The sequence below is a fragment of the Weizmannia sp. CD-2023 genome (genome assembly GCF_036225245.1).
Taxonomy (GTDB): Bacteria; Bacillota; Bacilli; order Bacillales; family Bacillaceae_C; genus Weizmannia; species Weizmannia faecalis.
Genome location: NZ_JARTJQ010000078.1, coordinates 1 through 50983, shown reverse-complemented (window position 1 = coordinate 50983; position 50983 = coordinate 1). Strand labels below are relative to the sequence as shown.

At 47.0% G+C, this 50983-nt stretch carries 51 protein-coding genes, 1 tRNA gene and 1 pseudogene; 2 read left to right on the top strand and 51 right to left on the bottom strand.

What is annotated here, in order from left to right; translation table 11 throughout:
• Nucleotides 1–439: 439 nt before the first annotated feature.
• From lysS to spoIIE, 13 genes are all read right to left on the bottom strand, one after another.
• Nucleotides 440–1927, bottom strand: a complete 1488-nt coding sequence (gene lysS / locus P9687_RS11855) for a lysine--tRNA ligase (RefSeq protein WP_046721998.1) — start codon at nucleotides 1925–1927, stop codon at nucleotides 440–442.
• A 330-nt stretch (nucleotides 1928–2257) separates the two neighbouring features.
• A complete protein-coding gene (folK, locus tag P9687_RS11850) occupies nucleotides 2258–2776 on the bottom strand; it encodes a 2-amino-4-hydroxy-6-hydroxymethyldihydropteridine diphosphokinase (protein WP_017550858.1) in 519 nt (172 codons plus the stop codon).
• The gene (gene folB / locus P9687_RS11845; RefSeq protein WP_014096547.1) at nucleotides 2769–3137 is read right to left on the bottom strand and encodes a dihydroneopterin aldolase; all 369 of its coding nucleotides are present in this window, start codon (nucleotides 3135–3137) and stop codon (nucleotides 2769–2771) included. Before folB ends, folK begins: the two co-directional genes overlap by 8 nt.
• Complete coding sequence (gene folP, locus P9687_RS11840) at nucleotides 3115–3951, bottom strand: dihydropteroate synthase (RefSeq protein WP_014096548.1); 837 nt, start codon at nucleotides 3949–3951, stop codon at nucleotides 3115–3117. The genes folB and folP overlap by 23 nt, the downstream gene beginning before the upstream one ends.
• A gap of 227 nt (nucleotides 3952–4178) precedes the next feature.
• Nucleotides 4179–5105, bottom strand: a complete 927-nt coding sequence (cysK, locus tag P9687_RS11835; protein WP_014096549.1) for a cysteine synthase A — start codon at nucleotides 5103–5105, stop codon at nucleotides 4179–4181.
• A 334-nt stretch (nucleotides 5106–5439) separates the two neighbouring features.
• A complete protein-coding gene (hslO, locus tag P9687_RS11830) occupies nucleotides 5440–6321 on the bottom strand; it encodes an Hsp33 family molecular chaperone HslO (RefSeq protein WP_017550859.1) in 882 nt (293 codons plus the stop codon).
• 15 nt (nucleotides 6322–6336) lie between these two features.
• Nucleotides 6337–7107, bottom strand: coding sequence for a type III pantothenate kinase (locus tag P9687_RS11825; RefSeq protein ID WP_017550860.1), 771 nt, complete (start codon nucleotides 7105–7107; stop codon nucleotides 6337–6339).
• Nucleotides 7108–7258: 151 nt separating this feature from the next.
• Complete coding sequence (gene ftsH / locus P9687_RS11820; protein WP_014096552.1) at nucleotides 7259–9271, bottom strand: ATP-dependent zinc metalloprotease FtsH; 2013 nt, start codon at nucleotides 9269–9271, stop codon at nucleotides 7259–7261.
• Nucleotides 9272–9437: 166 nt separating this feature from the next.
• A complete protein-coding gene (hpt, locus tag P9687_RS11815; protein ID WP_014096553.1) occupies nucleotides 9438–9986 on the bottom strand; it encodes a hypoxanthine phosphoribosyltransferase in 549 nt (182 codons plus the stop codon).
• A complete protein-coding gene (gene tilS, locus P9687_RS11810) occupies nucleotides 9970–11406 on the bottom strand; it encodes a tRNA lysidine(34) synthetase TilS (RefSeq protein ID WP_014096554.1) in 1437 nt (478 codons plus the stop codon). The genes hpt and tilS overlap by 17 nt, the downstream gene beginning before the upstream one ends.
• 457 nt (nucleotides 11407–11863) lie before the next feature.
• Nucleotides 11864–12853 (bottom strand): serine/threonine protein kinase, encoded by a 990-nt coding sequence (locus P9687_RS11805; protein WP_014096555.1) that lies wholly within the window; start codon nucleotides 12851–12853, stop codon nucleotides 11864–11866.
• On the bottom strand, nucleotides 12819–13556 hold the full coding sequence (locus P9687_RS11800; protein WP_014096556.1) for a VWA domain-containing protein: 738 nt from the start codon (nucleotides 13554–13556) through the stop codon (nucleotides 12819–12821). The genes P9687_RS11805 and P9687_RS11800 overlap by 35 nt, the downstream gene beginning before the upstream one ends.
• A 107-nt stretch (nucleotides 13557–13663) precedes the next feature.
• The gene (gene spoIIE, locus P9687_RS11795) at nucleotides 13664–16150 is read right to left on the bottom strand and encodes a stage II sporulation protein E (protein WP_014096557.1); all 2487 of its coding nucleotides are present in this window, start codon (nucleotides 16148–16150) and stop codon (nucleotides 13664–13666) included.
• A 205-nt stretch (nucleotides 16151–16355) separates the two neighbouring features.
• Between spoIIE and P9687_RS11790 the strand changes: the two genes are divergently transcribed.
• A tRNA-Met gene (locus P9687_RS11790) sits at nucleotides 16356–16429 on the top strand.
• A 177-nt stretch (nucleotides 16430–16606) separates the two neighbouring features.
• Here the strand turns inward: P9687_RS11790 and P9687_RS11785 are convergent.
• The 28 genes from P9687_RS11785 to metG all read right to left on the bottom strand — a co-directional run bounded on the left by P9687_RS11785 (nucleotide 16607) and on the right by metG (nucleotide 42704).
• Nucleotides 16607–17029, bottom strand: a complete 423-nt coding sequence (locus P9687_RS11785) for a S1 domain-containing RNA-binding protein (protein WP_014096558.1) — start codon at nucleotides 17027–17029, stop codon at nucleotides 16607–16609.
• Between the two features lie 72 nt (nucleotides 17030–17101).
• The gene (locus P9687_RS11780) at nucleotides 17102–17497 is read right to left on the bottom strand and encodes an FtsB family cell division protein (RefSeq protein ID WP_026684009.1); all 396 of its coding nucleotides are present in this window, start codon (nucleotides 17495–17497) and stop codon (nucleotides 17102–17104) included.
• 55 nt (nucleotides 17498–17552) lie between these two features.
• Nucleotides 17553–18176 (bottom strand): spore cortex biosynthesis protein YabQ, encoded by a 624-nt coding sequence (gene yabQ / locus P9687_RS11775; protein WP_168985802.1) that lies wholly within the window; start codon nucleotides 18174–18176, stop codon nucleotides 17553–17555.
• Nucleotides 18173–18478: a sporulation protein YabP gene (yabP, locus tag P9687_RS11770; RefSeq protein ID WP_014096561.1), complete on the bottom strand. Its 306-nt coding sequence runs from the start codon at nucleotides 18476–18478 to the stop codon at nucleotides 18173–18175. Before yabP ends, yabQ begins: the two co-directional genes overlap by 4 nt.
• A 265-nt stretch (nucleotides 18479–18743) precedes the next feature.
• The gene (locus tag P9687_RS11765) at nucleotides 18744–19004 is read right to left on the bottom strand and encodes an RNA-binding S4 domain-containing protein (protein ID WP_282098237.1); all 261 of its coding nucleotides are present in this window, start codon (nucleotides 19002–19004) and stop codon (nucleotides 18744–18746) included.
• A 24-nt stretch (nucleotides 19005–19028) separates the two neighbouring features.
• On the bottom strand, nucleotides 19029–20102 hold the full coding sequence (locus P9687_RS11760) for a MazG family protein (RefSeq protein WP_168985801.1): 1074 nt from the start codon (nucleotides 20100–20102) through the stop codon (nucleotides 19029–19031).
• Nucleotides 20083–21702: a putative polysaccharide biosynthesis protein gene (locus P9687_RS11755; RefSeq protein WP_014096564.1), complete on the bottom strand. Its 1620-nt coding sequence runs from the start codon at nucleotides 21700–21702 to the stop codon at nucleotides 20083–20085. The genes P9687_RS11760 and P9687_RS11755 overlap by 20 nt, the downstream gene beginning before the upstream one ends.
• Before the next feature lie 186 nt (nucleotides 21703–21888).
• Nucleotides 21889–22425: a stage V sporulation protein T gene (gene spoVT / locus P9687_RS11750; protein WP_014096565.1), complete on the bottom strand. Its 537-nt coding sequence runs from the start codon at nucleotides 22423–22425 to the stop codon at nucleotides 21889–21891.
• Nucleotides 22426–22725: 300 nt separating this feature from the next.
• On the bottom strand, nucleotides 22726–26265 hold the full coding sequence (gene mfd, locus P9687_RS11745) for a transcription-repair coupling factor (protein ID WP_061565046.1): 3540 nt from the start codon (nucleotides 26263–26265) through the stop codon (nucleotides 22726–22728).
• A gap of 144 nt (nucleotides 26266–26409) precedes the next feature.
• The gene (locus tag P9687_RS11740) at nucleotides 26410–26634 is read right to left on the bottom strand and encodes an anti-sigma-F factor Fin family protein (protein ID WP_014096567.1); all 225 of its coding nucleotides are present in this window, start codon (nucleotides 26632–26634) and stop codon (nucleotides 26410–26412) included.
• 141 nt (nucleotides 26635–26775) lie between these two features.
• Entirely contained in the window at nucleotides 26776–27333 is a 558-nt protein-coding gene (gene pth, locus P9687_RS11735; protein WP_017550869.1) for an aminoacyl-tRNA hydrolase, read from the bottom strand.
• A 511-nt stretch (nucleotides 27334–27844) separates the two neighbouring features.
• Nucleotides 27845–28474: a 50S ribosomal protein L25/general stress protein Ctc gene (locus P9687_RS11730; RefSeq protein ID WP_017550871.1), complete on the bottom strand. Its 630-nt coding sequence runs from the start codon at nucleotides 28472–28474 to the stop codon at nucleotides 27845–27847.
• 191 nt (nucleotides 28475–28665) lie between these two features.
• Nucleotides 28666–29628 (bottom strand): ribose-phosphate diphosphokinase, encoded by a 963-nt coding sequence (locus tag P9687_RS11725; RefSeq protein ID WP_026684016.1) that lies wholly within the window; start codon nucleotides 29626–29628, stop codon nucleotides 28666–28668.
• Nucleotides 29629–29641: 13 nt separating this feature from the next.
• Nucleotides 29642–31018 (bottom strand): bifunctional UDP-N-acetylglucosamine diphosphorylase/glucosamine-1-phosphate N-acetyltransferase GlmU, encoded by a 1377-nt coding sequence (gene glmU / locus P9687_RS11720; RefSeq protein WP_104851060.1) that lies wholly within the window; start codon nucleotides 31016–31018, stop codon nucleotides 29642–29644.
• Nucleotides 31019–31150: 132 nt separating this feature from the next.
• On the bottom strand, nucleotides 31151–31609 hold the full coding sequence (locus P9687_RS11715) for a hypothetical protein (protein ID WP_104851059.1): 459 nt from the start codon (nucleotides 31607–31609) through the stop codon (nucleotides 31151–31153).
• Nucleotides 31606–31884 (bottom strand): ATP-binding cassette domain-containing protein, encoded by a 279-nt coding sequence (locus tag P9687_RS11710; RefSeq protein ID WP_272870390.1) that lies wholly within the window; start codon nucleotides 31882–31884, stop codon nucleotides 31606–31608. Before P9687_RS11710 ends, P9687_RS11715 begins: the two co-directional genes overlap by 4 nt.
• Entirely contained in the window at nucleotides 31863–33134 is a 1272-nt protein-coding gene (locus P9687_RS11705; protein ID WP_014096574.1) for a hypothetical protein, read from the bottom strand. Before P9687_RS11705 ends, P9687_RS11710 begins: the two co-directional genes overlap by 22 nt.
• Before the next feature lie 372 nt (nucleotides 33135–33506).
• On the bottom strand, nucleotides 33507–33800 hold the full coding sequence (spoVG, locus tag P9687_RS11700; protein WP_014096576.1) for a septation regulator SpoVG: 294 nt from the start codon (nucleotides 33798–33800) through the stop codon (nucleotides 33507–33509).
• A 124-nt stretch (nucleotides 33801–33924) separates the two neighbouring features.
• Nucleotides 33925–34299 carry a RidA family protein gene (locus P9687_RS11695; RefSeq protein ID WP_014096577.1) on the bottom strand — a complete coding sequence of 125 codons (375 nt, stop codon included), beginning with the start codon at nucleotides 34297–34299 and terminating at the stop codon, nucleotides 33925–33927.
• 4 nt (nucleotides 34300–34303) lie between these two features.
• Nucleotides 34304–35143 (bottom strand): pur operon repressor, encoded by an 840-nt coding sequence (gene purR, locus P9687_RS11690; protein ID WP_041818259.1) that lies wholly within the window; start codon nucleotides 35141–35143, stop codon nucleotides 34304–34306.
• 160 nt (nucleotides 35144–35303) lie between these two features.
• Nucleotides 35304–36170, bottom strand: coding sequence for a 4-(cytidine 5'-diphospho)-2-C-methyl-D-erythritol kinase (ispE, locus tag P9687_RS11685; RefSeq protein ID WP_014096579.1), 867 nt, complete (start codon nucleotides 36168–36170; stop codon nucleotides 35304–35306).
• Between the two features lie 268 nt (nucleotides 36171–36438).
• The gene (locus P9687_RS11680; RefSeq protein WP_026104557.1) at nucleotides 36439–36630 is read right to left on the bottom strand and encodes a small, acid-soluble spore protein, alpha/beta type; all 192 of its coding nucleotides are present in this window, start codon (nucleotides 36628–36630) and stop codon (nucleotides 36439–36441) included.
• Between the two features lie 194 nt (nucleotides 36631–36824).
• Nucleotides 36825–37076 carry a biofilm formation stimulator Veg gene (gene veg, locus P9687_RS11675; RefSeq protein WP_013857992.1) on the bottom strand — a complete coding sequence of 84 codons (252 nt, stop codon included), beginning with the start codon at nucleotides 37074–37076 and terminating at the stop codon, nucleotides 36825–36827.
• A gap of 281 nt (nucleotides 37077–37357) precedes the next feature.
• Nucleotides 37358–38236, bottom strand: a complete 879-nt coding sequence (yabG, locus tag P9687_RS11670) for a sporulation peptidase YabG (protein WP_014096581.1) — start codon at nucleotides 38234–38236, stop codon at nucleotides 37358–37360.
• Nucleotides 38237–38346: 110 nt separating this feature from the next.
• Nucleotides 38347–39234: a 16S rRNA (adenine(1518)-N(6)/adenine(1519)-N(6))-dimethyltransferase RsmA gene (gene rsmA, locus P9687_RS11665; protein WP_014096582.1), complete on the bottom strand. Its 888-nt coding sequence runs from the start codon at nucleotides 39232–39234 to the stop codon at nucleotides 38347–38349.
• Complete coding sequence (gene rnmV / locus P9687_RS11660) at nucleotides 39189–39791, bottom strand: ribonuclease M5 (RefSeq protein WP_014096583.1); 603 nt, start codon at nucleotides 39789–39791, stop codon at nucleotides 39189–39191. Before rnmV ends, rsmA begins: the two co-directional genes overlap by 46 nt.
• Nucleotides 39792–39809: 18 nt before the next feature.
• A complete protein-coding gene (locus tag P9687_RS11655) occupies nucleotides 39810–40586 on the bottom strand; it encodes a TatD family hydrolase (RefSeq protein ID WP_199772162.1) in 777 nt (258 codons plus the stop codon).
• Between the two features lie 150 nt (nucleotides 40587–40736).
• The gene (gene metG / locus P9687_RS11650; protein WP_260832189.1) at nucleotides 40737–42704 is read right to left on the bottom strand and encodes a methionine--tRNA ligase; all 1968 of its coding nucleotides are present in this window, start codon (nucleotides 42702–42704) and stop codon (nucleotides 40737–40739) included.
• Nucleotides 42705–43159: 455 nt separating this feature from the next.
• Between metG and P9687_RS11645 the strand changes: the two are divergent.
• Nucleotides 43160–43420, top strand: a pseudogene (locus P9687_RS11645) (AbrB/MazE/SpoVT family DNA-binding domain-containing protein); the annotation flags it as partial.
• 170 nt (nucleotides 43421–43590) lie between these two features.
• On the opposite strand, the gene rsmI reads toward P9687_RS11645, so the two are convergent.
• The 10 genes from rsmI to P9687_RS11595 all read right to left on the bottom strand — a co-directional run bounded on the left by rsmI (nucleotide 43591) and on the right by P9687_RS11595 (nucleotide 50801).
• The gene (gene rsmI / locus P9687_RS11640; protein ID WP_017550881.1) at nucleotides 43591–44475 is read right to left on the bottom strand and encodes a 16S rRNA (cytidine(1402)-2'-O)-methyltransferase; all 885 of its coding nucleotides are present in this window, start codon (nucleotides 44473–44475) and stop codon (nucleotides 43591–43593) included.
• Nucleotides 44438–44731 (bottom strand): GIY-YIG nuclease family protein, encoded by a 294-nt coding sequence (locus P9687_RS11635; RefSeq protein ID WP_014096588.1) that lies wholly within the window; start codon nucleotides 44729–44731, stop codon nucleotides 44438–44440. The genes rsmI and P9687_RS11635 overlap by 38 nt, the downstream gene beginning before the upstream one ends.
• Nucleotides 44715–45461 carry a tRNA1(Val) (adenine(37)-N6)-methyltransferase gene (locus tag P9687_RS11630; RefSeq protein ID WP_017550882.1) on the bottom strand — a complete coding sequence of 249 codons (747 nt, stop codon included), beginning with the start codon at nucleotides 45459–45461 and terminating at the stop codon, nucleotides 44715–44717. Before P9687_RS11630 ends, P9687_RS11635 begins: the two co-directional genes overlap by 17 nt.
• 79 nt (nucleotides 45462–45540) lie before the next feature.
• The gene (gene yabA / locus P9687_RS11625; RefSeq protein ID WP_014096590.1) at nucleotides 45541–45924 is read right to left on the bottom strand and encodes a DNA replication initiation control protein YabA; all 384 of its coding nucleotides are present in this window, start codon (nucleotides 45922–45924) and stop codon (nucleotides 45541–45543) included.
• A 15-nt stretch (nucleotides 45925–45939) separates the two neighbouring features.
• A complete protein-coding gene (locus tag P9687_RS11620) occupies nucleotides 45940–46767 on the bottom strand; it encodes a PSP1 domain-containing protein (RefSeq protein ID WP_013857981.1) in 828 nt (275 codons plus the stop codon).
• Nucleotides 46760–47761 (bottom strand): DNA polymerase III subunit delta', encoded by a 1002-nt coding sequence (holB, locus tag P9687_RS11615; RefSeq protein ID WP_014096591.1) that lies wholly within the window; start codon nucleotides 47759–47761, stop codon nucleotides 46760–46762. The genes P9687_RS11620 and holB overlap by 8 nt, the downstream gene beginning before the upstream one ends.
• Before the next feature lie 16 nt (nucleotides 47762–47777).
• On the bottom strand, nucleotides 47778–48218 hold the full coding sequence (locus tag P9687_RS11610) for a YaaR family protein (protein WP_014096592.1): 441 nt from the start codon (nucleotides 48216–48218) through the stop codon (nucleotides 47778–47780).
• Between the two features lie 15 nt (nucleotides 48219–48233).
• Nucleotides 48234–48563: a cyclic-di-AMP receptor gene (locus P9687_RS11605; RefSeq protein WP_013857978.1), complete on the bottom strand. Its 330-nt coding sequence runs from the start codon at nucleotides 48561–48563 to the stop codon at nucleotides 48234–48236.
• A 101-nt stretch (nucleotides 48564–48664) separates the two neighbouring features.
• A complete protein-coding gene (gene tmk / locus P9687_RS11600; RefSeq protein WP_035190701.1) occupies nucleotides 48665–49318 on the bottom strand; it encodes a dTMP kinase in 654 nt (217 codons plus the stop codon).
• Between the two features lie 13 nt (nucleotides 49319–49331).
• Nucleotides 49332–50801: an aminotransferase class I/II-fold pyridoxal phosphate-dependent enzyme gene (locus P9687_RS11595; RefSeq protein WP_017550884.1), complete on the bottom strand. Its 1470-nt coding sequence runs from the start codon at nucleotides 50799–50801 to the stop codon at nucleotides 49332–49334.
• Between the last annotated feature and the right edge of the window lie 182 nt (nucleotides 50802–50983).

Genomic DNA, 50983 nt, shown 5'->3' with positions numbered 1-50983 from the left:
CGCCGCCAGCGTTCGTCCTGAGCCAGGATCAAACTCTCAGTAAAGATGTTTGATAAAAGCTCAAAAAGAATTTGACGTTTCGTTTTGTCCAGTTTTCAAGGAACAATCTGTGTTGCTTTCTAAGCGACTTTAATATTCTACTACAAACGAATACTATTGTCAACAACTTTTTCAAATCTGTATTTCAGTAGGCATTTAATTAGCCAACGAATATTACTATACCATGCATTTGGCACGAATGCAATAGTTTTTCGCCATTTATTTTTCAAACAAGCTGAAGCCTGCTTCCTTTCACCAAAGCAGGAAAAAAGCTTATGGTTGGCCATAACAAACATCCATTCCCAAGAAACTGGCCACTTGAACGTTAATATTATATTAAAATAATGTTTTCAAAAAGCAGCGGTTCCTGCCCCGCTGCTTTTTGTAAGTTTTGCTTTGCTTAATCCCTGCTTTTCATTAATGGGAAGAGCAGCACGTCCCGGATAGACGGGGCATTGGTCAGCAACATGACAAGCCGGTCAACGCCGATGCCGAGTCCTCCTGTTGGCGGCATGCCGTATTCCAATGCTTCAATAAAGTCTTCATCCATTTGGTGCGCTTCGTCATTCCCCTGCTCGCGCTCTTTCAGCTGGTTCACGAAACGTTCGCGCTGGTCGATCGGGTCATTCAGTTCGGTGAAGGCATTGGCATGTTCACGGCCGACAATGAACAGTTCAAACCGGTCTGTAAACCGCGGGTCTTTTTCATTTTTTCTAGCAAGCGGCGAGATTTCGACCGGGTGCCCGTAAACGAAAGTCGGCTGGATCAGTTTTTCTTCTACCCTTTGCTCGAAAAATTCATTGACGATATGCCCGTATTCCATATGTTCCGTGATTTCAATATGGTGTTCTTTTGCAAGTGCCCTTGCTTCTTCGGTGCTTGTCACATTCCAGAAGTCGACGCCCGTATATTCTTTAATTGCATCGACCATATGCAGGCGGCACCATTCCGGTTCAAGATTTACTTCATGTTCGCCGTACCGGATGGCGGTGGTGCCGAGTACTTCTTTTGCTGTGTGCACAATCATGTTTTCAGTCAGCTGCATAATATCGTTAAAATCCGCATATGCTTCGTACAGCTCAAGCATCGTGAATTCCGGGTTATGGCGGGTATCGATTCCTTCATTGCGGAAAACGCGGCCGATTTCATAGACTTTTTCCAACCCGCCGACAATCAACCGTTTCAGGTGGAGTTCAATCGCAATCCGCATATAAAGGTCGATATCGAGCGCATTGTGATGGGTGATAAACGGCCGTGCAGCCGCCCCACCTGCAATGGCATGCATCATCGGCGTTTCGACTTCCAAATAGCCGTTCTTGTCCAAATAATTGCGGATGGACTGGATAATGCGGCTTCTTGTAATGAACGTGTTTTTACTTTCTTCACTCATAATCAGGTCGAGATAACGCTGACGGTACCGCTGCTCGATGTCCCGCAGGCCGTGGAATTTATCCGGCAACGGGCGCAGCGCTTTTGTTAACAGAATAAATTCTTTGACTTTGACGGACAATTCGCCCACTTTTGTCCGGAAAACCGTGCCTTTAAGCCCGACAATGTCGCCAAGGTCCGTGCTTTTGAATAACTCGTACTGTTCTTCGCCGACTGCGTCCTGGCGAATATAAAACTGGATTTGCCCTTTCAAGTCCTGGATATGGGCAAACCCGGCCCTTCCTTTCCGCCGTTTTGTCATGATCCGCCCGGCAATGGCAACTGGAATCTCTTTTTCTTCCAGTTGTTCTTCCGTGCATTCGCCGTATTTTTGTTTTAATTCTTCCGTGTCGGTTGTCCGTTCAAAACGCTTGCCGAACGGGTCCACCCCTTTTTCGCGGAGCGCCTCCATTTTTTCTTTCCGGACCAGATACTGTTCATTTATATTTTCGCCACTCATCTTTTTTCCTCCAATCGTTAAAAATGCCGGCCAATATGATAGAAAAGGAAAGACGCCTTTCCTTATTTTCCGCCCTCTTCAAGTATGAAAGGTTCTGCCGCCCAACATTAGCCATTATAGACGTATACCTCTATTATTGTACACAATCTTTCGCGTTCAGACATCCTTTCACCAGGTTTTTTCTTTGTATGTATACAAGCAAGTACTGCCGGGATTCCTCCGGCAGTACTCCGTTACATGGCCTGTCGTTGTTTCCGTACCGGTTATACACCAATCCGTATTTCAGTATAAAGCCGCCGCCGGGTTGTTTAAAATGCCCGGGGGTACCCTTTATGGCAAGAAAGCAGTATCCCCTGTGATCTGTTTCCACAGCCGGACACCATCTTTGTCTGTGCACTTTTTCAGCAGTTCCGCATACGGGGTTTTGGTTACAGGGTCGCAAAGTGCATGGTCCAATTCCGCGAGGGGAACCAAAACAAATGCCCGTTCATGCATGCGCGGGTGCGGAATGGTAAGATTCTCTGTTTTCATATTTTCCTGATTATACAACAAAATGTCAAGGTCTATTGTCCGCGGTCCCCAATGAATTTCCCTTTTTCTCCGTAACTTTTTTTCAATCTCAAGGCAGGCAGCGAGCAGGTCAAAAGGGGATAACCGCGTTTCAATTTGAACAGCCATATTTAAAAACTGTCCCTGCTCGGTGTAACCGACAGGATTGGTTTCATAAATGGATGAAACTTTGCAAACCTTTATGTCCGGGTTGTTTCTAAGTAACCGGATGGCGTGCTGAAGATAATCAAATCGCGGTTCAATATTGGATCCGAGTGCCAAATAAGCGAGATTATCCATTCTTTCTTCTCCTTGTAATTTCGACCGCAACGGACTTGTAATGGCCGGGAATGGGCGGGTCCGGTTTGGTTACTTTGACTGTGACTTCCGCAACTTTTTCGTATAAAGCGAGAATGGAAGCAGCCAGTTTTTCTGCGACAGCTTCAAGGAGCTTGAAAGGCTGCCCTTCAACAATTTTTTTCACGCATGCATAGACATCCGCATAACTGACGGTTTCTTCCAGCCGGTCGGTTTCGCCCGCCTGCTTTAAGTCCAAACCAAGCACGATGGATACACGGAAGCGCTGGCCCAGTTTATTTTCCTCGGGCAATACGCCGTGGTAACCGTAAAATTCCATATCATGAATATAAATTTTGTCCATCCTGTTCCCCTTTTCCGACGAGGGCGTCCATCATTTTCACCATTCTGCTTACAGGTTTTACATCGTGGACACGGACCATATGGCAGCCTTTCATGATGCCAAAGCAGCATACCGCCCCAGTGCCTTCCATTCTTTCGCCCGTCGGCAGCCCGAGCACGCTTCCGATCATGCGCTTCCTTGAGGCAGCAAGCAGAACGGGATAGCCGAGTCCAACAAGTTTGTCGAGGTTTCGCATCATTTCCATGTCTTCCTGAAAACCTTTCGCAAACCCGATACCCGGATCGAGGATGATTTGCCGGTCCTCGACGCCTGCTTTTTTTGCAATCGTGATGCTTTCATACAGGTCGTTCAGACAGTCCCGCATAAAATGTTCATACTGCGGCTTTTCGCGGTTATGCATTAAAATAATCGGAACGTTGTACTGTGCGGCAACATCGGCGATTTCCGGATCCCGTTTTGCCCCCCATACATCATTGATGATATGTGCGCCTGCTTTTATTGCTTCTTCCGCAGTTCTCGCTTTATACGTATCGACAGAAAGCGGCGCCTGGATTTTTCCTGCCACCGCGTGAATGACCGGCAAGATTCTCTCCAGTTCTTCCTCTGCTGACACCGGCTGATGCCCCGGCCTTGTCGACTCTCCGCCAATATCGAGCAGATCGGCACCGTCCTCTACCATCTGATACGCATGTTCCACCGCTTTCTCAGGCTGAAAAAAATTCCCTCCGTCCGAAAAAGAATCGGGCGTTACATTTAATATGCCCATTACATAGGTTTTACGGGTAAAATCGAACGTAAACGAACCACACTTCAACTGCTGTTCTCCCCTTTTTCAGTTCAATAATTATAGTCTATCACATCCGCGGCCATCGATTAATACGGAATACAAAGATGTGGGTCGCTGGAGCAGATCCGGGATCACCCCGGGCGCCCTACTAAAAAAGCTGCCGGATGCCAACTAGAGGCTGGCGTTTCAAACCAGCATAGATAGGCTGTGAAAAGAAAAACCCGCGGGGCGTTTCTCCGCGGGTTTTATCGTTTTTAATCTTCAAACTGGTAAAGCGGGGTGCTCAAATAGCGTTCGCCGGTATCCGGAATGATGGCAAGCACTTTTTTGCCTTTGCCGAGTTTTTTCGCCACTTCAAGGGCAGCGTAAACGGCAGCACCGGAAGAAATCCCGCCGAGAATGCCTTCTTTTGCCGCTGTATCTTTTGCCGCTTTGAAAGCCTGATCCGTTGTGACACGGATAATTTCATCGTAAATTTCTTTATCAAGTGTTTCAGGGACAAAGTTGGTGCCGATACCTTGAATTTTGTGCGGGCCCGGTTTGCCTTCAGACAACAGCGGGGAGTCATCCGGTTCAACAGCATAAATTTTGATACCTGGATAAGCTTCGCGCAGCGCCTGGCCAGCCCCTGTAATCGTTCCGCCGGTGCCGACGCCGGCAACAAAAGCATCGAGCTGATCTCCCATTTGTTCAATGATTTCTTTACCGGTTGTCAAACGGTGGATTTCCGGGTTGGCCGGGTTTTTGAATTGCTGTGGCATAAAATAGCCGTTTTCTTTCACGAGTTGTTCCGCTTTATTTACTGCGCCTTTAATGCCTTCAGAGCCCGGGGTTAAAACAAGCTTTGCCCCGTATGCACGCAGTAGGCTGCGACGTTCCATACTCATTGTTTCCGGCATGACAATGACAGCTTTGTATCCTTTTGCAGCCGCAATCATGGCAAGCCCGATTCCCGTGTTGCCGCTTGTCGGTTCAACAATGGTGTCGCCCGGTTTTAAGCGTCCTTTTTGTTCAGCGTCTTCAATCATCGCGAGGGCAATCCGGTCTTTTACACTGCTGGCCGGATTGAAATATTCCAGCTTCAAATACACTTCTGCATCATTTTCATTTGTCAGACGGTTTACTTTTACAACCGGTGTGTTGCCGACCAATTCAGCAACAGAGTTCACATACTTTGCCAAAATCATCCACCCCATATTCCGAGTATTTTTATTGGTTTAATATCTAAAAATTAACATCTTTTTACGCAATTGTCAACCAAAATGCCTTGCTATTCTATGACAAAGTGCCTAAGAAACAATGCCGGCAATATCGCTTTTTTAGCCACTGACGCTGGGCTTCTTGATCAAGCGACGGCTATTGCAACGGGACGGGGGCAAGCTTCCGTCAATCAAACAGGCCAGCCCCGATTAGACAACTTGGTTAAAAGTTGCCCATTCGCGCTCAAGGGGCCCGCATTCATCTGAAAAGGAAGGCCGTTTTGCCGAAAATCATCCTGCCCTCACGGCTTTCGCCTTACCCCTTTGCTTCTTCCAGCATTTGTTCCAGATCTTCACGGCTAAAATGGTATTTTTCACGACAGAAATGGCAGACGGCTTCAGCTTGCCCGTCTTCCTCGATCATGTCCCTGAGCTCCTGTTTGCCGAGGCCGATCATAGCAGAAGCAAATTTTTCTTTGGAGCAGGTGCATTCAAACCGTACTGCCATTTTCTCCAATATCTGCACATTTTCTTCGCCGAGCAGATTTGCCAATATTTCTTCCGGCGAAAGCCCCTGGCGGATAAGGTCGGAAATCGGGGCGGTATCAGAAATTTTATTTTCAATTTCCGAGATGACTTTCTCGTCTGTTCCCGGCATCAACTGGATGATAAACCCGCCGGAAGCCAGAATCGTGTTGTCGGGATTAACCAGCACACCGACACCGACTGCAGATGGCACTTGTTCGGAAGCGGCAAAATAATACGTAAAATCTTCGCCGAGCTCGCCGGATACAAGCGGAACCTGGCCTGAAAAATTCTCACGAAGCCCGAGATCTTTTACAACGGTAAGCGTCCCATCTGTCCCGACTGCACGCCGGACATCCAGCTTTCCTTTTTTGTTTAAATCAAAATGGGTTTGCGGATTGGTAACATAGCCCCGGACTTCCCCGTGTGCATTCGCGTCTACCAGAATGACACCGATCGGTCCGCCGCCTTCCACTTTGATCGTAATTTTTTCATCCCCCTTCAGCATGGCCCCCATCATCGCCCCCGCTGTCAACGTTCTGCCCAGCGCGGCGGAAGCTGTCGGCCAAGTGTAGTGCCTCCGTTGGGCTTCTCCAACGGTTTCCGTTGTTTCCGCAGCGTATGCCCGGACCTGCCCGTCATACGCTAATGCTTTAATTAAATAATCCGCCAAAAGAAAAATCCTCCTTTAATGCTGTAAGTTTCGGTTATAAATCAAGTGCAACCCTTTTAAAGTCAAAAATTGGTCGACGATATCAATGCTTTTTGATTCTTTTGCAATGAGGGGTGCATGCCCGCCTGTTGCAATGACGACCGGGTCTTTTTTACTTTTTGCTTTCATCCGGGACACGATACCTTCAACCTGTCCGACATAGCCGAAAACAATGCCTGCCTGCATGGCACTAACGGTGTTCCGGCCAATAATATCATCCGGGCTCGCGATTTCTATCCGGGGCAGTTTGGCTGCTCTCGAGTACAGGGCTTCCGCTGAGATGCTGATGCCCGGCGCAATCGCCCCCCCCATATACTGCTTTTCCTCGTTAATATAACAATAAGTAGTCGCTGTCCCGAAGTCGACAATAATTAACGGACTGCCGTATTCGTGGATGCCGGCGACCGCATTGACAATCCGGTCCGCCCCCACCTCACGCGGATTATCGTATTTGATGTCGAGCCCTGTTTTCACCCCTGGGCCGACGATAAGCGGCGAAACGTGGAAATATTTGCTGCACATCCGCTCCAGTGCGTACATAATTGGAGGCACCACAGAAGAAATAATAATGCCAGTAATATCGTTAAAGTGAATGCCGACATGGCGGAACAAGGCTTTCATAGACATGCCGTATTCATCTTCCGTTTTATCCCGGACGGTTTGAATGCGCCAATGATATTTTAGTTCATCTTTATCGTATACACCTAATACAATGTTTGTATTCCCCACATCGATCACCAATAACATTATGCTCACCACTTTGTTTTTCTGTTAGTTTTTATGCAACCATCATACCATAATCTCCGTGATTTAGAGAATGCTTTCATTTGGTTCCCTAGCCATAAAAAAGCACCGCCTTTTTTTTCAGACGGTGCTTTTTTAAATGATTTGCAACCTATCAAAGTTGATCATCATCTGCCGGTCTTGATGGTCCCAGTTTCCCCGGCCGTTTTTCATCTGGCATCCCGGTATCCGAATTATTTCCGGCACCCGGATCCACTTCTTTGATGCCGCCCTGCTTCGACTGCAGGTTCACGCGCGGCTCGGTTCCACCGATTTCAGCCGGATCCTGGGATTTCGCAGGCTGTTCAGGCAACGTGCCATGTTCAAACAGATGCTTGATTTGTTTTGCATCCAATGTTTCCACTTCAAGCAGCGTTTTTGCGATCAGTTCCAGCTTATCGCGGTGTTCAAGCAAGATCTGCCGTGCCCGTTCATAACAGGTTTTAATGATATTTTGAATCTCTGTATCAATTTCGTAGGCAATTTTATCGGAATAATTTTGGTCATTGTTAATATCTCTGCCCAAAAATACCTGGCCTTGCGAAGACCCGAACTGGAGAGGGCCAAGCTTATCGCTCATCCCAAATTCAGTTACCATCCTTCTCGCAATGCCGGTTGCGCGTTCAAAGTCGTTGGATGCGCCCGTTGACACTTCACCGAACGTAATTTCTTCGGATACACGGCCGCCGAGAAGCCCCGTAATCTTATCGAGCAATTCTGGTTTTGTCATGAAATAACGGTCTTCTTTCGGTACCATCATCGCGTACCCGCCGGCCTGTCCGCGCGGCACAATGGTCACTTTCTGGACAATTTCCGCTTCATCGAGCACAAGCCCGATAACGGTATGCCCGGATTCATGGAAGGCCACAATATTGCGTTCTTTTTCCGAAATGACCCGGCTCTTTTTCGCCGGTCCGGCAATGACGCGGTCTGTCGCTTCATCAATATCCTGCATGTCAATTTTTTTCTTGGAAGCCCTTGCCGCAATCAACGCTGCTTCATTAAGCAGGTTTTCCAGATCGGCTCCGGAAAAACCTGGTGTCCGTTGGGCAATCGCTTTTAAATCGACGGACGGGTCAAGCGGCTTATTGCGCGCATGGACACGCAGCACAGCTTCACGCCCGTGGACATCCGGTCGGTCAACCGTAATCTGACGGTCAAAGCGTCCCGGCCGCAGAAGCGCAGGATCAAGAATATCCGGGCGGTTTGTTGCCGCAATAATAATGATTCCTTCATTGGCGCTAAATCCGTCCATTTCAACGAGCAGCTGGTTCAACGTCTGTTCACGTTCATCATGGCCGCCGCCGAGCCCTGCACCACGCTGGCGCCCGACTGCGTCAATTTCATCAATAAAGATAATACAAGGCGCGTTCTTTTTCGCGTTTTCAAATAAATCACGAACCCGGCTTGCACCGACACCGACAAACATTTCGACAAAATCAGAACCGCTGATGGAGAAGAAAGGAACGCCTGCTTCACCTGCAACTGCCCTTGCCAGCAATGTTTTACCGGTTCCCGGAGGCCCGACAAGCAGTACGCCTTTCGGGATACGGGCACCCAGTTCGGAAAACTTGCGTGGATCTTTTAAGAATTCGACGACTTCGACAAGTTCCTGTTTCTCTTCATCCGCGCCGGCAACGTCACGGAAACGGACTTTCTTTTTGTCGTCATTGTAAAGCCTTGCTTTGCTCTTCCCGAAATTCATGACACGGCCGCCCCCGCCCTGTGCCTGGTTCATCAGGAAGAAGAACAGAATGAAAATAATCACAAACGGAATAATGGATGTCAGGAAAGAAACCCATCCATTCGTTTCTTTTGCCTGGAGGACATCGACTTTCACTTTTTGATCGTGCGCCGCTTTATCGATCCGGTTCAGCATGGCCTGGTCATCCATAACATACGTAATAAACTGTTTATTGCCGTCTTTCAGCAGGCCCCGGATCTCATAAACGCCCCTTGAAGGCTGCGTTGTTATACTCTTTACACTGCCATTATCCAAATAAGAAACAAATTGATCATAGGATATCGTTTCCGTCGTTTCGCTGCTGCGGTTAAAAAAACTTACGATCCCGATCAGGACGACAAATAATAATACGTAGAAAATTGTATTTCTGAAGATCCGATTCATTCCTTACCTCCTCCCACGGTCTTAAAAAACTATATTCAATAGTACTATAGTGGTTTTTAATTTAACAATATTTTGCACCCGTTTTTCATCTTTTTTTCACAGACCGTTTGCTTTTCCATACATATAGCCTGAATTTCACAATGATAGTCCTCTTTTTTCGGAATTCTTACTCCCCCTCATGGGTATAAACAGCTGGCTTCAGGATGCCGATATACGGAAGGTTGCGGTATTTTTCCGCATAGTCAAGGCCGTATCCGACAACGAATTCATCCGGGACAATGAATCCGACATAGTCAGCCTGGATGTCCGCTTTCCGACCCGATGGTTTGTCGAGCAATGTGACGATTTTAATGGATTTTGCTTTCCGGTAGCGGAACAATTCAACCAGGTAACTGAGCGTCATCCCGCTGTCAATAATGTCTTCGATAATCAGGACATCGCGCCCTTCCACCGAGGTATCCAAGTCTTTTAAGATTTTGACTTCTCCGGATGAAACAGTAGAATTCCCGTAGCTCGATACGTCCATAAAATCCATTTCCAAATATGTATCCATATGCTTGACAAGATCGGCCATAAACATCATGGCGCCTTTTAATACCCCGATCGCAAGCGGAAATCTGCCATCATACTCTTTCGTCAGCTGCTCCCCCAATTCCTTTACTTTTCGCTGGACTTCCTCTTCTGTAATGAGGATTTTTTCAATATCCTGATTCATCTTGCGATTGCCCCCTAGAAGTTGTTTGCTTACAATAGTGCACGACATAGTAGGTTTCATCAGGTAAAATAAGCCCGGATTCAAACTTTGCTTTTTTCAGATTCGGAAGCCACAGGATGTTCCCTTTTGAATCGGTTACAACCGGCCACAAATCCCGCTCCGGCTTTGAAATTTTCTCATCAATAAATATATCTTTTACCTTTTTTGAACCATTTAGTCCTTTTGCTTCAATTCTGTCCCCCGGTTTCCTTGTACGGACAATAAGGGGGAGAGAAGTGTCGTTTATGTGTAATAATAGCATATTCTTTGGCAGGGATGAATATGAAATTTTGCTTTTTACAAGCTTTATCGTATACCCGTTCGGCAGATCAATCTTCATCCCTTCATCCAAGACATATTGATATGCAGAACGGGCGGGGCGGCGCCCAAAAGAAAAGGCCATGCGCCCGTAGTCCCTTACAGCCTTTAAGCCGCCGGGGAGATCGGCGCTCCCGGACGGATTGGAGCCTGAAGCCAGTTTTAAAACGGCATCTGTATGTATCGCTGTGACGTCTTTTATGTCTTCATTGTAAAGATATTTTAATATTAGATGAATCGCCCGCCTTTGTAAAGGCATAGGCATCCCTTTGAACTTCCGGAGATCGAGCGTGCAAGTTCCGGACCCTGTTTCCGCCATCTGCTTTAATTTTTCCTGCGCCAGCCCGTAAAGATAGATTTCATCTTCCAAAAGCTCTTCGCTGAATCTTTGAAAATGCAAATGGGCCCGCGGGTTTTCTTTCTTTAGAAAAGGCAGGACGGACGCACGAAACCGGTTTCTTGCAAAGTCGGGGGATGCGTTGCTTTCATCGGTGCGTGGTTCGAGATGATAATGGGCGCAGTAATCTATGATTTCTTTTTTGGCCGTGCCCAATAGCGGACGGATGATTTCTCCCTTTGCAAACGGCCGGCGAAACGGAATGCCTGCCCTTCCCTTTCCGCCTGCGCCCCTTGTAAGCCGCATCAGTACCGTTTCCATCTGGTCATCGCCGTGGTGGCCTAATACAACTTTATTGGCGCCGGTTTTCTCCATTGCTTCAGCGAGAAAAGCATACCGGTATTTTCTCGCTGCTTCTTCAATGCCAAGGCCTTCTTCCTTCGCTTTTTCCAGCACCGGGATTTCTGCCGCTTCACAACCGATACGGTGAGATTCGCAAAAGCTTTTGACAAACAAAAGGTCTTTACAGGACGCTTCCCCCCTTAGCATATGGTTAACATGAGCGGCTGTTATCTTTACACGGAAGCGCTCCCTTCGCGAAGTGAGAAAGTGGAGGAGCGCAAGTGAATCCGGCCCGCCGGAAACCGCTACGAGCAAATGGTCTCCCGCCTCAATCAGCCTGTGTTTCCTGATAAAATGGAATACATTGTCCTCAAATGCGAGCATAAAACCTGTCCTTTTCGGTACCGTTTTGTTATTTCCATTGTAACATGGGCGTTTCCAAATTTCTAAACATATTCTGCTTTAAAGAATTTGTGCCGGTGTATTTATCCTGAATATTCATTTCCATCCTTTTGCTTGCATGGACGTTTGCGTAAAATTTGCGCTATAAAAAGGAACTTCAGTTTTTCCATCAAGCCCGACCATCGATTTCTACGAGAACTACTTTTTGCGGCAGGCAACAGAGCGGCAATATTTTGTTCATTTTATATAGCATTTTCATCATAAGGCAAACGGCCGGAAATTTATGCTTTCTTTATAAAAAGGCGCCCGTCCTGAAAAAAGCATAGACTTGCCATCCTTGCCAGTGCTGCGCTCGTTGTCGCTGCGCACTTATTTTCGGCCATGCTGTAATCCCGGATTAGGAGGCCGCCGCATTTTTCCGGCATAAATTTGTGGATATTTAAAAAGGGATGCTGATTTGTCCGTAAGTATAATACCAGTATAACACAGAGATCATCAAGATGATCATCATGGCAGCCATGAACTTTTTAAATTTTCTAAACCTCCGTCTTTTTGCCCGCGACTGTCCGAGTTTTGATTTTTCCGGCCTGTGCGTTGTTTTGGCTTTCTTCTTTTCTCTATGCGAAGTCAGCAGCATAAGCATGTCCTGCCTCATCTCAAAAGCTGTCCGATATCCTCCCCCCAGCGCTTTCCGCAGCACCGCCTCAAATTTGCACAGCCCGGCATGTTGCCTGACCGCCGCCATCAGTTGTGGGAAACCATTTGCCTGTTTTTTTAAAAACCGGTTCGGATAGGCAAGATTGATCATTACCATTGCAACGGAAAACAAATCATAGGAAGGCTCGGCTTTCCGCGATCCCAACCCCCAGTAACCTCTGTCGAAAAACTCCGTAAATTCTTTTACTGAACGTCCGATCTTTGTCATCCCGCCCGGATCAATGCAGCGGATCCTGTTTCCAGGGGTTCCAACCAGCAAGTTTTCGGGCTTCAAATCTCCGAAAATCCAGCCCTGTTCATGCAAATGTTGTAAATCGGAAAGAAGCTGGATCACAAGCACTGCCGCCCAGGAAAAACCTTTCCCGGTGACAAAGGAAAGCAGATCCGGGCCGTCTATATATTCCATGACATAAAAAGGAATGATCTCCCGCCCGCGCTCCCAGTCATCCGCTTCCAAAAAGGAAGGCCCGAGGGACTGCCCCCGGGCCTTGGATATGGTTTTTAGTACGCTGGACTCGGATGCCACCTGGGCAGTGCTCACACCGACTTTTAATGCAACCGGACCGGCCGCCGATTCCGCCAGATAAACAGCGCCATTTGCACCGGCCCCGAGGCGCTTTAGCAATCTGTACCGGTTTTTATGCCATTTCCCCGTCACAACCGTACCCGGCGGATCATTAAATGGATTCTTCAAAGTATTGTCCGTCATCATGCGTATGATATCCCCTCAGCTTCCTTTTCCGGTCAAAATGGCGGATCGCCTCATGAATGGCCGGCCCTGTCGGCGTAATCCCGCCTGTCTGCAGTTTCGGAAATATGGCCACGAGCGATTCCAGTTTCGGTGTCCAGTCAAGCAGTTTCTCCGTTTCTTTCCTTTTCCCAGGAAATATAAAAACTGAAAATTGGTTATTCCCCATTCGCGCATTCAGGCTTAAAGACAAATCAAGCAAAGCTTCTTTTACAGTCTCGAGCTTCGGTTTCATACTTGCGCTTGTATCGACGAGCACGAGAATGTCCAAATCCACTGTTTCCCCCAGTTCATCTACCACCTCCAACACATCGCCGCGTTTTTCAGGCGGCAGTGCTTCAATGGATCCGTTACTTCCCAAAATATGTTTTAATTCCTTGTTCACGATTCCCTGAATCGTCTGGGTCATCGCTTTCCGAGTGACCATTTGCACGGTTTGCGATAATTGTTTCGTATAGACGATCTGGCTGACGCCACCCCCCGACATGGCGATATTTTGAATTTCCGCTGCCCCTTTTTCATCAATGATATCCCGTTCCATGACGCCAATTACATTAATGGTGATGCCTGCTTCTCTTGCCAATGCCGCAGCTGCAGCCGGATCACCCCCCTGGTTTGAACATCCGTCCGTAATCAGCAAAATCTGTTTTAAAGTGCCTGCATTCATTTTTTCTCCTCCTTGTCATTGACGGCATTTCTTCGTTTTTACCATCATCGACAATCGGGAGAAAATATATACCGTTGCCTTCCGCTTCTTCTATATGGCACGGACATTTAAGAGATCATTTTTTTCCCTTTGCTAACGGGGATGGCCGCCCATTTCGGCGTGTTGTGTTTGATTTTTGCAACGACGACCGTCATATCATCTTCAATTAAACCGGATCGCGAGCGGATCACTTCTTCTATGAGCAGGTCGGCAATTTCCTGGGGATTTTCCGTTTCCAGCTCCCGGATTTTCCGCTTGATCCATAATTCCGGGTTTTCAATGTAACGCGGGCCTTCCAAAATCCCGTCACTCATCATGATTAAAATATCACCGGCTTTCAGCTGCCGGGAAACGACATCCACATCAAATTCCTGGATCATGCCCATCGGCAAGTTCCCAGATTCAATTTTGATCACTTTATCGCCGCGTTTAATAAAGCTCGGCGTTGATCCAATTTTTAAAAATTTGCTGCTTGCATCCTGCAGGTCGATCATCGCCAGATCAAGCGTGGAAAACACTTCTTCCTGCGTCCTTAGCGCCAGAATGGAGTTCACCGATTTGATGGCAATCTTTTCTTCTATGCCCGATTCTAAAATCTGCCGCAAGAGCCTGAGCGTCTCATTGCTTTCATGATGGGCACGCTCGCCGTTTCCCATGCCGTCGCTGATAGCAATGGCGTACTTTCTTGAGCCAAGCTCGATCATCGAATAACTGTCACCGGATATAAAACCGCCTCCTTTTGCGGCATGCGCCACACCGGTGTCGACGACAAATGCCCTGGCCGAACGGAATGTCACATAGCCAAGCCCGCCCGACTGCGAACTGAACTCTTCTTTCTGGACAACAATCGTTTCTCCTAATATATCGGAAAGCATCGGCGCGATGATCTTTTCGCATTCGCCGTAGCCACTGTACTGCGGCAAGGTGATATCAATGTCAATATTGCCCGACTCTAGGCTGTAAATTTCGACCTGGTCAATATCGAGCCCGAAATCCTGTAATGACTCGAGGATCATTTCTTCCTGCCGCTGGTGGTTCTCGCGCTCCCGCTGAATTTCCTTTGCAAAATCTCCCATGACTTCCGAAACGCCCTGCAGCTGTTCTGCGACAATTTTCCGGCTTTCTTTGATCATTTTTTTGAATTTTTGATTGGCCTGGTAAAATGTCAATTCCTGGTTGATCGCATCTTCCACTTTTTGGGCCCTGACACAATGTTTCTCCAATTCGCGATGAGCACGCCTCGAAACCGCGCCGTCCCTTTCACTCAGGTCCTCCATCGTCATTTTCATCAAATCATACGTCTTATCAAAGTTTTTCGCCCAGCACTGCTCTTTTTTGAAGCAGGTCTGGCATGTCCGTTCCGTGACATTGCTGAAAAAATAATCCAGATCCCGCTCACGGTCCTCCTCTTCTTTCGTATGGTCATACTGCGAAAAGCTTTTGGAAAGCGCCTGGAAAACGGACGAGAACTGCTCCACGCGGTGAACCGTCACATCGCGCACTTTCCTTAAATACTGCTGCTGCTCCTTCATATATTCGGCTGTCCCCGGGATATGCCGCGCCATTTTTGCCGTAAACGGGGACGGCGTTAAAAAGAAAAGGGCAATGCTCACGCATGTTTCATACAGCGCGGCGCTTAAAGACGCCCCGGACTCGCCGTACATCGTAATCAGCAGGGTCGCAACAAGCATCCCGGCAGCCGCCCCCCCGCGCTTCCCTTCCTTTAACAATCCGCACAGGAGCCCTGCGAACGCAAGCAGGCTCATTTGATAAAAGCTGGACACGTTGGCAAGGCTGAAAATGAGACCGGTCACAACCCCGACAGTGGAACCGACCGTCGCGCCGCCGACAAACGCAAACAGGAGGACAAGATAGCGCGAAAAAATATGCTCAACGGACAACCCGTTCACCGTCCAGCCGATTGTCCCGGTCAAAACGGACGCGAGCACAATGATGAGACTGACGACTTCCTCCGTTTTTAATGTTTTTTTTCGTCTTGTTTGTGATAAGATTGGAATGCTTTGCATAAATATCATGGTAAGGATAAAGGTTAAGCACGATTCCACACCCGCCATCAGGCCGTCATAAAAAGAGAGCTGGAACTGCTGCTGAAGATAAAGGTAAGCGCATTTTGAAACAAGCGAGACAGCAAAGATGTAAAAGGGCAGCACCCGGGTTTCCTCTTTATGGTATTTGCCGAACAATCTGAATACAAGAATAAAGAGGATGGTCGAAGCCAGCGTGTACATCCCGTTCGCAACAGATAATGTTAATCCGCCCGCAGTGAGCCCGAGCAGCGTGATGGGCGCCTTATCCCGCTTCATCACGTAGACAGCTGCGAAAAACGGCAATGCAAACGGCGTAAAGTGCGACAAGATAAGGGCCCTTCCCAATAAAAAGCCAATGATCAAAAGACTGATCCCTTTTTGGATAAACAAAGATTCAAATTTCCCCCGGAGCTGCTTCCATCCTTTTGCAAACTCTTTTTTTGTTTCCTCAAGATCCACATGGCCCCCCTGTTCCATCATCCCGCGCTCAACTTTCCCCAAATTCATCATAAACTCCCCCTCATCACTTTGTTACAAGCAATTATAAAAGGACAAGTTTTAAAAGTTTGTCAAAATTCCAATGCAGTCCAAAAGAAAAGTTCGACTTTTTCCACAAATATGCGATGTATTTTACAATTTTTTTCAAAAAGAGAAGTTGACAAATGGGGGCAGTGCCGTTATTATAGAAAATGTGCTTTTTCATTTAAGCCATGGCGGCGTAGCTCAGCTGGCTAGAGCGTACGGTTCATACCCGTGAGGTCGGGGGTTCGATCCCCTCCGCCGCTATATCTGTTTTGAAAAAAAACCGGCCCGTTCAAGGCCGGTTTTTTTCGTGTGATTCGGCGATTTTTGTCCGAAACAGCAAAAAGAAAAAGCGGATCCGACAAACATTTCTGTTTGAACCGGTTCCGCCCTCCAATTTAAAGCAAATGATACGGATATATGAGTCAACTAGACAGCAAGTTAGCCTCTTCTCGCGCCGCGGCCGCCGCGTTTTGATTCTGTATTTCGTTTGAGCGAAGACAGGCGATCTTCACTGTCTTTCAAAAAGCGCGCCATTTTGGATTCAAAATCTTCTTTTCCGCGGTTATTTCCCCGACCATGCCTTTGCGGCCGATGGGAATGGGACTGGGATTGGGATTGCTGCGCCTGGTCTTTCGCCTTGCGGATCGACAAACCGATTTTCCCGTCTTTTTCGACATTCAGCACCTTTACTTCAACGATATCGCCGACTTTTAAATGGTCATGAATGTCTTTTACATAGTTATCAGCAACTTCACTGATATGAACCAGCCCGGTTGAGCCGTCCGGCAATTCGACGAAAGCCCCGAAATGCGTGATGCCTGTTACTTTACCTTGTAACTTGCTGCCTGCTTCAATTGACATAAAAAAATTTTTCCTCCTTAAAAGATAAAAAATCAACCTTTAACATATTATAACGAACATGAAAAAAGAGTGTCAATAAGACACGTCTTCTTCTTGAGTATTCTTTTTGGAATCAGGCAAATTAAAAATGATCTCCCCTTTTTTGGAAAGGAAATATTCGCTACGGGCGAGTTTTGCAATATAGTCATCATCTTTCAGTTTCTTAATCTCGCTTCTGAGCATCGCCTGCTGCTTGTCAATGTCCCTTACTTGATGCACTAGCTTTGCTTTTTGTTCTTTTTTTGCCGCGAGCTGTGCGTTCCGTGAGACCAGGGTGGAGACGAGCAGTGCGGAAACAAGCACTGCCATAACACCGAAAAGCGCCAATCGCCGGAAAAGCAGCTTACGCCTTCTCGCCAGTACTTTTTCTTTGACCGATTGCTGTTTTATATAAGCATTGTCCATTGAAGCAATATTGCGTCCCAACATACTCCCTCCTAAAAAGCCCTAGGCAGAGCGGAAAGTATAGCCACCGGGCTTATCTTTAAAAAAACCTGCCGATCCGGTTTTTCAGTTTGATAAACTTATTCTGGATTGTTTTCCATAATCCTGCCGTTTTCTTAAAAAAACGTTCAAAAGAGGCGCGCAGCGGATTGATGCGCCATAAAAAAACACCCAGTACGGAAAACGGTTTAAGCCCAGTCTTTAATATCCATATTACCATTTTTGCCATCATTTTTACAATCGTATAAAGCAATCGCCCCGCGCCGAGAAAAAGGGCAAACAAAAGAAGGACAAATCCTTTGGCCGGGCGGAAAACAAGAAGCCGGAACATGCCGGCTGTAAACCGGCCGATGCGGCGTGCTGCCTGGATGCACCATTCCAACAGCTTCAAGTATCCGTTTTTGAATAATGCCTGGTAAGCGGCAAACCCGCACAGGAGGGCAATAAAAATATAAAACCGGACTTCCCCGGCGTTTACCAGGAACAGGACATAAAATAGCAGCAGGCTCTGGCACAGCCAAAAAAGAACATCATGGACAAAGACAACCCAGCGCTTTCTTTTCCGCCTTTGCAAAAAACGGTTATACGTATCAAGGGTGCCGCCGAAAAAGCTTCCCATCGCGATCATGGCAAGCATCGTATAAAATTGCACGCTCAGGCTCATCTAAACAGCTTGCTAAAGAGTCCCTTAGCTTTCTCCCCGTGATGGTCATCCAAATAAACAAGATCAAACACTTTTCCTTTTATCGAGACGACCCCTTTGTCAACATCCAGGTTTTTCATTTGCAAATTCTGCCCGCGAATGGCGAGAAAGCCCATCACCGTTTCCAGCAAAAACTCCTCATTGTCAAAGCTTTCCACCTGCTTCACGCCGGTAATATCCAGCAGCTTGCGGCCGCGCATTATCACATCGTGTTCCTGGAGAACCGGTTTGCTTGCTTGCGGTGTATTATAAAAGTCACTCATCCTGATCCCCACTTTCCTTGTCCAAACTTTGTACTATACTATGCCCGTCCGGACAAAAAAAGACCAAAAGGGAACAGCACACGAAACTAAAGCACGGCCATACGAAATTCGCACGGACCTCCGGAAACGCCTTCCCGTAAAGCTTCTATTCTAGAACTTTTCGGGTGTGTGATCCTCTCCCGCACATCCCCAGGGCGCACATTCTGCAAAAAAATAAAAAAGGCGTCCATAGCCGGTTCATAGCTTCGGACACCCTGAAACATTTTTATTCATTGACCCGCGTTTCACTGATCATCGTGTACATGCCAGCGGCGTCTTCTTTTTTTGTCGACTCCCTTAAATTCTCCACTTTCACCTTGACCACTTTCTGGCCGAAACGGATGGTCAGTTCATCCCCTGTCTTCACGTTTGAACTGGCTTTTGCCTGGACGCCATTGATCTCGATTCTGCCCTGGTCGGCAACTTCTTTTGCAAGCGTACGCCGTTTGATCAGCCGTGAGACTTTTAAAAATTTATCGAGACGCATTGTCGTGTTTTCCATATCCATCCCTCACTCCCGTTTTTCCTGTTTTTCGGCAGCTTTTATCCGCTCCCAGTTTTGCGCGACTTCTTCAGCGCTTTCGGCTTTCACATTGCCGAACACATGCGGATGGCGCCGGATCATTTTTGAAGCAAGCCCTTCTATCACATCTTCCATCGTAAACATGCCTTCCTCTTCGCCAATTTGCGCATGCAGCAAAACCTGGAGCAGCACATCGCCAAGCTCTTCAACGAGATTGTCCTCATCTTCATTGTCAATCGCGGCAAGCACTTCCTCGCACTCTTCAAGCAAATATTTTTTCAGCGAGAGATGGGTTTGTGCCCGATTCCATGGACAACCATCCGGCGCACGCAAAGCCGCGATGATTTGCCGCAGCTCGGCGAAATCCCGCAAATCCTGCTCTTTAAGCGGCGGAACGTAGACGCTCGTTAAATTATCGAGCTCAAATCCACGGTCCAGTTCATACAGCTTCAGCCATTTAACAGCTTCATCCGTACTGCCGGCAGCGCGGACGATGGCCACCTGGTGTTCATCCGGATATTTTTCCATGAGGGCCAGCTTGACTTCAGAAGCCGTCAACGTATCATACACCTGCCCGACTACCAAATGCTGGTTCGTCCGGATGTCGTGCGATTTTAAAGCAGTGCCGTTCATGAGCTGGAAGCCCTCAATCGGATCCACCCTGACAGAAGCGAACAACGCATCGATAAAACTATGCCCGCCTGCGATTTTGATTTCCATCTGTTTAGCCGCGCTTTGTTCGAGCAGAAGCTGGACTGTCCGTTCCGCCACAAACGGATGGCCAGGTACGGCATAAAGAATATCCTCCTGTTCCGCTTCCCGGAAAAGGATCTCCACAATTTCTTCGTATACCGCTTCAAATTGATCGTGGCGCTCGTATACGTCATCAAAAGCCGTATACTTCATCCCTTCCCGTTCAAGTTCCGACACGGTCGGATGTTCTTTTGTCCGCAGAAAAATTTTCCGGTTTGCTTTCAGCTGTCTGTATACACCGAGCGGAAGCTGGCCCATATCCCCGGCCCCGAGACCGGCAACAGTGATGCTATGTTTTTTGTTTTCCAATCCAATTCTTTCCTTTCAGGCCGGCTAATTTTGTTCCAAAAGGCACAAGCCCCCATTCTTCATCCGTCAGCAAACGCAGCCGGGCGGCACAAAATAGAAAAACAGCCGCACCGATCGCCGTCCCCCCCAAAGCAGCCGGGACGCTTGCTGCCCTGCCCGAAAGCCCGTAGGCAAACAGGCGGAGCCAAAGCTGCAAACAAGCGGACATGGCAAAAAGGGAGAGAGCGAGCTTGCCGAAAAATAGAGCCGGCAGCATTTTAACATATGCTTTACCCAATTTTATCATCAATATAAGCGAAATAAACCCTAAAGCGGCGACGGTGGCAGCGGAAGCGCCCATCGTCCCGAAACGGGGAACCCACACCTCGTTTAACCCATATTTCAACAAGACGCCTGCTGTAATGGCAACTGCAGGGGTGTACACCTTGCCCATTCCCTGCAGGATGCCTGAAAAGGTTAAAATCCAGGTGCTGAATAAGATGGAAACCGAAAAAACAGACAGCACAGCTGTTCCCGCGCTGCTTTCAAACAACATCGTATTGGCAAACGGCATGATCCCAATCAGTCCAACTGCAGCGCCCGCGCCGATCGCCGTGCTGATTTTTAAAGCAGCCTGTACCTGTTTTTCAAGGCTTTTTCGCCTGCCCTTCTTATATTCAAGTGCAATTACCGGGACAAGGTTCAGGGCAAAGGAGGACGCTGCCACTGTTCCAAGCTGCAAAAACGGCTGTCCGCGGTCGTAGATGCCTTTCAGTTTTTTTGCCGCTTCCGCCCCCCAGCCGGCGTCTTTTAACAACGCGTAAAGATGGAGGGAATCGACAAATTGGAACAAAACGAGGACAAGGCCGCTGATACAGACCGCAATCCCGCTGCAAAACAGGGAGCGGGCCGCCTGCTTTACGTCGTTCCATTCAAGGAGCTGGGCTGCCTTTTCCTGTCTGCCGCCCTTTACCAGATAAAATACAAGCACTGCCGCAGACACCGCACCTCCCAGCACGGAACCGAACACGGCCCCTTGTCCGGCTGCATAAAGCGAAAAACCGCCGCGGACCAGCCAAAAGGAAAGAAGAAGAATGGCCGCAACCCGGACCGTCTGTTCGAGTACCTGGCTGAGCGCAGTCGGCACCATCCTTCCCTGTCCCTGATAAACACCCCTGATCGCGGAAATCAACGGCATCAGCAAAAAGGAACAGGAAACCGTCCGGATAAGCGGAGAAAGACGGGGATCCCCCATCCATGCCGCCAGCTTCCCTGCAGTGAAAAAAACGGCAAGAAACAATCCGGCACCGAATAAACCGAGGATGAGGAACACCGCGTTTAAAAATGTGCGGTGGCTGTTTTCGCCCGCTGCTTCCCGTTCCGCCACCATTTTGGAAACGGCAACCGGAAAACCGGAAGAGGAGAGTGCCATCACAATCCCGTAAATCGGATATACTTGCTGATAAATATAAAAACCGACATCGCCGACAATATTTTGGAACGGCACGCGGTAAACTGCACTGAGGATTTTTGTAATGACGGATGACAAGGTTAAAATCAGAATGCCTTGAAAAAGCTTTTTTGACTCATGATCCTGCTGCACGTCTTTTCTGCCTTTCACACGGCCGCCACACCGTACGTAGAATAAAATCGAATGTATTATACCATAAAAAGGGATACAAGACGCGCCTTACAGACAACCTGCAAAAAAACAGATCAAAAAACGCAGACCCTTTGCCTGCGTTTTTTTGGCGTACGTGAAAATAAATGATGACAAAAGAGTCGTGGAAAAAACGGGAGAAAAGCCTTATTGTTCCATCTGGCGGGCCAGGAATCCGGCAGCCGTTTCCGCCGATTTCTGTTCCACTTCCCCGAGCGTGCGGTCTTTAGAAAAAATGGCGACAGCACCGATCGGATCGCCGCTTGCGACAATTGGAGCAATCGTATAAGAAGCCAGTTCCTCCTCCACACCGTCCACCAGCGCCGTTTTTCCTTTTTCTTTTGATAAAACCGGCATTCTGTCCTCCATGACTTTTTCGATCACTTCACCGTTTCTTTTATTTAAATATTCTTTTTTTGAACCGCCGCTGACTGCAATCACGGCATCCCGGTCACAGATCAGGACAGGGCTCGTTAAACTGTCATACAGCGCTTCGGCATACTCCTTGGCAAAATCACTTAATTCACTGATCGGCGAATATTTTTTCAAAATGACTTCCCCGTCGCGGTCCACAAAAATTTCAAGCGGGTCCCCTTCACGGATACGAAGCGTCCTTCGTATCTCTTTCGGGATGACAACTCTGCCTAAATCATCAATACGACGAACAATACCAGTTGCTTTCATTTAAAGTTGCCCTCACTTTCATCAGATGATTTTTTTCCATCCTCAGATGGCTCTTGAATCCTTTACCTGCGTTGACATTAGTATCTTTCATCTGGCAAGTTCTATACATCATGAACGTTTTTTGTACAATTGCTATCGATTGGATTGATTTCCAATTCTTCTCTATCTTTTTCCCAAAAATTTTCCCTGGCAAACCTAAAGAACCGTAAAAAGCACGGAACAAAAGAAACCATTGTTCCGTGCTTTTACAAACGGGCCTTTACCAAAAAACCGCCAGCCCTTTAGTTTTTTGCTTGCATCTTACCGGGAAGCGCTCGTCGTTTCGGCCCTTAGAAAGGCGCCCCGCAGTTCCCGGATCATTTCCGTGCAGGTGTAAAGCCACTCATGGCCCTTGCTTTTTTTAATATCCAGCGTAATTTTCAGCTGATTGCCTTCCATGCCGAATCCGGCTGAACGCCCGTATTGTCTCACAATGTCCACGACTTTCGGGCCGTTTACCTGTTTCGAGCCTTTTTCGGACATTAAAATCGTGATCAGTTGTTTGTTTTGTTTAATCGATGAAAGCATTGCTTCTTTGGCGTATACTTTCATTTCCGCAATCGTAAACAGGTCGCTTACCTGCTGCGGATAATCGCCGAAACGGTCAATCATCTCTACTTTTAATTCTTCGATATCTTCAAGCGTCTCGATGCCCCTGAAACGTTTATACATTTCAATTTTCTGGTATCCGTCTTTTATATAGGCATCCGGAATATACGCATCAATTTCGAGTTCGACTTCAAATGGCGGCAGTTTTTCCTCTTCGCCGTCTGCCCCTTTCCGCGCTTCGATCGCTTCCTTCAACATTTGCGAATACAAATCGAAACCGACTGAATCGATGAACCCGTGCTGTTGTGCGCCCAGCAAGTTGCCGGCGCCGCGGATGGACAAATCGCGCATCGCAATTTTAAAGCCGGATCCGAGTTCCGTGAATTCTTTAATCGCCTGCAGCCTTTTTTCCGACGCTTCCGCCAGCACTTTGTCTTTTCTGTACGTAAAATAAGCATATGCCACCCGGTTGGACCGCCCGACACGCCCGCGCAGCTGGTATAACTGCGACAGTCCCATCCGGTCCGCATCATTGACGATCAAGGTGTTGACATTCGGGATGTCCACGCCCGTCTCAATAATTGTCGTCGTCACAAGCACATCGTATTCGCCTTCAAGAAAACCAAAAATGACCGATTCGAGCTGAGATTCTGTCATCCGGCCGTGGGCATACGCCACGCGCGCATCGGGAACAAGCCGTGCAATTTCTTCCGCCTTCCGCTCAATATCTTCAATCCGGTTATACAAAAAGTAAACCTGCCCGTCCCGTGCCAGTTCACGTTCGATCGCTTCCCGCACCATCTGGTCATTATACTCCAGCACGTAAGTTTGTACCGGGAAACGGTTCTCAGGCGGCGTTTCAATTACAGATAAATCGCGTACGCCGACCATGGACATATGCAGCGTCCTTGGGATTGGTGTTGCGGTCAAGGTCAGCACATCGACATTCGTCTTTAATTTCTTGATTTTTTCCTTATGGCTGACACCGAACCGCTGCTCCTCGTCAATGATCAAAAGGCCCAGATCATGGAACTGGATATCTTTTGAAAGCAGCCGGTGCGTCCCGATCACCATATCAATTGTCCCGTTGCGCAAGCCTTTTATTGTTTCATTCTGCTCTTTACGCGTCCGGAAACGGCTCAACAGCCCGACTTTTATCGGATAGCCATGGAACCTTTCCGTGACCGTTTCAAAATGCTGCTGGGCAAGGATGGTGGTCGGTACAAGCATGGCCACTTGCTTGCCGTCCATCATTGCTTTAAAAGCGGCGCGGATCGCCACTTCTGTCTTGCCGTAGCCGACATCCCCGCACAACAGACGGTCCATCGGCTTCTCTTTTTCCATGTCCCGCTTGATTTCCTGGATCGACCGGAGCTGGTCTTCCGTTTCTTTATATGGAAAAGCCGCCTCGAATTCACGCTGCATATCCCCATCCGGAGAAAAGGCAAACCCTTTTGATGCTTCCCTCTCCGCATACAATTTGACAAGGTCGTCCGCGATATCCTGGATGGATGACTGGACTTTCCGTTTGACCCGTTTCCATTCGCTGCCGCCCAGCTTATAAAGTTTCGGCTCTTTTCCTTCCGAACCGACGTATTTTTGGACAAGGTCGATCTGGTCAACCGGCACATACAGCTTATCCGAACCTTGGTACTTAATATGGAGATAGTCTTTATGGACGCCGTTGATTTCAAGCGTCACAATCCCTAAATATTTCCCGATCCCGTGGTTGACATGAACCACATAGTCCCCAACATTCAGCTCGGAATAGTTTTTAATCCGCTCAGCATTGGACAACTTTTGCCGGCGCGTTTTTTTCTTCGCCTTTTTATTAAAAAGTTCTTCTTCCGTAATAACGGCAAGCTTGCACATTGGCAGCTCAAAACCGGTGTTCAGGTTCCCTTCCGCCACCTGGATATGCCCCGGGATAAGATCTTCCGCCACGTAAGCAGCTTCAATCTCATAATCTTCCAGCACACTTTGGATTTTTTCAGCCCGGTTTTTGTCCGCACCAAGGAAAACTACCGTAAAACGGCCTTTCTTCCAACGTTCGATTTCCGCTTTCAGCACATGCATCTGCCCGTGGAACGACTGCATCGGCTTGCAAGCGATATTCACAATGTTTTGCGGATTTGTATTTTGAATATGACGCAAAAACAGTGACAAATAGATTTTCTTCCATTTTTTTCCGGACTGCAGTGTATCTAAGGCGTGGGAAACGGCCAAATCATAAATCATTTTGCCTTCTTCCACCATCGCCGTATACCACTCAGCTTCTTCTTTATCGAGGCGCTCCTGCATTTCCTGAATCCGGCCGAACTCATCCAAAAATAAAATGCCGGCTGTTTCCACATAGTCTAAGAGACTGGCAGGCTGGTCATATAGAATCGATAAATATTTAAAGATTTGATCGGGTTTTTCCCCGTTTTTCAGCTTTTCAATGTCAAAACTAATATTTTGGGCAAGCAGTTGTTTTACCTGATCATCTTTAATTTTTGCAAGTGTTTTGCTGAGCCCTTCTTTTACCGTTTCAGCCGCTTTCATAAGCGAAAGACGGTCTGCCGGATATTCCGTCGCCGGTCCGATGGAGACAGCAGAAAGTTTATCCCGGGAACGCTGGTCGTCAGCGGAAAACGTCCGGATGGAGTCTACTTCCGTATCAAATAATTCGATCCGGACGGGGTCTTCTTCTGTCAGCGGGTATATATCAAGAATCCCGCCGCGCACACTAAAATCTCCCGGTGAATCGACCATATCCGACCGGGTGTAACCCATTTCCACAAGCATTCCCAATACGTGATCAAGCTCAATTTCTTTTCCTGTTTCGACGTGCAGCTGGTACTTTTCCCAAACCGTTTTCGGCGGCAAAATTTTCCGCAATCCGGCCATCGGGACAACGATCAGGCAATTTTTCCCCGATAGCAACGCATTCAGCACCTCTATCCGCTGGGCCATCAGCTCGGGGCTTGCCACACCCAATTCGGCCGCAATCAGTTCATTTGCGGGATACAGAAATAAGGCGCTTTCATCCACAAATTGCAGGAGATCATCATACAACTTTTGCGCCTGTAATAGATTATAAGTTAACACAATGGCCGGCTGTTCCGTTTTTTGATAGACCGAAGCAATAAAAGCGCTACGGGCGGAACCGGACAACCCGGAAACAAGCTGCTCTTTCAGGCCGGCCGTTGTACCGCTTATGACCGATTCTGCTTCCTTGTGTTCAAGGATCATTTTTTGTATTCCGTCCAAAAAGGGCCAACTCCTCTCTTGATCCGATTTCCCTTTCTCTACTATTCACACTGTTTTGTAAAATTTAAACAGGAAGGGGCTGCAGAAAGCATAAATGTTCCTGCAGCAAAACAGAAAAATGCTTTGGACTCCTTCCAAAGCGGATTATTGGATTAAATAGCCGTATTGATGAAATGCGGGTTCGCGTTCAAATGAATCCTGGCATTCTTCGCAAATTGACTGGATGCGGACGCTCCCGTCTTCTTGAGGAAGTACCATTTCCTGCCGCTCCTCATCCGTCAAAAAGAAAAGTCCCATCCGGTCTGCTTCGATGTCCGTGATGGTGCCAATTTTTGTGCCGCAGTGCCGGCAATAGTAATGAACGGCCATCTTCCGGCCCCCTTTTTCATATCGTCCTTATATAGTATGGGCGCAACGGGAAGGGGTTATTCGTTTTTTTATAAAAACGGAAGAAATGGCCGCGGAATTTCGCGCAGATTCCCCATATTCCGCATCGATACGACTCAAGACTCAATTATAAAGGTTCATCACGACCGGGAACGGTTTTTTCAACCAGGCTTCGCAAGCATCGGCGCTTTTTTCAACCGCCAGCTGCATTTTCTCCCGGTCCTCTTTTGAAAAACGGCCGAGCACATAATCCGGCATATAGGCATCTCTGTCCGGCCGCCCGATACCGATGCGAATCCGGTTAAATTCCTGGGTTCCAAGATGGTGGATGATGGATTTGATTCCGTTATGGCCGCCGGCGCTTCCTTTTTGCCGCAGGCGGATTTTGCCGGGCGGAAGATCAAGGTCATCGTAGACGACGAGTAAATTTTCGGTGCCAAGGCGGTAATAATCCATGACTGCTTTGACCGACTCACCGGATAAATTCATATAGGTCATCGGTTTTAAAAGCAGCACTTTCCCGCCGTTTACAGTTGTTTCTGCACACAGCCCTTTGAATTTCGACTGTTTAAAAGGGGCCTGCAGCCGTTCTGCCAGCAGATTGACCACTTCAAAACCGATATTATGCCTTGTATGTTCATATTGGGCTCCCGGATTTCCAAGCCCGACAATACATTTCATATTCACACCCCGATTGATTCATTCCTTGCTGAAATGAAATAAGCTGTTGAGGAAAACCGTCTGTAGCGTTTTTAAGGGACAGCAAGACCAGGCATCATGTATACCGTGATGCCTTTTTAGCAAACAGGCAGTTCGTTTCGGGCAAAAATAAGCGCACCCGTTTTCTTCGTGCCGGTTTCTCTATACGTAAAAACCCTATTTTAATTATCCACGAAGACAGATAAAAGTGCAAGCAGGCCGGACTACGGGCATATGACAAGTTTTTCCCGGAATGACGGGAACAATGCAAGACATGATCTTCCATGCCCTTGAAAATAAAGGAACGGAACAAGTGGCGCATTTTTGTGCCCCAATCATTTCCCCCGGCAAGCTTGCGCTGTGCTAAGGGAATGGCAAACTTTTTTAAAAATTCACTCATAATAGGCCGGGTGCATTGCTTTCTTAGCAAAGGATTTGGCATAACGGCAAAAAAAGGCGTATCCTCATACGCCTTTTTTCATAAACCCGGATGTTATGCTTCGCTTGTTTCCCGTCCTTCAAGATTTTCAGGCGTCCCTGACTCCTGCTGTTCGCCAGTGCTGATTTCTTCTTCCTGACGAGGCGGCAGAACGGAGCAAATCGTTTCCGTATCTTCATGATTGATGGTAAATCCATACTGTCCGCGGATGTCCGCAACCGTAATGTTTTCATTCACTTGCAAATTGGAAACATCCACCGTAATGGCATCAGGAATTTCATCCGGTTTTGCCGTAATCGACAATTCATGCAGTGCCTGCTGCAGTACGCCACCGTCTTTTACGCCGGCACTTTCTTCCGTAAGGACGACGCGCACAGTAGCATCGACATCTTCCGACATATTTACGGCAAGAAAATCGACATGAATGATTTTATTTTTCAAAGGATCGGTTTGTACTTCATGGACCATTACATTCCGCTGTGTCCCGTTCACATTCAAGGAAAGCACCGCATTTCTTCCGTTTTCACGCAATAATTTTTCAAACTCGGTGTCATTGACATAAACCGGTGTATTTTCCGTCTGATAGCCGTAAACAACGCCCGGTATGTAGCCGTTTCTTCTTAACCGGCGGCTGGAAGAATGGTGTTTATCCTCTCTTTTTTTTGCTTCAAGTACCTCTGCCATAAATGTTGACCTCCTAATGTTTAAGCAAACATCAAATATATCTTTACCCTGTCATTATCCATTATAAACCTATTTTGAAAAAATAGCTTAAAATTACCGCTATAACGCAGGCTTTTCCCGATTTGCAGGATTGCGTGCTCTTCTTGTGAAAACTTGGACTGCTTTCTGAAATAATTTTCGCTGGAATGCTGTCAAATATCGAACAGCGGGCTTACGGACTGGTCTTCATGCACACGGATAATCGCTTCACCCAAAAGCGGAGCTACAGACAATTCAACCAGTTTTTCACTTTTTCGTTCTTCCGGAATGTTAATGGAATTGGTCGCCACCAGTTCTTTAATCGGGGAATTGTTAATCCGTTCAATTGCCGGCCCGGATAAAACCGGATGTGTGCAGCTGGCGTACACTTCTTTTGCGCCGCTTTCAATCAACGCTTTTGCCGCAAGCGTAATCGTGCCTGCCGTGTCAATAATATCATCAATAATGATGCAAATTTTCCCGTCCACATTTCCAACAATATTCATCACTTCGGCCACATTCGGGCGCGGGCGGCGTTTGTCGATAATGGCGATCGGCGTTTTTAAACGTTCAGCCAGTTTGCGCGCACGGGTGACACCGCCATGGTCAGGGGAGACGACCACGATATCTTCCGCCTGAAATCCTTTATCTTCAAAATACTTTGCAATAATTGGAACGCCCATCAGGTGGTCAATCGGAATGTCAAAAAACCCTTGGATTTGCGGGGCGTGCAGATCGAGGGTAATGACCCTTGTTGCACCCGCTGTTACGAGAAGGTTCGCCACCAGTTTTGCGGTAATCGGTTCACGTGCACGCGCTTTTCTGTCCTGCCGTGCATATCCGTAGTAAGGGATCACAAGATTAATGGTCCGCGCCGACGCCCGTTTTAAAGCATCAACCATAATTAGAAGTTCCATCATATGTTCATTGACAGGATCGCTTGTCGACTGTATCACATAAACATCGCAACCGCGGATGCTTTCTTCAATATTGATCTGGATTTCCCCATCGCTGAATTGTGAAACGGAACATTTTCCAAGTTCAACTCCGACAACGTTGGCAATTTCCCTGGCAAGTTTCGGGTTGGAGTTCAGGGTGAAAATCTTTAAATTCGGATCTAAATACTGGTTAGACATGATGGACCTCCAATTATTGTTGTTTATGTTTTAACTTCTGGACATAATTTTCCTTGTTCACCTGGCGTGCGCGCGCAATCGACAATGCTTCGCCCGGTACATCGTCTGTAATGGTCGAGCCTGCTGCAATATAAGCATTTTCCCCGACCGTAACCGGCGCAATCAGATTGGAGTTGCACCCGACAAACGCGCCGTCTTCAATAACCGTTTTAAATTTATGTTTCCCGTCATAATTCACTGTGATCGTGCCGCAGCCGATATTGACACCTGCCCCGACTTTCGCATCGCCGATGTACGTCAAATGGGATGCTTTGCTGCCCTTACCGACGGTTGATTTCTTCACTTCCACAAAATTGCCGATCTTCGCTTCATCGGAAATCGAGGAGTCCGGCCGGATATGGGCGTACGGGCCGACATGGACAGAAGCGCCAATTTCACTATTTTCCGCAACAGACTGCCTGACTTCTGTTCCGTTTCCGATCACGCAATCTGTAATGTCGGAATTCGGGCCGATTTTGCAGTCTTCCCCGATGACCGTTTTGCCGGACAGCTTTGTCCCCGGGTAGATCACCGTATCCTGCCCGATTTCAACATCCGCTTCAATGTAAGTTTGCCGAGGGTCGAGGATGGTCACACCGTTTCGCATATGGCGTTCGTTGATGCGCTTTCTCATGATCCTTTCCGCTTCCGAAAGTTGCACCCGATCATTGACACCTAACGTTTCTTCGATACTTTCTGTCTTGTAAGCCACAACTGTTTCCCCTTGCGATTTTAAAATGCCTACGACATCAGGAAGATAATATTCGCCTTGAGCATTGTCGTTTGAAACATGTTTCAATGCTTCAAAAAGCGCCCGATTGTCAAAGCAGTAAACGCCTGTATTGATTTCCTTTACCTGCTGTTCTTCGGGGCTCGCGTCTTTATGTTCGACAATTTTTTCCACGAAGCCTGCCGCATTGCGGATGATCCGTCCGTATCCGGCAGGGTCGGGGGCCGTTGCTGTTAAAATGGTCACTTTTGCCTGTTTCCGTTCGTGTTCCTCAAACAGAGCCTTTAAGGTTTCCGCCTGAAGGAGCGGCGTATCCCCGCAAACCACCAAGGTAGTCCCGTCCTTGTTGCCGAGAACCGGTTCTGCCTGCAGGACGGCATGCCCTGTGCCCAGCTGTTCTTCTTGCAGGACAAAAGCAGTTTTTCCTTCCAGGCAGGAGCGGACCTGTTCTGCACCATGCCCGATAACCGTCACAATCTTATCCGTTTCAAGCTGTAAAACTTGGTCTGCAACATGTTCAACCATGGGTTTTCCGCAAACAGGATGCAGCACTTTGTACAATTTCGACCTCATGCGAGTACCCTGGCCGGCAGCCAAGATTACAGCGAATCTGTTTGTCATTTATGATCCCCCAATAAACCTTATTATCCATAAAAAAATATATCGTAAATAAGGACATATTTCAAGGAAAGGCAGGAAATTACAATTATTGGGAATGTTGGAGCAAGGACGGGGGGGAATTGTTAGCCCTTTCTATTCATTTAAATCCCATACTTTGTTTGCATTCGAAAATAACGTTTTCAAGTCTTCCTTATTTTCCATAATGACTTTCTTGGCTATCGCGTCACTTTTATCTACAGGTTCCAGTTTTTCATTCACATAAATTTCATAGGCTTCTCCATTTTCTTGCAACCGAACCCCGTATTTATAACCGCCTGTCATGGTTGGCCAAATGATCAAATCTTCCATTTTATCTTTTTGGTCCTCACGGGAAACAGCCAGGTTCCCAGTGAAGCTTAAATAATCAGGCTTTTTCACGCTGTACGTATAGTTGCCTTTCCGTATCGCGTGCGTTCCCCATTTATTTTTCGGTACGGCTTTAACGTATTTATGATATTGGATGGTCGTGATCGTGAACCAGCATAAATTCCATAATACAAACAATGTAATGACGATGATAAAAATATATTTTAATCGAAATTTCCTTTTCATAAATTCACCACTCTGTTGCCTTGTTTTTTTAATGTTTCATCGTGCGTCACAAGTATAATGGTTTTACCCTGTCTATTCAGTTGTTTTAAAATGTCTAATACAGCTTCTGCATTTTTCTTATCAAGAGAACCAGTCGGCTCATCGGCAAGGATGATATCGCATTTTTTTAACATTAATCGTGCCAGAGCTACCCTTTGTTGTTCTCCTCCAGATAAAGTAAAGACTTTTTGATTTATTTTATTTTTTAATCCGACTAACGCCAAAGCTTCTTCCATTGATAGGTTCGTTTTGCAGGGACAATAAAATAAATTTCTTTTTTCAATGGTTTGTCTCTTAATTCTGTAATTTGACTTGATAAATAGTGAAAAGCATTGCTGTTGGCTAAAATTCCCGGGTAATGTAAAAAGTTTGAAATATCTGCCAATAAAATTGCGTTGAATTTATCATAAAATTGTTTGTAGAACTTATATTGTACACTCGCACTTTTTTCCAGCGTATTATCGGAAGAACTATTGTTATCAGTAATTTTATAATCCAGTTGGGTGTAATAATAGTCACGATGACGCTCAAAAAATGGTTTTTGTTTGTAATATTGATAAGCGTCATACACCACAGCAATATTGCTGGAAATGATAATGATTGTCATGACCGTAGTTGCTAATTTTAAGACATAATTCATGGATAATAATTTTACGGACCCCCTGGCGTTAGAAAAAGCTTCCTTTAAATTGAAAAAATATAAATTTAAATAAATTAGGGCATTCAATATAAGTAAAATCATAAACATGAGCAGGGAAAGGCGAAACATAAAGAAAACACATGTAAGTTTGGAGAGAACAAAGTAAACTAACAGAAATAATAATATATAGAAACATGTATCTATCACGATATTTTTCCAAACCATACTGCTTATTTTTTCTCCCAAAGTAAACCGGATGATATTTTCTTTTTTCTGTAACATGCAGTCATAAAAAGTTAGCAATAATATTACACTGATCACGAGCAACCATATAAGCAGGGCTTCATTCCTTAATTCGTTGCTTTTAAAACCCTCTTGGGGAAAGTTGCCGGCATATTTATCAATTAAATCGATTTTAAACTGCTTAATATTTTTTTTGCTTCCAATGAGATAAAATGGATTGAAACGATCAATTCCGTTGATATTTTTCAGATGGTGAAAATGGAACACCATATCTTCAAGAAATAGGCTTTTGTATTTTTTTTCAGATATGTTGAGATGACGTTTTATGTATGGCTGGACGCCGGTTGTTCCGTAAATATCAAATTCAGTAAGAAAAGTAGTACGAGGGGAACTGGCGTAAGTAAACACTTCAACATGATTACGGTTGGCGGAATCGATGATATCGTGTATCATTTCTTTCTCTGTTGTGTTCGGCTGCAAATACAGGGTCGTATGATCAAATGGGGTGTAAAAATCATTCAGATAAAAGACGTGACTTTCACTAATAATCATCATGCCTGTAAACAGCAGAAAGAAGCTGATCGTAAATTTAACCGTTTTCAAAACTACCCCTCCGTAGCAATAAATACCAACCATTCATTGTTAAACCCGAAGTTGTACGAGCTGATTCATCTATCCTTTTGTTGCGCTTGATCTTTAGGCTGCGGGGAGGGGCTTGTTGCAGACTGGCTCCGTCCAGTGTACGCTTAGAGTCTGATTGTAATGTTATCAAGCACCCGTCCATCACAACCAGAACAATAACCCGTACAGGCTCATTTATCATTTGGCTGCCTCTCCTTCTACCATATTAACATACATATGAAAATATTTAATCGGTTATGTGAAAATCCTATCCGTGCAAGGCTGCCAAATAGGTCAACGAGGGCAAAAAAGAAGAGCCTTACTGTTGAAGTAGGCTCTTGTTGCAAAAATCTATCAGGACGCGCCAGCTTCTTCAAATTCCACTTGGTCCAATTCCCCTAAACGGTGATATTCCGACAAGACTGCATCATGAATCTTACTGCGCGTACCCGAATTAATGGGATGGGCAATGTCTCTGAATTCGCCATCCGGCGTCCTTTTGCTCGGCATTGCAACAAACAAGCCATTGTTGCCATCAATCACCCGGATATCGTGAATGACAAATTCGTTGTCCATGGTAATTGACGCAATCGCCCTCATCCTGCCCTCCGTATGGACACGGCGCAGCCTTACATCCGTCACTTCCATTCTTTCACCACCTCAAAAGATTTAGGATCATCTTTATTATTCAACACCCTTTTAAAATTTCCTTCTTTTTCAGGAAAAAATTCTAAAATTTTTCATAAGGTGAAAAAATGGAAGCGCATAAAGATCACGGAATAAGCGCAATCACTTCAATTTCGACGCCGGCATTTTTCGGAAGCCTTGCCACTTCAACGCAGGAACGCGCCGGTTTATGGTCCGTAAAATAGGAGCCATAGACATCGTTTATTTTGGCAAAATCGTCCATGTTTTGAATAAAAACTGTCGTTTTGACAACCGTATCAAAAGAGGCCCCGGCTGCCTCAAGCACCGCTTTTAAATTTTCCATTACCTGGCGGGCCTGCGCTTCAATGCTGCCTTCCACAAGCGTGCCGTCCGGTCTTAGCGGAATCTGCCCCGAACTGAAAAATAAATTTCCTGCTACAACGCCCTGTGCATACGGCCCGATTGCCGCAGGCGCCTGATTTGTTGAGATGGTTTTCATTCCTTTAATCCCCTCCGAACAAGCTGACTTTTGAAAAATAATTCCCTTCCACTACTTTGATCTGCTGACTGCGGACATCGACATCCCTTAATTTCACAAGCGACACATAATCATCGACAAGCCGTTCTTTCGTGTCTTCCGATTCAACCAAAACGCCGATGCCCGAAACGGAAGCATCGAATTCTTTCAGCAAGTTGATCATGCCGTTAATCGTTCCGCCTGCTTTCATAAAATCATCGACAATTAAAACGTTTGCGCCTTCCCGCAGGCTCCTTTTCGAGAGGACCATCGTCTGGATCCGTTTCTGCGATCCGGAAACATAGTTAATGCTGACAGTCGGTCCTTCCGTCACCTTGCTGTCATTGCGGACAATCACAACCGGAACATTTAAATAAGCCGCTGTTGCCATTGCAATCGGGATTCCTTTTGTCGCGACCGTCATAATCGTGTCAATCTCCCTGTCCGCAAATGCGGTTGCCAAAAGCTTCCCGACTTTGCTGACGACCTGCGGGCTGCCGATCAGGTCTGTCATATACAAATAACCGCCCGGCAAAAGCCGGTCCGGATTCTCCATCAGCGTGCAAAGTTCGCTGATGGCCTCTTTTGCTTCCGCCCTGTCTGTGCGCGAAATAAATTTAACGCCACCCGCCGCGCCGGGAACCGTCTGCAAAGTCCCAATGCCCCTTTTCTCGAATGTTTCTTTGATAATCGTCAAATCTTCACTGATGGAAGATTTTGCAGACTGATAACGATCGGCAAAAAAACTGAGGGAAACGAGAATCCTTGGTTTTTCCAACAAATAATGTGTCATATCTACAAGACGTTCACTTCGCCGAAATTTCACGTCAAAAACCCCCGTCACAATCCGGTCTGTCAAAAATGCCGGTCCCGCTCTTCTTCGTACCAAATCGCACGGCGGCTCCGGAAACACGGATTCAATAACATTAATATACCGCATTTTTTTCTTTTTGAAAACAAAAATCCGTACAATCACTATTTTATATTTAAAATTGTTCGCGTTCTCCAATCATTCTGACAGCAAATACCTGGCCGCAAAATCCCCGGAGGCCGTTATAAATCCGCTGCAGCCGCGAATCGTGCCGCACAAGCCCGAATACTGTCGGGCCGCTTCCGCTCATTAAAACGAGATCCGCTCCGAAACGCTGCATCTGTTTTTTGATTTGCGCCACTTGCGGGTACGCCTTTAATGTGACACTTTCCAGCACATTTCCCGCATGCTTGCATATGCCGGCATAATCACGGGTATAGAGGGCAGCGATCATGCCGGGAATATCTGGATGCACCACTTCATTTAAGTCCAGTTGGCGGTAAATTTCTGCTGTCGACACGCCGATGGACGGTTTCGCCAAAATGACCCAGCAGTTTGGCGGTGCTGGCAGCTTTGTAATATTTTCTCCCCTTCCTTTTGCGAGCGCAGTGCCGCCGTATACGCAAAACGAGACATCCGACCCGATTTCGGCGCCGAGTGTTGCAAGTTCATCTAAGGAAAGGCCGAGATTCCAGAGCGTATTCAGGCCGCGGAGAGTAGCTGCCGCATCACTGCTGCCCCCCGCCAGCCCGGCAGCCACTGGAATGACTTTGTCAATCGCAATCTCGACCCCCTGCCTGACGCCGCACCGCGTTTTCAGAAGCCTTGCAGCCTGGTACGCCAAATTTCTCTCATCATCCGGCACAAACCGGTTTTGCGACACAATTTTAATCTCCTGATCGTGCCGCTCCGAGAGCTCGATATGATCTGCAAGGTCAATGGTTGTCATGACCATTTCCACCTCATGATAGCCATCCTCCCGTTTGCCAAGCACATCGAGCGATAAATTAATTTTTGCCGGTGCCTTGACCAACAACTTCAAATCCTTCACCTACTTCCAACATCCAATCCAGCCGTATTTCCTGCTTCATTTTTCTTATTCTAACATAACGCCCAGCAAATATTTACATCAAAACGCAAATTTCGTAGAACAATAAAAATCGAAATATTGCCTCATGCATCATCCAAAATATGCAAAAGCTGTGGAAATTGTGGTAAAGCCGCCAACTTGTTCAAAGGACGAACATTCGAATATGCAAAAAGCCGGGGAAATTCCCCGGCCCGGCGCCATGCAGTAGTCGCAAAGATTGTCAGGAGTTGCCCGATTGTTTTTCCGAAGCAAGGTGCTCTTCAGCCAGTTCAATGGCACGCTTTACCATATTCCCGGCATCCCGGGCTTTGATGCCGCCCCAACCTTCTTCTTGGACGACATCATAAAAGCCGAGGTCTTTCGCCAGTTCTTCTTTAAAACGTTCAGACATAATCCCTCTTCTTCGGCCCATTAGATAAATTTCCCCCTTTGACGGGAAAGGCAAAAAAATCCCCGCCTTCCCTTTCATTTGGTTGTTATATCCCTGCATGCGCCTCTTTGTAGTATGTACGAAACAAGGTTAGAATATGAAAAAAGCAGCAGCAGGATCATTCCCGCTACCGCCTATAAAATAGAAAACAGCAAACATATGTCTGCTGCCGCTCATCAAACCTCTTGTTGTTTATCCATAAAAACAAGCTGTACTGTTTCTGTCAGGACATCTGCATAGCTGTAGGAAACACGTTCAAAAGCATTTTCCTCCTGGTCTAATTCGATGACAAAAACCGCTGGGTAAGTTTCTGCCAAAACACCGGAACGTTCAATCGTCTTTCTCCTGCCACCATTGGCTCTTAACATTAATCTTTTTCCCAAGTTTGAATCCAAGGATCTTTTAATGTCTGTTAACGTTTTTGGCATTTCGCTCCACCTCACTAGTCTCAATTATAACACAGCTTGCGCTTCCGGTCAAATAAAACATATATTTTATCAGTGATCAAGCCGGTCTGTCAACCATTTTTCATTGCTTCCCTGCCGTTTTTCCAAGGTGAAGGTTTGCATGTTCAGTGTATGGGGCTGCCTTGGGGAAATGTACCACTGATCCAGGCCCATATTCTTATCAATAGGATATGCCAAATGCAATCGAATTATGTAAAATTCTGCAGCCCGGCCCATTTTTAAGGAACCGGGATGGGACCCCGTCAGTCCTCATCCATTGGCTTATACGGCATCCCGGTCCGCAGCACGCCCTTTGTTTCCACGCCTCCCAGTCCTTTTTGCCCTGTCAGTGTATTGCGGAGCACATCCCAAACATTCACTTGTTCCATAAACGAGGTATAACAGATCTTGGCCACAATATAGACCGGATCAAGCGCATGAATATTCACCCGGAGCGGAGAACTGGCAAAATTGGCGCCGGCCTGGATGAGCGATTCAAAATGGGACTGGCATGCGCCTGCAAAAATGACGAGCTGATCCAAATTCGGCACCTTTTTCCTTGCTTCCATCACGGTTCTGACAAAAGATTTTGAATGGCGGTATGCATTTAAATCTGCTTTTTTCCCCTTTGATTTGGAATAGGCATCATGGCCGGTAATCACCAGAATATTCGGCCGGTATTGGTCAAGCAGCGCATGGATGCGAACCGGCATTTCTTTTTCGTAACAATGGACGCCGTAAACTGTCACGCCGATTTTTTCATACAAGTTCATGCATTTTTTTAAATAATGAGGATCGCCGTCCAAATGCAAAACTCTTCCCGGTAGCTGGAAATAACTCAGTTCCTCTTTATAGCCGTGGGTGGCCTCGTACTCGCGTTTTTCCTTCATCAGTTCGATGTCCTGTTTAAACAGTTCAAATGACTGTTCTTCCAAAGAACGAAACGCCTGCGTAATTTTCGATCTTTCCGCAGGGCCAAGGGTGACTAGGTCTTCAAACGGGGCATCCGCGATCAGCCGGACGTCCTCCCCGTACAAAACAGCCACTTTCCGCCCGTTCTGCTCCTGTATATCAATGACCCGGAATAAAATATCACAATTGTAAGACTTCCTTCCAACAATTGCGTTGAGCCTTGCTTCCATTGCCGTCAACTCCATTTGTATCCATCTCTCGCCTGCATAACACTATATATGCACTGCCTTCGGAAATGGTGAAAAAGCCGGGGGAAGCGCTCCCCCGGCTGATGCGACATTTAGGATGATGTGTGAAAAATGGGAAACAAGGCATTGCTTAATGCGGCAAATTCCTCGAGGCTGAGCGTTTCCCCCCTTCTTGACGGTTCAATTTTAAGCTGCTCGAGTACGGAAAGGAGTGTCTCTTTCTTGTCTTTTCCGCCGGGAAGGCCAGCAGTCAAATTATTGATCAAGGTTTTCCGCCGCTGGGCAAAGGAAGCTTTTGCCACCTGAAAAAAGAACGCTTCATCTTTAACCTCGACTTTCGGTTTGTCCCTTTTCACAAGCTTTACCACGGCGGAATCCACATTCGGCTGCGGCATAAAAACCGTTTTCGGCACAATCATCGCCACTTCCGCCGTCATATAATACTGGATGGCAATGGAAAGCGTGCCGTAGTTTTTCGTGCCGGGAACCGCCGAAATCCGGTCGGCCACTTCTTTTTGCAGCATCACGACCATGCCGCGGATCGGATACAGGCCGGTGACAAATTTTAATATGATCGGGGTCGTCACGTAATACGGCAGATTGGCGACAACCATGATATCGTTTATGCCGGCAAATTCCGTTTCCAGCACTTTTCCAACATCGGCCTTTAACACGTCTTCATAGATCACGTTTACATTCGGGTACGGCGCCAGCGTATCTTTCAGGATCGGGGCAAGCCTTTTGTCGATTTCAAAGGCCACGACTTTTTTGCTGCGGCGGGCGAGATGTTCCGTGAGCGCACCAATGCCGGGACCGATTTCAACAACGCCGGACTCTTCCGTTAAATCCGCCGTATCCGTAATATTCCGCAGAATGTTCGGGTCAATTAAAAAATTTTGGCCCAGGCTTTTTTTAAACGAAAATCCGTACCGGTTTAAAATCGCTTTTGTCCGGATGGGGGTGGCAATGTCTTTTTGCAAGTTGATTCCTCCTGTAACACTTTCATCAGAGCATCCCGGAACGTTTCTTTATCGATTTGGAACACCATCAGCCGCTTATGGAGCTGCTTGCCGTTCGTGTATCCGATTTTTAAAAGTTCCCCGATTCTTGCCCTTCTTTGTTTCGCCAGCGGGCCGGCAATCAGACCGGCAGCCATTAAATCATCCCTTGTGATGACTTCCGGCACGGCTTCCTCCATTTGATGCGCCTCCCGTAGCGCTTGCCGGATCGCCGCAGGGTGGGCATGTTCAACCCCGATTCCCCGGTCCTCGGGCGCCCGTGCCTCCTGTTTGGCCAAAAATGCGTGTTTGCAGCCGGGCACTTTTTCCGCGATCGTTTTGCGGATTTTTTCGCCGGGAAAATCAGGATCGGTGAAAATGATGGCGCCCCTTTTTTCCTGGGCAAGGCGGATTTTTTCAATCGTACTTTCCGAAATGGCCGACCCGTTTGTTTCAATCGTGTCGGCATCGAGCGCCCGCTTAATGGCCGCTGTGTCGTCTTTGCCTTCCACGACAATAACCTCTTTTAATTTTGCCATGCGGATAAAACTCGCTTTCTATGCATGATCTTTTATTCTAAACAATTTTTCTGCATTTAACATCGTCTGTTCGGCAACTTTTTCAAAAGGAATGCCTTTAATTTCCGCAATCTGCTCAGCGACCAGTTTCACATATGCCGGCTCATTGCGTTTCCCGCGGTACGGATGCGGGGCAAGATAAGGGCAGTCCGTCTCAACCAAAAGCTTTTCAAGCGGGACCTCGGCAACTACTTCTTTCGGTTTTTTTGCATTTTTAAACGTCACCGGGCCGCCAAGTGAAATGTAGAAATTCATTTTGATGCATTCTTTCGCCGTTTCCGGGCTGCCGCTGAAACAGTGCATAATGCCGCCTGCTTCCTGTGCATTTTCCTCTTTTAAAATTTGCACACAGTCTTCTGTCGCTTCCCGGTTATGGATAATAATGGGCAAATCAAGCTTTTTGGCGAGCCGGATTTGCCGCCTGAACACTTCCTGCTGTACCTCTTTCGGCGATTTATCCCAATGATAGTCCAGCCCGATTTCGCCGATCGCCACCACTTTCGGATGATGGGCAAGAGATTCAATCCAGTCCAGGTCTTCATCTTTCATGTCAATCGCATCAACCGGGTGCCAGCCGATCGCTGCATACAGAAACGGGTATTGGTCAATCAGCGCCATCGCTTTTTGGATGGTCGGCCTGTCAAACCCGACGACCGTCATCTTTTCCACACCGGCTTCCCGTGCTCGCGCGATGGTGGCTTCTAAATCGTCTTTGAACGCTTCATCATTGATATGCACATGGGTATCAAATAACATCTTTTTCACCTCAAATTCTTCACGTTTGTTTTCACATATGATCGGGAAAAACATCTATTTTTCCTGAAAAGTAAAAGAAAAACATAGAGAGATCCGTCGAAATTTGTTCCACGTGAAACATCTCTATGTTTTTCATCTCATCTGGTCCCTTTATTTGACAATCGCGCCGAGCGGCAGGCTTTCATCAATGGTTGCCAATGACAATATGCCGTCTTTTTCGCCTGCGAGAATCATGCCTTGTGACCATTCACCGCGCAATTTGACAGGTTTCAGATTGGCCACGACAATGACTCTGCGCCCGACCAGTTCTTCCGGTTTGTAATATTCCGCAATGCCGGAAACAACCTGGCGCTGTTCATCTCCAAGGTCAAGCTGCAGTTTCAACAGTTTGTCGGCTTTTTTTACCGGCTCACAAGCGGTTACTTTTGCGACACGTAATTCCACTTTTGCGAAATCATCGATCGTGATCCCGGCTTTTGTGTCTTCCGCTTTCGCTTTTTCTTCTTTCGTTTCTTCTTTTTTCGGAGCCGCACCTTGCATTTGCGATTTGATAAACTGAATTTCTTTTTCCATATCGAGACGCGGGAAAATCGGCTTGCCTTTTTTCACAACCTTTGTGCCTTCCGGAATGCTGCCGAATAAGGACAGGCTTTCCCATGTATGCAAGCTCTCATCCGTAATGTTCAGCTGGTCAAAAATTTTCTTTGGCGTTGATGTCAAAAACGGCTGTAAAAGGATGGCGATATGGCGCAGCGACTCCGCCAAATGGACCATCACTTCGGCAAGATCCGCCCGTTTGGTTTCATCTTTTGCCAATGTCCACGGAGTTGTTTCATCAATATATTTGTTTGTACGGCTGACAAATTCCCATAAAGAAGCGAGTGCAACCGAGAACTGCATGTTTTCCATCGCATCTTCGTATTTTTTCACAGCCTCTTTATATGCGGTCACAAGCTGGATGGAATACGGATTGTGCGAACCGGCAAACGTTGGAATGACACCGTCAAAATACTGGTTCATCATCGCAATCGTACGGTTCAGCAGATTGCCCAGATCATTGGCGAGGTCAAAATTGATCCGTTCCACAAACCCTTCCGGCGTAAAAATGCCATCCGCCCCAAACGGCACTTCACGCAGCAAGTAATAGCGGAGTGCGTCGAGCCCGTACCGGTCAATCAAAGTAACCGGGTCAATGACATTCCCTTTTGATTTCGACATTTTTCCGTCTTTCATAAGGAGCCAGCCGTGTGCAAATACTTTTTTCGGCAGCGGAAGGCCAAGCGCCATCAGCATAATCGGCCAGTAAATCGTATGGAAACGAACGATTTCCTTGCCAACAAGATGGACGTCAGCCGGCCAGTATTTCCGGTAGTTCGAATCGTCATCACTACCGTAACCGAGTGCTGTAATATAGTTAGTCAGGGCATCAATCCAGACATAGATGACATGTTTCGGATCCCCGGGCACTTTTATCCCCCAGTCAAACGTTGTCCGCGATACAGCAAGATCCTCAAGCCCCGGTTTGATGAAGTTATTGATCATTTCATTTTTCCGGCTTTCCGGTTGAATGAAATCCGGATTTTCCTCATAGTATTGCAAAAGCCGGTCGACATATTTCCCCATTTTGAAAAAGTACGATTCCTCTTTTACTTTTTCTACTGGTCTGCCGCAGTCCGGGCATTTGCCGTCCACAAGCTGGCGTTCCGTGAAGAAGGATTCACAAGGCGTACAGTACCAGCCTTCGTACTCTCCCAAATAAATATCGCCTTGGTCAAGCAGCTTCTTGAAAATCTTTTCCACTGCCTTTTTGTGGCGGTCCTGGGTCGTGCGAATAAAATCATCATTGGATATTTCGAGTTTTTTCCATAGATCCTGGATGCCGGCGACAATTTCGTCGACATATTGCTGCGGTGTCACGTCTTTTTCCTTTGCTTTGCGTTGGATTTTCTGGCCGTGCTCATCCGTGCCGGTCAGGAACATGACGTCAAACCCGCGCAGCCTTTTATAACGGGCCATCGCATCGCCTGCAACGGTTGTATAGGCATGGCCGATATGTAAATTTCCGCTCGGATAATAGATCGGCGTTGTGATATAAAAAGTTTTCCGTTTCTCTTCCAAACCAGCCTCCACCTTTCGATAACATTAGACATTTCTTTTGCACATTTCGCGCGCTGCTTAGAACTTCTAAACAATAAGTATAAAACTTTTCGTGAAAATAAGCAAAAACGTGGATTTTTGAAAAAAAGGCCCATATATTCAGTATACCGCATCAACAGGATGCATTGCATCTTTATGGCGCCCGGTACAGCACATTATCCATTATAGACGGCATTCCGCCGGTTTAACCGGTGCAAGGGCCGTGACTTTTATCCTTGTCGAAAAATATTTTAAACAAATTTGTTTTTTTATTCCAATTTATCTTCTATAATACAATTAGATAGGTTGTATAGTTTTTGAAGATTCAGGGGTATTCGCCAGTTTTCGATAGATATAGAAGGTCAGCATTTGTGCAACCGGGTTTGGTATCAGGGTTTTGTACAGGTTCACATTTACTTTAAGGGAGGAAAGCGTTAATGAAATCAACAGGCATTGTACGGAAAGTCGACGAGCTCGGCCGTGTTGTCATTCCAATTGAATTGCGGAGAAATCTTGGCATTGCTGAAAAAGATGCATTGGAGATTTATGTCGATGATGACAAGATCATTTTGAAAAAGTACAAGCCCAATATGACCTGTCTCGTTACCGGGGAAGTCTCGGATGACAATCTCCAGCTGGCAGGCGGAAAAATTGTTTTAAGCCGTGAAGGCGCAGAATTGCTGATGCAAGAAATTAAAGAAAATTTTCATTTGGAAGATCAACCGGCTGAAGAAAATGAACAGGCAAAAGACGAAGCAGATCCATTCGCATCCAAACCTGAGCCGGAACCGGAACCCCGCTGAAACGCGGGGTTTTTTTAAGCCTTGGACAGATCTTTGTTGCCAAATATCCTCCCTAGGTTTTTAATTCACAGTTCGTGATAGATTTGGTAGACTTCCCTTTTTGGCAGTTTCCGGTCTTTTGCCGCAAGCTTGATCGCTTCTTTTGCCGGCAGCTGTTTTTGCTGCATATAGGCTTCCACATGCTCCTTAACGGATAGCGCCGTCCACCAGAAATCGTCGTCTTCTTCCCCTGTTTCAGGGCTACCTTCCACAACCAGGCAGAACTCGCCGCGCACTTCATTGTTTTCGACCCATTCCACCGCTTCTTGAATCGTCCCCCGCAAAAATTCCTCAAATTTTTTCGTCAGCTCACGGCTGATGGAAATTTGTCGCTCACCCAGCACCTCCGCCATCATTTGCAGCGTATGTTTCAGCCGGTGCGGTGCTTCATACAAAATGAAAGTGGACGGAATTTTTGCGAGCCGTTCCAGTGCCGCCCGCTTTTCCTGCTTTTCCCGTGGCAGAAAACCGTAAAACGTAAACGGCTGCGGTGCAATCCCAGAAGCAATTAACGCCGTAAGTGCCGCGTTTGCGCCTGGAAGCGGCACAACAGGGATCCCTTCGCGAATGCAGGCAGTGGCAAGCTCATAACCCGGATCCGAAATGCACGGCATGCCTGCGTCGCTTACAAGGGCAATCTTTTCGCCGCGCGTAAGCCTCATGATTAAATCGCGTGTGCTCGCTTCTTTATTATGTTCGTGATGACTTACAAACGGCGTGTGAATATCGAAGTAGCTGCACAACTTTTTGCTGTTTCGCGTATCTTCAGCAGCAATCAAATCGGCTTCTTTTAAAATGCGCACCGCCCGGAATGTCATATCTTCCAGATTGCCAATCGGGGTCGGGACCAAATAGAGAATCCCTTTATTTTTTTCATCCTGGAAACTTTGCTGCCTGTGCAAGGTCGACACCTGCCTTCTCCAAAAATCGCTCTTTTTCCCGGCGTGAAAGCTTTTTAAAAGCATATTCCGCTTTCATGGCCTCGCTTTTTGTCGCATATTCCTGAAAATACAAAAGCTTGACCGGTGTCCGCGTTCGCGTATACTTGGCGCCCCGGCCCTCGCTGTGTTCGCGGAAGCGCCGTTTTAAATCAACGGTATACCCGCCGTAAAAACTGCCGTCACAGCATAGAAGCACGTAAAAATATGATTTAGTTTTTGTTTCCATACAGCAATTCTTTCACTTCTTCCGTATATTCGCCATCCTGCCCGTACACGAACAACGGTGGGAGAATCTTTAAATCCGGTTTTCCGTCTTTTATGCCTTCCACCAGAATCGTATTCGCTTCTTTGCCTGCTTTCGGATAAACAAACCGGAGCCGTTTTGGTTCGAGACGGTGTTTTTTCATCAACGTAATCAAGTCGACCAGACGTCCCGGGCGGTGCACAAACGCCGCTTTGCCGCCCTGCTTGAGCATCCTGCTGCTGACTTTTACGACATCTTCCAATGTACAAAAAATTTCATGGCGGGCAATCGCAAAATGCTCATTTTCATTTTGAATATTCTTCGTCTGCGAAGGAAAATAAGGCGGATTGCACGTTACCACGTCAAATTTGCTGCAGCCGAGCACATCCGGCATCTCCTTCAAATCGCCGTGAATGATCCGGATCCTGTCCTCAAGCCCGTTATAAGCGACGCTTCTTTTTGCCATATCCGAGAGGCGTTCCTGAATTTCGACCCCGGTAATCTCCGCTTTCGTACGGTTGCTTAATAAAAGCGGGATTACCCCGTTCCCCGTGCACAAATCAAGCACTTTCCCTTTTTGGATCGGCAGCCATGCAAACTTTGCCAGAAGCACCGCATCCAATGAAAAAGCAAACACGGACGGGCTTTGCACAATCCTTAAATTTTCCGCAAGCAAATAATCCAATCGTTCGTCTCCTGATAATGTCACCATACCCTGTAGCCTCCAAAAACAACGGCTGCATAAAACAGCCTTCCCGGTAAAAGGAAGGCTTTTCATCTTGGACCGTTCGTTACTTCTTGTTCAAAAAGGAAAGGCAGAACAGGCAATCTTCCCCGTTGCGTGGGCTGCCGAAATGGACATTGCAAATATGGAAGCCTTCCTGATAAAGGCGGGCCAGATTGTCGTACCCTTCGCCGATATCAAGAAGCGTCTGCGGCACGCCCTTTTCCTTGATTTTCCGGACAATCTCGGCCGGTTCCTCATGCGAATCTGTGCCTTCCCCGCCGGATTCGGGCTGCAACTGGCGCCTGAAATAGTCATTCTGAATTTTCAAAATGCTGTTTTCTTCAATGACTTCCGTCAAATCCCGTTTCAGTTCCCCCAACTTTTCCTGGAGCGCCCCGATCTGCACTTCCATTTGCTGTATCGCCTCAAATAATTCTTTCCTATCCATCAGTTCTCCACCTCATTAATCCGTGGATTGAATTGACACAACATCCGCACTTAAAAATTCTTCCATCGTATACTCAATCGTACGCCCCTGGCTTTGTAATTCAATTTGCAAAACGCGTTCCAAAATGTTCAGGCCGGTCACTTTTCCGGTTCCGTAAGGCGTTTTCACCATTTCCCCGACATCCGGAAACGCTTCTTTTACCGCTTCATATTCATCATTCTCATATTTCAGGCAGCACATGAGACGTCCGCAAAGCCCAGAAATTTTCGCCGGATTTAATGACAAATTCTGGTCTTTTGCCATTTTGATCGATACCGGCTCAAAATCACCCAAAAACGTGGAACAGCACAGCATCCTGCCGCAAGGACCGATGCCGCCAAGCATTTTGGCTTCATCCCGCACCCCGATTTGGCGGAGTTCGATCCTTGTCCGGAAAATGGACGCCAAATCTTTTACGAGCTCCCGGAAATCGACACGCCCGTCAGCGGTAAAATAAAAAATAATCTTATTCCGGTCAAATGTATACTCCACATCCACCAGCTTCATCTCAAGCTGGTGTTCCGCAATTTTTTTCATGCAAATCCCATATGCTTCTTTTGCTGCCGCTTTATTTTCATCCACTGTCATATGATCTTTCTGGTCGGCAATCCGGATGATTTTTTTCAGCGGCAACACGACATCATGTTCCCCGACAACTTTGGGATTTGTCACAACAAAGCCATACTCAATGCCGCGCGCAGTTTCGACGATGACGGCATCATTTTTTTTAACGGGAAAATCGCCTGGGTCGAAATAATATACTTTGCCGGCTTTTTTAAACCGGATTCCTACTACGTTAAACAAAGGCCGTTCCCCCCTGCAAATTTAAAACAAGCTGTTCCATGAGCAGCTGTTGATTGACATTGGCACCCAATTTCTTTTTTGCATCAAGAATGGCTGCCAGTTTTTCAGCCAGAGAACGCGGGGAGCAGGAAAGAATATCTGCAGAAAGACGGTTTAGCTGATCGGGATAAACGACATCTTCCTGTTTTCCCAGATGGATGGAAAGAAGATCTTTATAAATCCATATCAACAGATCCAACCCGAGATCCAGTTGATTTTTTTCTTTAAAATGCCCAAACCACGCTTCCTGCAAAAAAACCATTGCGTGGGAAGGTGATTTTGAAAGGGTTGTATACAATTTTAACACGATTTTTCGGGCTTGTGCAAACCACTCATCTTTGCTTAAATCAAGCGCTTCTTCCAAGTGGCTTGTCATATGGGAAAGAAGCGGGGCCAAATCGGGGCTGACCCCGTTTTCAATCAGCTGTTTTTTCAGTATGGCGGGTGGGACCGGCTTGAATGAAACAACCTGGCAGCGGGATAAAATGGTCGGCAGGATCCGGTGCAGCTGGGTTGTCATCAGCACAGCCGTCGTACCAGGATTCGGCTCTTCCAGAAACTTCAGCAGGCTGTTGGCGGCGCCTGTTGACATTTTTTCAGCGTCTACAATCATATACAGTTTCCGTTTCGACTCCACTGCCCGTTTGGAAAACTCCTGCTGCAACGCTTTAATCTGCTCCTTCTTGATCGAAAGGCCGTCCGGTTCAACCAGATGAACGTCAGGATGGGTGCCGTGGCTGATTCTTAAGCAATTCGAACAGCTTTCGCATGGGAAAAAATCATCCACAGGCTGCAGGCAAAATAATGTTTTCGCCAGTAGCTGTGCAGCTTCTTTTTTCCCTGTGCCGCGTCCGCCTTCAAATAAATAAGCATGCGCCATCCGGCTGCGCCTGATGCTGTGTTTCAGCAAAGTTGCTGCAACAGGCTGAATACTTTCAAATGCTTCCCATGTCATGGCTTCTTCCACTCTCTTAAGTATATAAATTAATCAGCAAACCTTTTACCTCGCCGATTTTCCCCAGTATATCGAGAGCGGGCTGCTCTTTTCTGAGACAGGCGTCGGTAAGATCCGCCAGTTTTTTGTCTATGGTTTCCACTATATTCAATTTGCGGCTTTCCCCGAACCGGTCGAAGCTTTGTGACTGTTTATTTTTCATCCCGTATTCGACAGTTTGCTTCACAAATTGTTTTACAAGCGACTTGAATTTGGACAAATCTTTAAGATTGCGCGAACGGGCAAGTCGGCTGCCGGCTTCGTCAATTTGCGACAATAGCTGGTGAAATTCATTCATTTGCAGCTTTTCCCTGCTTGTGTCCATCATTTCGGCAAAATTTGTTGTGCCCGTTACCATGCTTTTTGCTTCGCGGGCCGTTTTGTCCAAACCAATACGCAAATCCTGTTGTATTTTCAATCCCTTATTCCCCCGTTAAAACTGGTGAAATTCATCTACTGGCAGGACAAATACTGTCGCGCCCCCCACTTCGATTTCGACCGGATACGGGATGTAGCTGTCGGCATTTCCGCCCATCGGTGAAACCGGGGTAATAAACTGTTCCCTCGATTTGCAATTTTCCTTAATGACCTGCAGCGCTTTATTGACACGAATTTCTTCCGTCCCAATCAGAAAAGTCGTATTGCCTGATTTTAAAAACCCGCCTGTTGATGCAAGTTTTGTCACACGAAAATTATGATCAACCATGGCTTTCATCAACCGGTTGCTGTCCTGGTCCTGTACGACTGCGACGATCAGTTTCATTTTTTCCCCTCCTGAATTTTCAACCGTATATTTATCCCTCATTATATCATCTTCCATTTACCGTTATATATGAAATTCTGCTCCTGTATGTGAATTTCCTTTTATCCGAGGAAATTTTTCCCGTAATGTCGGAAAATGGCGTCCAGCACTTTTTGCAAAGCGGTATGATATATATATTCTACCTCTTTATTGGCATCAATGGCATGTATTCTCTCCGGAAACCGTTTTAACAATATTTGGAACCCTTCTCTTACCTTTCTATGGAAGTCGATGGCTTCCAGATCAAGGCGGTTTACTTCACGGTTGTGATTTTTGGCAATCCGGCTGAGGCCTGTCTCTGCTTCTACATCAAAATAGAGCGTCAAATCCGGCAGCAGCCCGCCCGTTGCAAACTGATTGATCCGGTATACTTCCTCTATCCCGATTCCTCGCGCATAGCCCTGGTACGCGAGCGAACTGTCAATAAACCGGTCACACAGGACAATGCGCCCCTGTTCTAGTGCCGGCAAGACCTTCTCTGCAAGATGCTGGCGACGGCTTGCCGCATACAGCAAAGCTTCCGTCCGCGCATCCATTTCCGTATTTTCCGGGTTCAAAATGATGTGCCGAATCTGCTCGGCAATTTTAATGCCCCCGGGTTCCCGCGTCAACACAACGGGATAGCCGTTTTCCTTTAAGTGTGCGGCAATCATCCCGGTAATGGTCGTTTTCCCCGCACCCTCAGGTCCTTCTGCTGTAATAAAAATTCCTTTCATGTTCTCTCCCTCTCTATTTATAAACTGCCAGCCTGTTTTCAAAAAACGGAGCATCCGCGTGAAACCTTGCCCCGCAAGCGCGCAGTTGTTGGATTTGGTAAATATGGGCGTCTCTAACCTGTTCACCCGGCACAAGAAGCGGCACACCGGGCGGATACGGCGTAACCATTTTTGCCGCAATCCGCCCCTTCGCTTCTGCAAATGATACCCATTCTACCTCTTTTTCTTCCATTTCATCATAAGCAAGGTGGAGTTCCGTTAACCCATGCAGGACGTCCAAGCCTGCTGTTTCCATCCGGCTATATCCGGACGCCTGTTTTTGCTCCACCCGTTTCAGCAGGGATTCATTCTCGGCTTGTGGAGATACTCCGGACAGTGCTGCTTCGATCCGCCCGGCAGCATCCTCATACGGAAAAGGCATACCGTTTTTTAAAAGCGGCAGCACAAAGACAACCCGTTGTAAATCCGCCATTTCTGTGTACACACCGGCACCTTCAAGCACGGACTGAAGTTTGAACCCGGAGAGGCCGGGAAATGTCGCCAGCAATTTCAGCGGATCCTGCCCCTCCTTTTTCTCCCATTTTAACATCTTGCTGAGCCGCGCGGAAAATTGCTCCCTTTGTGTCAGGGTATAGCAGATATCTTCACGGCTGAAATTGGCGGCATACCACCTTGCGTAATCGAGCGACATCATAATGGGATACGACGGGCTGCTCGATTGCAGTGCCGATAAATAGAATCCAAGTCTTTCAAACGGAAAATGCGGCGCACGGATATGTAAAAAAGACCCCATTGTCATAGCCGGCAGCATCTTATGGGCAGACTGGACAGCGGCATCTGCCCCCTGGTGAAGCGCCGTCTCCGGAAACGGGGAGCCAATCTGAAAATGCGCACCATGGGCTTCATCCACCAACACATAAGCGCCGTTTTGATGTGCGATGTCAGCCACAGCCCGCAAATCGTAGGTGATGCCATAATAAGTCGGATAAGTCAAAATACACGCTTTCACGTCCCGGTATTTCCTGAACGCCTGTACAAATAATCTTTCTGAAAATCCTGCCGGCATTTGGCGTTCCTTATCGATTTCAGGAAAAACAAAAACCGGATTTGCCCTGGCAAGCCTGAGGGCATGCAAAACCGATTGATGGCAGTTCCGGTCCACAAGCACACGATCCCCCGGCCGGCATACAGAAAGGATCATGGCGAGGTTGCCAACGGTGCTTCCGTTTACGAGAAAATAGCTCTTTTCACTGCCGTAATAAGCAGCCAGCAAATCCTGTGCTTCTTGAATGGCTCCTTCAGCATGGTGCAAATCATCCAGCCCGGACAATTCTGTTGCATCATATTGTAAAAAAGACGCGCTTTCTTTTAACAACGGCTCAATCAACAAGCCGTTTTTATGCCCCGGCACGTGGAACGAAACGGGATTTTTATGTTGATAGCGGCATAGCGCTTCAAATAATGGCATTCGATTTTGATCCATCTCCGTACCCCTTATCATACGGAGCCGCCTGTAAAAACCGGCCCCGAGTTTACTTATTCTATTTTACTATAAACGGGTAAAAGCGGGCAGGAAATGGGTGATTGGTATGTGTCAAGTTTTTCTCGACAAGGTTTAAATATCGGGTATTCCAAGACACTCTTTTTGTACACTTTCGGCTACCG

Coding starts and splice junctions, on each gene's coding strand:
- lysS (WP_046721998.1), bottom strand. CDS start 1,927: ATGAGTGGCGAAAATATAAATGAACAGTATCTGGTCCGGAAAGAAAAA.
- folK (WP_017550858.1), bottom strand. CDS start 2,776: ATGGATAATCTCGCTTATTTGGCACTCGGATCCAATATTGAACCGCGA.
- folB (WP_014096547.1), bottom strand. CDS start 3,137: ATGGACAAAATTTATATTCATGATATGGAATTTTACGGTTACCACGGC.
- P9687_RS11825 (WP_017550860.1), bottom strand. CDS start 7,107: ATGTTATTGGTGATCGATGTGGGGAATACAAACATTGTATTAGGTGTA.
- ftsH (WP_014096552.1), bottom strand. CDS start 9,271: ATGAATCGGATCTTCAGAAATACAATTTTCTACGTATTATTATTTGTC.
- hpt (WP_014096553.1), bottom strand. CDS start 9,986: ATGAATCAGGATATTGAAAAAATCCTCATTACAGAAGAGGAAGTCCAG.
- tilS (WP_014096554.1), bottom strand. CDS start 11,406: ATGCTCGCATTTGAGGACAATGTATTCCATTTTATCAGGAAACACAGG.
- P9687_RS11805 (WP_014096555.1), bottom strand. CDS start 12,853: ATGATGACGGACAATACTTTGAAGAATCCATTTAATGATCCGCCGGGT.
- P9687_RS11800 (WP_014096556.1), bottom strand. CDS start 13,556: ATGAATGCAGGCACTTTAAAACAGATTTTGCTGATTACGGACGGATGT.
- spoIIE (WP_014096557.1), bottom strand. CDS start 16,150: ATGAATTTGGGGAAAGTTGAGCGCGGGATGATGGAACAGGGGGGCCAT.
- P9687_RS11785 (WP_014096558.1), bottom strand. CDS start 17,029: ATGTCAATTGAAGCAGGCAGCAAGTTACAAGGTAAAGTAACAGGCATC.
- P9687_RS11780 (WP_026684009.1), bottom strand. CDS start 17,497: ATGTTGGGACGCAATATTGCTTCAATGGACAATGCTTATATAAAACAG.
- yabQ (WP_168985802.1), bottom strand. CDS start 18,176: ATGAGCCTGAGCGTGCAATTTTATACGATGCTTGCCATGATCGCGATG.
- yabP (WP_014096561.1), bottom strand. CDS start 18,478: ATGAGTGACTTTTATAATACACCGCAAGCAAGCAAACCGGTTCTCCAG.
- P9687_RS11765 (WP_282098237.1), bottom strand. CDS start 19,004: ATGCGTCTCGATAAATTTTTAAAAGTCTCACGGCTGATCAAACGGCGT.
- spoVT (WP_014096565.1), bottom strand. CDS start 22,425: ATGAAAGCAACTGGTATTGTTCGTCGTATTGATGATTTAGGCAGAGTT.
- P9687_RS11740 (WP_014096567.1), bottom strand. CDS start 26,634: ATGGCCGTTCATTACTATTGCCGGCACTGCGGCACAAAAATTGGCACC.
- pth (WP_017550869.1), bottom strand. CDS start 27,333: ATGAAATGTATTGTCGGGCTTGGAAATCCGGGAGCCCAATATGAACAT.
- P9687_RS11730 (WP_017550871.1), bottom strand. CDS start 28,474: ATGGCAGAGGTACTTGAAGCAAAAAAAAGAGAGGATAAACACCATTCT.
- P9687_RS11725 (WP_026684016.1), bottom strand. CDS start 29,628: ATGTCTAACCAGTATTTAGATCCGAATTTAAAGATTTTCACCCTGAAC.
- glmU (WP_104851060.1), bottom strand. CDS start 31,018: ATGACAAACAGATTCGCTGTAATCTTGGCTGCCGGCCAGGGTACTCGC.
- P9687_RS11715 (WP_104851059.1), bottom strand. CDS start 31,609: ATGAAAAGGAAATTTCGATTAAAATATATTTTTATCATCGTCATTACA.
- P9687_RS11710 (WP_272870390.1), bottom strand. CDS start 31,884: ATGGAAGAAGCTTTGGCGTTAGTCGGATTAAAAAATAAAATAAATCAA.
- spoVG (WP_014096576.1), bottom strand. CDS start 33,800: ATGGAAGTGACGGATGTAAGGCTGCGCCGTGTCCATACGGAGGGCAGG.
- P9687_RS11695 (WP_014096577.1), bottom strand. CDS start 34,299: ATGAAAACCATCTCAACAAATCAGGCGCCTGCGGCAATCGGGCCGTAT.
- P9687_RS11680 (WP_026104557.1), bottom strand. CDS start 36,630: ATGGGCCGAAGAAGAGGGATTATGTCTGAACGTTTTAAAGAAGAACTG.
- veg (WP_013857992.1), bottom strand. CDS start 37,076: ATGCCAAAAACGTTAACAGACATTAAAAGATCCTTGGATTCAAACTTG.
- yabG (WP_014096581.1), bottom strand. CDS start 38,236: ATGGAAGCAAGGCTCAACGCAATTGTTGGAAGGAAGTCTTACAATTGT.
- rnmV (WP_014096583.1), bottom strand. CDS start 39,791: ATGGCAAAATTAAAAGAGGTTATTGTCGTGGAAGGCAAAGACGACACA.
- P9687_RS11655 (WP_199772162.1), bottom strand. CDS start 40,586: ATGTTATTTGATACCCATGTGCATATCAATGATGAAGCGTTCAAAGAC.
- P9687_RS11635 (WP_014096588.1), bottom strand. CDS start 44,731: ATGGAAACAAAAACTAAATCATATTTTTACGTGCTTCTATGCTGTGAC.
- P9687_RS11630 (WP_017550882.1), bottom strand. CDS start 45,461: ATGGTGACATTATCAGGAGACGAACGATTGGATTATTTGCTTGCGGAA.
- yabA (WP_014096590.1), bottom strand. CDS start 45,924: ATGGATAGGAAAGAATTATTTGAGGCGATACAGCAAATGGAAGTGCAG.
- holB (WP_014096591.1), bottom strand. CDS start 47,761: ATGACATGGGAAGCATTTGAAAGTATTCAGCCTGTTGCAGCAACTTTG.
- P9687_RS11605 (WP_013857978.1), bottom strand. CDS start 48,563: ATGAAACTGATCGTCGCAGTCGTACAGGACCAGGACAGCAACCGGTTG.
- tmk (WP_035190701.1), bottom strand. CDS start 49,318: ATGAAAGGAATTTTTATTACAGCAGAAGGACCTGAGGGTGCGGGGAAA.
- P9687_RS11595 (WP_017550884.1), bottom strand. CDS start 50,801: ATGGATCAAAATCGAATGCCATTATTTGAAGCGCTATGCCGCTATCAA.